Raw genomic sequence first — 55,776 nt, 5'->3', positions numbered from 1 at the left:
TCCGCTCGACTTGCATGTATTAGGCACGCCGCCAGCGTTCGTCCTGAGCCAGGATCAAACTCTCCATAGAAAAGTTATCCTTAGCTTCTGTACGCTTTTCGCTTCGTTCAGTTTTCAAGGAACATCTCCGTCAAACGACGGCTTCGTCATTTTAACATTTCTCTTTGTTGTTGTCAATCTTTTTTTACTATCGTCAGTCGTTTTTCTGTCGCTGACGACGTTTATTAATTTAACATACGCTTTGTTTTGTTGTCAACAGTATTTTTTAAAAAAATGTTCTCGTTTATTCATTGATCATATCATGTTATTTCTTGCATAAGATGGTCATAAAAAGGACAAGGGGGGACAAATATTGAAGTTTTTTTATATACTCGACGGAAAAAAGCTTAAAAAATGGCTTCTTATTATATCAATCGCCTTTGTCACAGCCTCTATTTTTTATATTCAACAACTTGCAAGCGAATCTGTATTTTCTACCGATCCCGGACCAAAAGCCATTTACAAAGTCGAAAATAAGAAAAACGAGTTTGCTTTGACATTTGATATTAGTTGGGGGGAAACAAATGCTTTAACTGTTTTAAACGTATTAAAAAAACACGGGGTAAAAGCTACATTTTTCTTATCTGCTTCTTGGGCTGAACGCCACCCTCGCATCGTAAAAAGAATGATCGAAGATGGTCATGAAATTGGCAGTATGGGTTATGAGTACAAAAATTATACTGAACTTGAGCGCGGAAAAATTATTCGTGACTTAGCACAAGCTAAAAAAGTGTTTGATACGTTAGGCATTAAACATACTCCTTTCCTTCGTGTGCCGACAGGAAATTTTAATAAAAACGTTTTGAAAGTTGTTCATTCCTTTGGTCATACGGTCGTCCATTGGAGCGTTGATTCGAAAGATTGGCTTAATCCTGGGGTACATGCCATTGTTGAAAACGTCACGAAAAACGCTAGAAGCGGCGATATTATATTACTTCATGCATCAGATTCAGCGAAACAAACCGCCTCAGCATTAGAACAAATTATCATATGGATGAAAAAAGAAGGATATAAGAGCGTACCAATATCCGATCTTGTCAACAATGCTCATATGAAAAGTAAAGAAATAAAATGAGGCGGCAAGCCTCATTTTATTTCCGTAACAGTCTATGCAACATAAGCAATTGGTACGCGTTGCAAATTAGTAACGGGAACAACATTAAATATAACCAATTTTCTTCGTTAATTCTCAATACCGGAAACCATTCGATTACCGTCACAACAACCATAAAAAACAGGGCAGGAATAAACGCCTCTTTGTTTGTTTCACGCATTTTTACGTATGCAACAATAAGTCCAAACAGAAAAATAAATAAAGCAACAAGCACGTAACTAACGATGGATTCTCCTTCTTTGGCAAACAGCTGATAACGAAAATAAACGAGATCAAATAAAACAAAAGCAATGAGAACGATTTGTACTGCATTCCATAAACTGACGGAACGAAAAACCCCGAGACCAAAACGATGAATCGTTAAATACGCAAAAAAACCCATTTGACTAATGACGCTAAAAATGAAGCCCACTCCAATCAGCCAAACGAGAACAGATAAAATTTCTTTTATCTCAAACGATGTAAAAAGATGTGCGTATTCATTCCACTTTACAGCAAATCCAACAATCCCTGTACTTATTCCACCGACAAACAATGTTGAAAAAAACAATTGAACCCACTTTCGACTGTTCACTAATGTACCCTCCACTTCTCAATATCCCTTTCAAAATTCTATCAACGAAATAAGAAAAATGCTAGCGAATATTTTTGCAAAGAATATTGAATATTAACAGTAAGGAAACTTGTTGAAAGGGGCCCTTAATGATGAATCGAACATTTTTGCTCCTCACATTTAGTTGTGTATTAGCGCTAGCAGGGTGCGCTCAACAAGAAAAAACTCCTGCACAACCTGATTACGATCAAACGAAAAAAATGGTCGTTGATATTTTAAAAACGGATGAAGGGAAAAAAGCGATTCAAGAAGTGATGAGCGATGAAAAAGTAAAACAGCAGCTCGTCATGGATCAAGAAGTTGTAAAAAAAACGATTGAGGAAACGTTAACTTCAGACAAAGGAAAAGCGTTTTGGAAAAAAGCGTTCGAAGACCCAAAGTTCGCTCAAAATTTTGCGAAAAGCATGAAAGAAGAACATGAAAAATTATTGAAAGCGCTAATGAAAGACCCTGAATATCAAGCAATGATTGTAGACATTATGCAAAACCCAGAAATGAAAAAATTAATACAAACAGAGATGAAAAATAAAGATTTCCGCGCCCATTTGCAAAAAGTCATTACAGAGACATTTAGCAGCCCGCTATTTAAAGCAAAAATTGAAGATATTCTCATCAAAGCAGCAGAAGAAATGCAAGGCGGTAAGAAAAAATCCGATCAAGAGGGATCAAGCGAGGATCAAACAGCATAAGGGTGTCCTTACATTCTCGGGACACCCTTTGTAAATATATATCAATCCTCATCAAAGAAAAATGCAATGTCATCGTAACTTTGCAATAATTTTTTTAGCAATATCCATATACACTTTTCCAATTGGATGATCTTCACCATATACAGAAGGGGCAAAATCATCGTCGTTCCAGTCAGGTTGTCCGAGCGGTAACTGACCAAGTAAGTCCGTCTGTAATTCTTCAGCTAATTTTTGACCACCGCCTTTTCCAAAAATATATTCTCTTTCACCTGTTGTTTTGCTTTCAAAATATGACATATTTTCAATAACACCGACAACTTCATGATTCGTCCGAACAGCCATCGCCCCCGCTCTTGCGGCAACAAAAGCAGCCGTTGGATGAGGCGTCGTCACAATAATTTCTTTCGATGTCGGAAGCATCGTATGCACATCTAACGCTACATCCCCTGTGCCTGGAGGTAAATCTAATAGTAAATAATCCAATTCTCCCCATTCCACTTCATCAAAAAAGTTTTTTAACATTTTGCCGAGCATCGGTCCGCGCCAAATCACTGGTGAATTATCTTCTACAAAAAACCCCATAGAAATTACTTTCACACCAAACCGCTCAACCGGAATAATTTTTTCTCCACGGACGATTGGTCGTTCTGTAATCCCCATCATATCCGGCACACTAAATCCGTAAATATCCGCATCGATTAATCCAACTTTTTTCCCAAGACGTGCAAGCGAAACAGCTAAATTAACGGATACGGTCGATTTCCCTACTCCACCTTTCCCGCTTGCAATCGCTAAATAAATCGGTTCATTCGTTAATCTTTCCTCTTCTAACAGCAATTGAGCAAAACGAAGCCCAACAGATGATGCTCCTGCATCTTTTAAACGTTGTACAACCGTCTGTTGCACTTGAAGTTGTTCCGCCGTCCCTGTTTTAGCTAAAGCAATTTTTACGCTTACTAGCCCTTTTTCTTCATTTATTTTGACTTCTTGAATCGCTCCTGTTTCTTTAAACGTTTTTTTCAAAAAAGGGTCGTAAATCGTTTCAAGCAGCTCCACAACTTGTTTTTCTGTCAACATCGCGCCTCACCAATCCTTATGTATTCGGTTTCACACTTTCAATATAACATAATTTTCTGCATAAAAAAATGAATCCTTCTCACTCAGAAGGATCACGTTCGTTTGATACGTAACGTAAAATGCCTTTGTAAATCGAAGCGGCAAGCTGTTCTTGATACGTTGAGGATGCTAGTAATTTTCGCTCTTCTTCATTTGACAAAAAGCCGATTTCAACTAAAGCTCCTGGTTTTTTAGCCATTTTTAATAAATATACCGTTTGAATGGGCTTCGCCAATCGATGTGTATTTTCCAAATTGACGCGTAGCTCTTGTTGAATAAACTTCGCTAACCTTGCATTTTCCTCTAATGAAGGATAGTAAAAAACTTGTGCGCCTCTCCATTTCGGCGAAGGGATGGCATTTAAATGAATGCTAATAAAAAAATCTGCCTCCGACTCATTCACAAACTGGACTCGACGTTGTAAATCCTCTATTTTTCTTCGGCTATATCCCCTTGTTTGTTCGCTTGCTAAATCATAGTCTCCTTCTCTCGTCATTTGAACGAGTGCACCTTGTTGTTGTAAATAATCGCGTAATTTTAACGCCACATCTAGCGCGACTTCCTTCTCCAAAACATCTCCTCCAACCGCTCCCCCATCAGGTCCTCCATGCCCCGGATCAAGAACAATAATTTTTCCTGATAACGGTAGGCTCCATGCTTTCCAAGAGCGATCATGAAGGACATAAAACTGTAAAAAAAGGACAAAAACAATGAAAAAAATAATAATACGTATTTTCATCCCTTCTCCTCCCCACTATTTATGTTATATGGGACAAGAGGAGAATTTAGAACGGTTACTTCAAACGAAGACGGAGACGACGCAGCCCTTTTTCGATTCCTTCTTTCCACCATCCATCGATGTAACGAGCGCATGCATCGTACATGTCCTCTCCGTATTCTTTCATATGCTCATACAATTCATAAATGAGTTGCATATATTCATCGATACAACGTCTTCTCACCGTTTCCATTGACTCACCATAATGTATAAAGCGGCTATAATGCGCTCCGATCAAATATGCTTCAATCGCTACATCGATGCATATCGTTTCGATACATTCAGAAACAATGATGTATCGTTGCCAATACGTACGCATACGTTGCCATAGTTCACGATAAGAAAGATCACGTAATGCATTTCGTTCATCAGTTAGCTGCTTTTCTAACTTTTTTGCCGTAAACGATGTAAGGATTCCCAATTTTTTATCCCTCCTCATACATATTGTTCGCATGAAAAAGGGAGACATACAAAAAAATCTCGGCAAATAATTGCCGAGATTTGTTGACATTAACGTTTTGAGAATTGTGGTGCACGACGAGCGCCTTTAAGACCGTATTTCTTACGCTCTTTCACACGAGAATCGCGCGTTAATAAACCTGCACGTTTTAATGTTTGACGGTATTCAGGGTCAACTTGTAACAATGCACGAGCGATACCGTGACGGATCGCACCTGCTTGACCTGTAAATCCACCACCGCTTACGTTTACTAATACATCGTAGCTACCGAACGTTTCTGTTAAAACAAGTGGCTGTTTTACAACTTCCACTAACGATTCATATGGAACGTAGTCACGAATGTCACGACCATTTACGATAATGCGTCCTTCACCTGGAACGAGACGCACGCGCGCAACTGAACTTTTGCGACGGCCTGTGCCGTAGTATTGTACCTGTGCCAAAATAATGCCCTCCTTTAATCAATTATCCGCGAAGTTCATAAACTTCTGGTTTTTGTGCTTGATGTGGATGTTCACTTCCACGATAGACATGTAATTTTTTGAACATTTGACGACCAAGGCTACCTTTTGGAAGCATGCCGCGAATTGCTCTTTCAAGCATTTGCTCTGGGTAATTTGTGCGCATTTCAAGAGCTGTTCTTACTTTTAATCCACCTGGATGTAAGCTATGACGATAGTATAATTTGTTTGTTAATTTTTTACCTGTTAATTCAATTTTCTCTGCGTTGATAATGATCACATGATCACCTGTATCAACATGCGGTGTGTAAGTTGGTTTATGTTTACCGCGCAAAATTGCAGCAACTTCGCTAGCAAGACGTCCTAACGTTTTGCCTTCTGCATCAACAACGTACCATTTACGTTCTACTTCATTTGGCTTCGCCATATACGTACGCATTTGTTTTCCCTCCTAAAATAAAAAATAAACAAGCGATATTTATTTCAACACGATTAATTTCCGGGGCTAATCGTGGGTTTAAAATACATACCATATGATATAATATCTCTTTCATTACCTAATGTCAAGAAAATGTTACACCTGGATTAGTTGTCATAAGAAACGTGCCATAAATATAGACCGTGTCCTGGGGCTGTCTTCCCCGCAGCGCTTCGATTTTTTTGTTGCAAAATCGTTTTCATCTCTTCAGCACGTCGTTCCCCGCGTCCAACTTCTAGCACTGTTCCAACGATAATGCGAACCATATTGTACAAAAAACCGTTGCCGACAAGACGGAAAATTAACTCTTCTCCTTCTTGAAGCACTTCCGCTTCATAAATGGTACGAACTTTATCGTCAATTTCCGTTTTTGCCGAACAAAAACTTGTGAAATCATGTGTCCCGATCACATAACGGAGCGCTTCGTTCATCGCCGTGACATGAAGTTTATACGGGTAGTGATATACATAATGGCGTAAAAATACGTTTTTCTCTCCCATCCAGACGCGGTAGCGATATTCTTTCTTTTTTACGCTAAATCGGGCATGAAAAGAAGGAGATACTTCACTTACTTCTTTGACAATGACATCATCTGGGAGAAGAGCATTTAACGCCTTTGGCCATCTTTCATCTGGAATCGCAAGCGGCGTATCAAAGTGAATCACTTGTCCATATGCATGAACTGTGGCATCCGTTCGTCCTGACGCATATACGCGAACAAATTGCCCTTTATGAATGATTGAAAGTGCACGCTCTAGTTCTCCCTGCACTGTTCGTTTTTGTTGTTGAATTTGATACCCTGCAAAATGCGTACCATCATATGCAATGGTACATTTTATTCTTCTCATGATTTTCGCTCCTTCTCATGAACGAAGTAACCATAACACAATAGCCAATAAGCCGATGAAAATCATAAAAGCCGTATCTATTCGTCCCCATGTCAACTCGCGCCATTTTGTTCGATTTTGACCACCACGATATCCGCGTACTTCCATCGCGACAGCTAGCTCTTCTGCTCTTTTAAATGCGCTAATAAATAGCGGAACGAGCAACGCCGTCATCGCTTTCATTCTCTCTTGTAATGGACCGCTTGAAAAATCGACACCACGAGCCGTCTGAGCTTTCATAATTTTTTCGGTTTCTTCCATTAACGTTGGAATAAAACGAAGAGAAATCGACATCATGAGCGCTAGTTCATGAACAGGTACATTCCATTTTTTTAACGGTGCAAGTAACGATTCCATACCATCTGTCACTTCAATCGGCGTTGTTGTTAACGTTAATAGCGTTGTGACGACAATAAGGAGCAAAAAGCGTAAAGAAATAAACGCCCCTTGTTGAATCGCTTTATCGTACACTTCCATACCAAGCCATTGAAAAACGATATTTCCTTCTTTTGTTAATAGCACATGGAGAAAAAAAGTAAATACAATGACCCACAAAACAGGTTTTAACCCTCTAATCATAAATGAAAAAGGAATGCGTGATAAAAACAACAAAAGGCACGTAAACAAAGTCAATATTCCATACGTCCATCCGTTGTTCGCAAGAAATACGATGAACACGTAAATAAACATAAGCAGCAGTTTTGTACGTGGATCGAGCCGATGAATAAAAGAGTGTCCAGGAACATATTTTCCGATAATCATACCGTTCATCATATACGCTTCACCCTAGTAAATAACGTTTGTAAAGATCGGACGACGTCTTCCATCGTCAAACAAGGTTTTAGAAATTGTATCCCGAATTTTTGCTCGATGGCCCGCTGAAACAAAACGGGTTCAGGGACATCTAACCCAAGATGTATTAAATCATCGACGTTACGGAAAATTTGTTCTGGTGTCCCTCTTCGAACGATCGTTCCTTGATGCATAATAATAATATCATCCGCGTAACGTGCTGCCTCTTCCATGCTGTGTGTGACGAGTACAATTGTCATCTTTTTTTGCCGATGAAGCTTTGCAAACATGTCCATCATTTCTTTTCGTCCATGAGGGTCTAATCCTGCCGTAGGCTCATCTAACACGAGCACTTCCGGCTCCATAGCTAACACACCTGCGATCGCTACACGGCGCATTTGTCCACCGCTTAAAGCAAACGGAGATTTATGTCGCACTTCTTCCGGCAATCCAACAAGCGCTAACCACTCGCCAACACGAGCTTTTGCTTCTTGTTCTGACATGCCGAAATTCATCGGTCCAAAGCAAATATCTTTTTCTACTGTTTCTTCAAACAACTGATGTTCAGGGAATTGAAAAACGATCCCTACTTTTTTCCGTAAAGGCTTTAAATGTTTTTCTTTTTTTCCTGCTATCATTGTATAATCGCCAATATGGACCGTCCCTTTTGTCGGTTGGAGTAAACCGTTGAAATGCTGTAAAAGGGTAGACTTGCCCGAACCTGTATGGCCGATTACCGCTACATATGAGCCGCTGCGAATATCAACATGAATATCGTACAACGCTCGCCTCTCGAAAGGGGTATTTATTTGGTAACGATGTTCGACATCGCGGAATACAATGTCCATAATTCACTCACCAACCCCTCCATTGTTAAATGATCAGCCGTCATTGGAATACCATTGTTCTTCAATCGTTGACTTAGTTGTAGCGAGAATGGTAAGTCTAACCCCATCTCTTCTAATTTCGCCCCGTATGCAAAAATATGTGCAGGCGTTCCTTCAAGCACAATTTTTCCTTTATTCATCACAATAACCCGATCTGCTTTTGCGACTTCATTTAAATCATGAGTAATCGAAATAACCGTCATATCGTGTTCACGACGGAGCGACTGCATCACATGAAGAACTTCTTTTTTCCCGCTCGGGTCAAGCATAGATGTCGCTTCATCTAAAATAATGATATTCGGCTGAAGAGCAATGGCGCTTGCAATGGCGACACGTTGTTTTTGTCCACCTGACAAGCGATGCGGCTCGTGATGAATGAAATCTTCCATTTTTACTTTTTTTAACGCTTCGTTTATGCGTTTTTTCATTTCCTCTTTTTGTATCCCTCTATTTTCAAGACCGAAAGCGACGTCATCTTGAACAGTTGTTCCGACAAACTGGTTGTCTGGATTTTGAAATACAATACCTAATCGCTCACGTACGTCCCATACTGTTTCTTCATTCAATGGGATTCCACATACATGAATCGTTCCGCTTGTCGGTGGCAATAAACCAATTAACAACTTCGCTAATGTTGATTTGCCTGACCCATTATGTCCGACAATTGTTACCCATTCACCTTTATACACTTGAAACGATACGTTTTGTAAAGCATACGTTTGTTCATTTGCGTATTGAAAACTTACATCTTCCACACGTACTGAAACTTCCACGTTTCTCTCCTCATCTCTTCTGAATGTTCTTACTCTCTACTCTACTACAAAAAAGAAAACAAAAAAAGGGCATAGATCCAGTTCAAAAACTGTCTCGCCCTTATAAAAACGTATTAAACTAGTTCAATAATTACCATTGGCGCACCGTCACCGCGGCGTGGTCCAAGTTTCATAATGCGTGTGTAGCCACCTTGACGGTCTTGGTAACGAGGTGCGATGTCGCTAAACAATTTTTGAATCGCATCTTGACCTGTTTCTGTGTTTGCTACTTCTTTACGAACGAATGCCGCAGCTTGACGACGTGCATGCAAATCGCCACGTTTTCCTAATGTAATCATTTTTTCTACAACAGAACGCAATTCTTTTGCACGAGCTTCTGTTGTTTCAATTCGCTCATTAATGATTAAGTCTGTCACTAAATCACGAAGCAACGCCTTACGTTGAGAGCTTGTGCGTCCTAATTTTCTGTAAGACATGTGATGTCCCTCCTTTATTTCACTTTTAACATGAAAATGCCTAGTTAACCGAACGCTTAACTAGTCATCTTTACGTAAGCTTAATCCTAGCTCTTCTAACTTCGCTTTTACTTCTTCAAGCGACTTGCGGCCTAAGTTGCGCACTTTCATCATATCTTCTTCCGTTTTCTGCGCAAGTTCTTGCACTGTATTAATGCCAGCACGCTTTAAGCAGTTGTACGAACGAACAGAAAGATCAAGCTCTTCAATTGTCATCTCGAGCACTTTTTCTTTTTGATCTTCTTCTTTTTCGATCATGATTTCAGCGTGTTGCGCCTCATCTGTTAAATTCACAAAAATGTTTAAGTGCTCTGTTAAAATTTTTGCCCCTAGTGAGATTGCTTCTTTCGGGCCGATGCTACCATCTGTCCACACGTCGATCGTTAATTTGTCGTAGTTTGTCATTTGACCGACGCGCGTATTTTCGACTTGGTATGATACGCGCGATACCGGCGTATAAATGGAATCGATCGGGATAACACCTATCGGTTGATCCTCGCGCTTATTAGCATCAGCTGGCGTATACCCACGTCCGCGTTTTGCTGTCATTCTCATCCGTAAACGACCGTCTTTTGCTAATGTCGCAATATGAAGGTCTGGGTTGAGAATTTCTACATCGCTATCGTGAGTAATATCAGCAGCTGTAACGACTCCTTCACCCTGTACATCAATCTCAAGCGTCTTTTCTTCGTCCGAATAAATTTTTAGCGCTAGCTTTTTAATGTTTAAAATGATCGTTGTTACATCTTCCACGACGCCATCAATTGTTGAAAACTCGTGCAATACACCATCTATTTGAACAGATGTTACAGCGGCACCAGGGAGTGAGGATAACAGGATACGACGTAAGGAGTTACCCAAAGTTGTACCATATCCACGCTCAAGTGGTTCAACGACGAATTTGCCATATTTGGCATCCTCGCTGATTTCAACCGTTTCGATTTTCGGCTTTTCGATTTCCAGCATTCCTTTAACCCTCCTTCAAAACGTCGAAACCCCGATTAAACCGATGACAGCTCAATCGAAATTCCCCCATGAATAAGTTCCCGAATGTGCACAACAACTGTTTTTTATTTCCCTGTAAGAATGACTATATCCCATTATTGACACATACGCAAATTCTATACAGAGAAATTAAACACGACGACGTTTTGGCGGACGGCATCCGTTATGTGGAACCGGTGTAACATCTTTAATTGCTGTAATTTCTAATCCAGCCGCTTGAAGTGCACGAATTGCTGCTTCACGACCAGCACCCGGACCTTTTACGTTTACTTCAACAGTTTTCATGCCATGCTCCATTGATGCTTTTGCAGCAGCTTCTGCAGCCATTTGTGCAGCAAACGGAGTAGATTTACGAGAACCTTTGAAACCTAACGCACCTGCACTTGACCAAGAAATTGCATTTCCATGAACGTCTGTAATTGTGACGATTGTGTTGTTAAATGTCGAACGGATATGAGCGATACCAGATTCAATATTCTTTTTTACACGACGTTTACGCGTATTCGTTTTACGTGCCATTCGTTCATGAACCTCCTTTACTTAATTATTTTTTCTTATTCGCTACTGTACGACGTGGACCTTTACGTGTACGAGCATTGTTTTTCGTATTTTGGCCACGAACTGGCAATCCGCGACGATGACGAAGACCACGGTAGCAACCGATCTCCATTAAACGTTTAATATTTAAAGATACTTCACGACGAAGATCTCCTTCTACTTTTAAGCGATCTACGATTTCACGAATTTTACCTAATTCTTCTTCTGTTAAGTCGCGAACGCGAGTGTCTTCAGATACGCCAGCTTCTGCTAAGATTTTTTGTGCAGTTGCTTTACCGATTCCGTAAATGTATGTTAATGAAATGACTACACGTTTGTCACGAGGAATATCTACACCTGCAATACGTGCCATAATTTGTACACCTCCTCAAGTTTTATCCTTGTTTTTGCTTATGCTTTGGATTTTCACAAATAACCATAACTTTTCCGCGTCTGCGAATGACTTTGCATTTTTCGCAAATCGGTTTTACAGATGGTCTAACCTTCATGTGAACTTACCTCCTTGTTCGTGCGGAGTGTTATTTATATCGATACGTAATTCTTCCACGTGTTAAATCGTAAGGTGACAATTCAACTGTCACTTTATCACCTGGTAAAATGCGAATAAAATGCATGCGAATTTTACCTGAAACGTGAGCTAAAACGGTATGACCGTTTTCAAGTTCCACTCGGAACATCGCATTTGGCAACGTTTCAACGACTGTACCTTCCACTTCAATTACATCGTCTTTCGCCATTGAACGGCTCTCCCTTCTTTTTTGAAATGAGTAACATGTTCAACTAACACGACCAGTTTAAAGCTTACGATGCGCATCCGCAAAGAAGGTTAAAGCGTTCAAAGTGTTGTTAAAATTTCATATCCCGTCTCAGTAATAGCGATCGTATGCTCAAAATGAGCACATAGTTTGCCATCTACTGTGACGACCGTCCAATTATCTTCTAACGTGCGAACATAACGGGTTCCTGCATTCACCATCGGTTCAATGCATAGAACCATGCCTGGCTTTAACCGCGGCCCTTTATTTGGCGGACCGTAATGAGGGATTTGCGGATCTTCATGTAAGTCTTGACCAATTCCATGCCCAACATACTCACGCACAACGGAAAAGTTATGCGCCTCAACGTACGTTTGAATCGCATGAGAAATGTTCGTTAACCGTGCGCCAGGTTTGGCTTCTTCCAATCCGCGATACAATGACTGTTCTGTCACTTCTAACAGCTTTTTCGCCTCTTCGGAAATGGCTCCGACTGGATATGTCCAAGCCGAGTCGCCATGATATCCGTTATATTTTGCGCCAATATCGATGCTAATAATATCTCCTTCGCGAAGCACACGGTCTCCCGGAATGCCGTGAACGAGCTCTTCGTTTACTGATGTGCAAATGCTCCCACGGAATCCATTATATCCTTTAAACGAAGGAATTGCATCATGTTTACGAATGAACGTTTCCGCAATATGATCGAGCTCTCTTGTTGTTATGCCTGGCTCGATATATTTTTGTAGTTCTTGATGAGTTAAAGCAACAATTCGGCCAGCTTCACGCATAATTTCAATTTCGCGTGGGGTTTTGCAAATGATCATTATTGTAAGCCCCCAAGTAATTCACAAATGTCAGCAAACACTTGATCAATATGTTGTTGTCCATTAATATTGCGCAAATACCCTTTCGCTGCATAAAAATCAAGCAACGGTTGCGCTTGCTTCATATTGACTTCAAGGCGATTTGCCACTGTCGCTTCGTTATCATCTGCACGTTGATACAACTCGCCACCGCATTTGTCGCAAACGCCTGCTTTTGCTGGTGGATTGAACACGAGATGATACGTTGCGCCACACTCTTTACAAATGCGTCTACCTGTTAAACGTTCCATTAAAATGTTTTTATCTACTTCAATGTTAATAACATAGTCAATGGAACGATTTAATTGTTGAAGAAGCGTCTCCAACGCTTCAGCTTGAGCGACTGTTCGCGGAAATCCATCAAGCAAAAATCCGTTTTGGCAATCGTCTTTGCTTAATCTTTCACGAACAATGCCGATTGTCACTTCATCTGGAACAAGATCGCCCCGATCCATATATGATTTCGCCTGTAAACCGAGCTCTGTTCCTTCTTTCATCGCTGCTCGAAACATATCCCCAGTAGAAATATGAGGAATTTTGTATTTCTCAACAATTTTCTCTGCCTGCGTCCCTTTTCCAGCGCCTGGCAGTCCCATTAATACTAAATTCATCAATTTCTCCCCCTCAGCTCTATATGAGGTAGAGGGAATAAAATTCCCAACACCTCTTTTTATTTAATAAAGCCTTTATAATGGCGCTTCACTAATTGGCTTTCTAGCTGCTTCATCGTCTCTAGCGCAACACCGACGACGATCAGCAAGCTCGTTCCTCCAATTTGAGCAGAAGGCGGTAGTTTAGCGAACTCGATAAAGAAGACAGGAAGAACAGCGATTGCTGCTAAAAATAGAGCTCCGACGAAAGTTAATCGATATAAAACGCGTGTAATGAATTCTTGCGTGTTCTTTCCTGGACGAATGCCTGGAATGTAACCACCTTGCTTTTTCAAATTGTCCGCCATTTGTTCTGGATTGACTTGAACAAACGCATAAAAATACGTAAAGGCAACAATTAAAGCGACGTATATGATCATACCAACTGGTTGCGTGTAGTCAAAAACTTTCTTAATCCACAATGTTACATCATTCGAGCCGAAAAACGATGCAATCGTCGGTGGAGTAATAATAAACGACACCGCAAAAATAACCGGAATGACACCTGCCGGATTCACTTTTAACGGAATGTGTGTCGAATGACCACCTACTGGACTACGTCCTTCTAATCGCTTTGCATACTGAATCGGGATTTTTCGAAACGCTTGTTGCATATAAATAACGCCAACAATCACCGCAACAACAGCTAAAGCGACTAACAATACTGTAACGATGCGTAAAAACAGCTGATCGCCAGCATTTTCAAACTGTTGGACGTAAATTTGATTGAGCGTTGTTGGGATGCCTGATACAATCCCTGCGAAAATCAATACAGAAATACCGTTCCCAACACCTTTAGCTGTAATTTGCTCACCGAGCCACATTAAAAAAGATGTCCCTGCTGTTAAAACGAGCGCAATAAGCAAATATGTCGGAATGCCTGGATTTTTAATAAGCACGCCACCAGACATATTATGGAAACCATAAGACATAGCGAACGCCTGGATAAATCCAAGCACAACCGTAAAGTAGCGAGTAAACTGAGCGAGTTTACGGCGGCCCACTTCTCCTTGTTTCGACCATTCCGTAAATTTAGGAACAACATCCATCTGCAATAATTGTACGATGATGGATGCCGTAATGTATGGCATGACGCCCATTGCAAAAATAGAAAAGTTTTTTAAGGCGCCGCCACCAAACGTGTTCAACACCCCAAAAGCGTTGAACTGATCTTGCATTTTTAACACATCTGCATTTACGCCCGGCACGGGAATAAACGTACCGATGCGAAATACAATGAGCATAAGAAGGGTGAACATAATTTTTCTTCTTATATCACCCACGCGCATAAAATTGGAGATTGTTCGAAACATTAAATCACCTCAGTTGTACCGCCAGCAGCTTCGATCGCTTCTTTTGCAGAAGCAGAGAATTTATGAGCTTTCACTGTTAATTTTTTCGTAAGCTCACCGTCACCAAGAACTTTGATGCCTGCTTTTAATTTGCTTACTACGCCTGTTTCAAGCAATAATTCTGGTGTTACTTCCGTACCGTCTTCAAAGCGATTTAACACTTCAAGGTTAACGATCGCATATTCTTTACGATGAATGTTTGTAAAGCCGCGTTTTGGTAAACGACGGAATAAAGGTGTTTGACCACCTTCAAAGCCGATGCGTACACCGCCGCCAGAGCGAGCGTTTTGCCCTTTATGTCCTCTACCAGAAGTTTTTCCGTTACCAGAGCCGATACCACGACCAACACGGTTGCGTTCTTTACGGGAACCCGGTGCTGGTTGTAATTCATGTAGCTTCATGCCTAGGCACCTCCTTATTCTTCTAATTCTTTTACTGTTACAAGGTGAGAAACTTTATTAATCATTCCACGAATGGCTGGATTGTCGTTATGAACAACTGTTTGATGCAATTTTCGTAAACCTAATGTTTTAACCGTCACGCGTTGGTCTTGCGGACGACCGATTACGCTGCGAGTGAGGGTAATTGCTAATTTTTTCGCCATCATTTTTCCCTCCCTTATCCTAACAGTTCCTCAACTGTTTTACCGCGCAATTTCGCTACCTCTTCGGCACGTTTCAATTGCTTCAAACCGTCGATTGTTGCGCGCACCATGTTAATTGGTGTGTTGGAACCGATTGACTTCGATAAAATATCGCTAATACCTGCTAACTCTAATACCGCACGTGCAGGACCACCAGCGATAACTCCTGTACCTTCAGTTGCTGGTTTTAAGATGATTTCACCTGCACCGAAATGTCCGATCACTTCGTGTGGAATTGTTGTACCAACGATCGGTACAGTAATTAAATTTTTCTTCGCGTCTTCAATTGCTTTGCGAATTGCATCTGGAACTTCTTGAGCTTTTCCAGTTCCGAAGCCGACATGACCGTTTTTGTCACCAACAACGACTAACGCAGCGAAACGGAAACGACGTCCACCTTTTACTACTTTAGCTACGCGGTTAACGGCAACAACGCGTTCTTCTAGTTCAAGTTTATTTGGATCAATGCGACGCATCTCTGTCCCTCCTTCTTAATTAGAATTGTAATCCAGCTTCACGAGCAGCGTCTGCAAGTGCTTTAACACGTCCATGATATAAATATCCGCCACGGTCAAATACAACCGATGTAATGCCTTTTTCAAGTGCACGTTTAGCAATTAATTCGCCCACTTTTTGAGCTGCTTCAACATTGCCTGTTGATTCTAAGTCGAATTCTTTATCTAAAGTTGACGCGCTAACAAGCGTCACTGCTTTCATATCGTCGATAATTTGCGCGTAAATGTGTTTGTTTGAACGGAACACATTTAAGCGTGGACGTTCCGCAGTTCCTACTACTTTACGACGAACACGAGCGTGTCTTTTTTTGCGAACTGCATTTTTATCAAGCTTAGTGATCATTCGTGTCACTCCTTTCATTTACCTAAGCAGCATTATTTCTTACCTGTTTTACCTTCTTTACGACGTACAACTTCGCCTTCGTAACGAATACCTTTTCCTTTGTAAGGTTCTGGTGAACGAACGGCACGAATGTTTGCTGCTAATTCACCAACACGTTGTTTGTCCGCACCTTTAACGATAATTTTTGTTTGTGAAGGAACTTCGATTTCAAGTCCTTCTTCAGGCTCGATCTCAACAGGGTGAGAGTATCCAACGCTCAATACAAGCTTTTTGCCTTGTTTTGTTGCACGGTAACCGACACCGACAAGCTCAAGTGCACGCTCATAGCCTTTTGAAACACCTTCAACCATGTTTGCAAGCAAGCTGCGAGTCGTTCCGTGAAGCGCACGATGATGTTTCTCATCGCTTGGACGCTCAACTGTTAAAACATTACCTTCTACTTTAATGACCATATCTGGATGGAACGTACGAGTAAGTTCACCTTTCGGACCTTTTACAGTAACTGTGTTACCGTCTAATGTAACTGTAACACCCGCTGGAATTTCCAATGGTTTTTTACCAACACGTGACATGTACTACACCTCCATTCGTTGCAAAATAATTACCAAATGTATGCTAACACTTCGCCGCCAGTACGTTTTTGACGTGCTTCTTTGTCAGTTAAAATACCTTGAGATGTTGAAAGAATTGCGATTCCTAAACCGTTCAATACGCGTGGTACTTCGTCAGCTTTTGCATATACGCGTAAACCAGGTTTGCTAATACGTTTAAGGCCTGTAATTACGCGCTCATTATTCGGACCGTACTTTAAGAAAATACGAAGAATACCTTGTTTGTTATCTTCAATGTACTCGACATCACGAATGAAACCTTCACGCTTTAAAATTTCAGCGATTTCTTTTTTAATTTTTGAAGCAGGAACTTCAAGTTTCTCGTGACGCACCATGTTCGCATTACGAATGCGAGTAAGCATATCTGCAATTGGATCTGTCATCACCATTATGTTTTACCTCCTTCCCAACTCATGGGTTTATTACCAGCTTGCTTTTTTCACACCAGGAATTTGACCTTTATACGCTAATTCACGGAAACAAATACGGCAAAGTTTAAATTTGCGATATACAGAGTGTGGACGTCCACAACGTTCACAACGAGTGTACGCTTGCACTTTAAACTTTGGTGTGCGTTTTTGTTTCGCGATCATTGATTTTTTAGCCACGTTTTCGCCTCCCTCTTTTTACGAATGGGAATGATTATTTTTGGAATGGCATACCGAGCAATGCAAGTAATTCACGAGCTTCCTCGTCTGTTTTCGCAGTTGTAACGATCACGATATCCATACCGCGAACTTTGTTTACTTTATCGTAATCAATTTCAGGGAAAATTAATTGTTCTTTTACACCTAATGTGTAGTTTCCGCGTCCGTCGAATGATTTTTTAGAAACACCACGGAAGTCGCGAACACGCGGTAAAGAAACGGAAACGAGCTTATCAAAGAACTCGTACATACGCTCACCGCGAAGCGTTACTTTCGCACCGATTGGCATTCCTTCACGAAGGCGGAAGCCAGCGATTGATTTTTTCGCACGTGTAACAACTGGTTTTTGACCAGAAATTAACGCGAGTTCTTCCACTGCGTTATCTAACGCTTTTGCGTTTTGTACCGCATCACCAACACCCATGTTGATGACGATTTTTTCGATTTTCGGAACTTGCATCACAGATTTATAGTTAAACTTGCTCATCAGAGCAGGAACAACTTCTTTCAAATACTTTTCTTTAAGGCGGTTCATTTGAGTACCTCCCTTCCTCAGTCACTTCATTATTTGTCTAAAATTTCACCAGAACGTTTCGCATAGCGAACTTTTTTACCGTCAACCACTTTGTATCCAACACGAGTTGGTAATCCTGTTTTTGGATCAAGAGGCATTACGTTTGATACGTGGATTGGCGCCTCTTGGCTGATGATGCCGCCTTGTGGATTTGCTTGAGAAGGTTTTACGTGTTTTTTCACGATGTTTACACCTTCAACAAGCACTCGGTTTTTCTTTGGAAACGCAGCAAGAATAACGCCTTGTTTTCCTTTATCTTTACCAGAGATCACTTGTACTTTATCACCTTTTTTTACATGCATCTGAATCGCACCTCCTTAAAAGGCTTTTCCTTTTCATTAAATCACTTCTGGAGCTAAAGAAACGATTTTCATAAAGTCTTTTTCACGTAATTCGCGAGCAACTGGTCCGAAAATACGTGTACCACGTGGGCTCTTGTCATCACGAATGATTACGCAAGCATTTTCATCAAAACGGATGTAAGAACCGTCTGTACGGCGCACGCCACGTTTTGTACGAACGACAACCGCTTTAACAACTTGACCTTTTTTAACAACGCCACCTGGTGTTGCATCTTTAACTGTCGCCACAACGATGTCGCCAACGTTCGCATAACGACGACCAGAACCACCTAGCACTTTAATGACAAGCACTTCACGTGCACCAGAGTTATCAGCAACTTTCATACGAGTTTCTTGTTGAATCATTGACGAAACCTCCTTTCGGATTTGTATCCATCATCCCGAACAATATTAATTAAACGATAACAGCTTTTTCAACTACTTCAACAAGACGGAAACGTTTTGTCGCAGAAAGAGGACGTGTTTCCATAATTTTTACGATGTCGCCCACTTTTGCTACGTTGTTTTCGTCATGTGCTTTATATTTTTTCGAATACTTTACGCGCTTGCCGTAAAGAGGATGCTTTTTATAAGTTTCTACAAGAACCGTAATTGTTTTATCCATTTTATCGGAAACAACACGGCCGACGAGAACTTTACGATTGTTGCGTTCACTCATTGTGCGAACCTCCTCTCGATATCAATTATTTATTAGCAGCGATCTCTCTTTCGCGAATCACAGTTTTCATACGCGCAATCGCTTTGCGTACTTCACGAATACGAGCTGTATTCTCTAATTGACCTGTTGCCAATTGGAAGCGAAGGTTGAATAACTCTTCTTTCAACGCTTTAATTTTTTGTTCAATCTCGGCAGTGGTAAGTTCACGAATTTCTTTAGCTTTCATTTGATTCACCACCAATTTCTTCACGTTTTACGAATTTGCATTTGATTGGAAGTTTGTGAGAAGCAAGACGCAACGCTTCACGAGCTACTTCTTCAGAAACTCCCGCGATTTCAAACATCACTTTACCAGGTTTCACAACAGCTACCCAACCTTCAGGAGCACCTTTACCGGAACCCATGCGCACTTCAAGTGGTTTTGCTGTATATGGTTTTGAAGGGAAAATTTTAATCCATACTTTACCGCCACGTCTCATGTAACGAGTCATCGCACGACGAGCAGCCTCGATTTGACGGTTTGTGATCCATGCTGGCTCTAACGCTTGTAAGCCGTATTCACCAAAATGTACTTCTGTACCGCCTTTCGCGCGACCTTTCATGCGACCGCGATGTTCACGACGATATTTTACGCGTTTTGGCATTAACATGATTAATTTCCTCCTTCCTCAGTTTTCTTTTTCGTAGGAAGGACCTCTCCACGATAAATCCATACTTTCACGCCGATTTTTCCGTATGTTGTGTCCGCTTCCGCTGTCGCGTAGTCGATGTCAGCGCGAAGAGTATGAAGTGGAACTGTTCCTTCGCTATAATGTTCTGAGCGAGCGATATCTGCTCCACCTAAACGACCAGATACCATTGTTTTAATTCCTTTTGCACCTGCGCGCATTGTGCGTTGGATTGCTTGTTTTTGCGCACGACGGAATGATACGCGGTTTTCAATTTGACGCGCGATATTTTCTGCAACAAGTTTTGCTTCTAAGTCTGGCTTTTTAATTTCAACAATGTTGATATGAACGCGTTTGCCAGTTAGTTCGTTTAACGCTTTACGAAGCGCTTCAACTTCAGATCCACCTTTACCGATAACCATTCCTGGTTTCGCTGTATGGATCGTAATGTTTACACGGTTTGCTGCACGCTCGATCTCAATGCGAGAAACAGCTGCATCGCTTAAGCGCTTTGTGAGGTATTCGCGAATTTTAAGATCTTCGTGTAAAAGGTCCGCGTAATCTTTTTCAGCGTACCATCTTGATTCCCAATCACGGATAATACCGATGCGAAGACCGATTGGATTTACCTTTTGACCCACTGATTATCCCTCCTTCTTTTCTGAAACGACGATCGTGATATGGCTTGTGCGTTTGTTAATTGCGCTCGCACGACCTTGTGCACGAGGACGGAAACGTTTCAATGTTGGTCCTTCGTTCACGTAAGCTTCCGTAACAACGAGCTTGTTAACGTCCATGTCATAGTTATGCTCTGCGTTTGCGACTGCAGATTTTAATACTTTCTCGATAATTGGAGAAGCAGCTTTTGGTGTATGGCGAAGAATCGCAACTGCTTCACTCACTTGCTTTCCTCGAATTAAATCAATGACTAAACGAGCTTTACGAGGAGCAATTCGAACCGTTCTAGCAACAGCTTTAGCTTGCATAAATGAAGCCTCCTCTCATATTAACGTTTTGTTTTCTTGTCATCAGCAGCGTGACCTTTGTATGTGCGCGTTGGCGCGAACTCACCGAGCTTATGACCGACCATGTCCTCTGTGATGTAAACTGGAACGTGCTTACGACCATCGTAAACAGCGATTGTGTGACCAATGAATTGTGGGAAAATTGTCGAACGACGAGACCATGTTTTGATCACTTGTTTTTGTCCAGTTTCATTCAATTTCTCGATTTTTTTCATTAAATGATCATCACAAAAAGGACCTTTTTTCAAGCTGCGACCCATAAGTGAACCTCCTTTCGTGATTGCTCTACGGTTCTTTTGAACCGTAGCTCAACCCCGTTATTTTTTACGACGACGTACGATGAATTTATCGGATTTATTTTTCTTCTTACGCGTTTTGAATCCAAGTGTTGGTTTACCCCATGGAGTCATTGGAGACTTACGTCCGATTGGTGCTTTACCTTCACCACCACCATGTGGGTGATCAACAGGGTTCATAACAGAACCGCGAACTGTTGGACGAATGCCTAACCAACGAGCGCGTCCAGCTTTACCGATGTTCACAAGCTCATGTTGTTCATTACCAACTTGACCAACTGTCGCGCGGCAAGTTGCTAAAATCATACGAACTTCACCTGAAGATAAACGAACAAGTACGTATTTACCTTCTTTACCAAGCACTTGTGCAGATGTACCTGCAGCACGTACTAATTGTCCGCCTTTACCAGGTTTTAATTCGATGTTATGAATAACTGTACCGACTGGAATGTTTGCTAAAGGTAATGCGTTACCTACTTTAATGTCCGCATCTGGACCTGACATAACTTCCATGCCAACTTGTAAGTTTTTCGGTGCGATGATGTAACGTTTTTCACCATCAGCGTAATGAATTAAAGCGATGTTCGCAGAACGGTTTGGATCGTATTCGATTGTAGCAACGCGTCCTGGAATGCCATCTTTATCGCGTTTGAAGTCAATAATACGATATTGACGTTTATGACCGCCACCTTGGTGACGAACAGTTAATTTACCTTGGTTGTTACGACCACCTTTTTTCTTTAAAGGCGCAAGCAACGATTTTTCCGGCTTATCTGTTGTAAGCTCAGAGAAGTCTAAAACCGTCATACCACGACGACCGTTAGACGTTGGCTTATATTTTTTAATCGCCATGTCCGTTTCCCTCCTTCACTTTTAAACTTATACTTCAAATAGTTCGATTTCTTTGCTGTCTGGCGTTAACGTAACAATCGCTTTGCGGCGGCGGTTTGTTAATCCGCTATAACGACCAACACGTTTGAACTTTCCTTTATAGTTCATAATGTTGACCTTCGCTACTTTCACGCCGAAGATCGCTTCGATCGCGTCTTTTACTTCTGTTTTGTTCGCTTTCACATCAACTTCGAACGTATATTTTTTCTCAGCCATTAACTCTGTTGAACGTTCAGTAATGACGGGGCGCTTAATAATATCGCGAGGATCTTTCATTATGCAAGCACCTCCTCTACTTTTTCCACAGCAGCTTTCGTAATGACAAGCTTGTCGTGGTTGAGTACATCAAGAACGTTAATTCCGCTTACTGTCACAACTGTTACTCCTGGAATGTTGCGAGCTGAAAGAATTACGTTCTCATTCGCATCTGCTGTTACAATTAACGCTTTGCGATCAACAGAAAGGTTGTTTAAGATTTTAACCATTTCTTTTGTTTTTGGTGCTTCAAGCGTTAAGTTATCTAATACAACGATGTTGTTTTCAAGCACCTTTGAAGATAATGCTGATTTAATTGCTAAGCGACGAACTTTTTTCGGAAGTTTGTAGCTGTAGCTGCGCGGAACTGGACCGAATACAATACCACCGCCACGCCATTGTGGAGAACGGATCGATCCTTGACGAGCGCGTCCAGTACCTTTTTGACGCCATGGTTTACGGCCACCGCCGCTTACTTCTGCACGATTTTTTGTTTTATGAGTTCCTTGACGTAAGGAAGCACGTTGCATAATTACCGCTTCAAATAACACATGTTTGTTCGGTTCAATACCAAATACGGCATCGTTTAATTCGATTTCGCCGATGTTTTCTCCGTTTTGGTTATACAATGCTACTTTTGGCATTGGGTATTTCCTCCTTTCTTAAAGAAATTATTTCGCTTTAACCGCGCTTTTAATAATAACAAGCCCTTTGTTTGGACCTGGTACGTTTCCTTTAATTAAGATTAAGTTGCGTTCTGGATCTACTTTCACAACTTTTAAGTTTTGTACTGTTACACGCTCGCCACCCATGCGACCTGGAAGTTCTTTTGATTTAAATACACGGTTTGGAGCGATTGGACCCATTGAACCAGGACGACGATGGTAACGAGAACCGTGAGCCATTGGTCCACGAGATTGTCCATGGCGCTTAATTACACCTTGGAAACCTTTACCTTTTGACGTACCTGTTACGTCAACGATTTCACCTTCGTTGAAAATGTCCACTTTCACTTCTTGACCTACTTCATATTCTGCAAGATTCACACCACGAATTTCACGAATGAAGCGCTTAGGTGTGGTGTTTGCCTTCGCAGCATGACCTTTTTGAGGCTTGTTCGCTAACTTCTCACGCAAATCTTCGAAACCTAATTGAATCGCTTCGTAACCGTCGTTTTCAACTGTTTTCTTTTGAAGAACTACGTTTGGAGTAGCTTGAATGACCGTTACAGGAATAAGATCTCCGTTTTCAGCGAACACTTGAGTCATGCCGATTTTTCTTCCTAAGATTCCTTTCATCTTTCACACCTCCTATATCGCAATTACAACTTGATTTCAATATCGACACCAGACGGTAAGTCTAAACGCATTAAAGAATCTACTGTTTGTGGAGTCGGATTGACGATGTCAATTAAGCGTTTATGTGTGCGCATTTCGAACTGTTCACGAGAATCTTTGTATTTATGAACCGCACGTAAGATCGTGTACACCGTTCTTTCAGTTGGTAACGGAATCGGTCCAGATACAGTTGCGCCTGAACGCTTTGCAGTTTCCACAATTTTTTCAGCAGATTGATCAAGAATTCGATGATCATACGCTTTTAAACGAATACGAATTTTTTCTTTTGCCATTATTTTCCCTCCTTCTTCGCCTATTTTTAAAATAGACATTCTCCATGGAAATTCCCTTCACACTCGCCATGGCAAAGCGGCCGGGTGTGTCAGCAACCTTCCACTTCATCGCAGTCAAAGACCAACGTTTATTATTATATATAAATTTCATGGCCAATGCAAGCTTTTTATTTCTTTTCTCAACAAACTGCCTTTCCCATTATACATATTTCACAACTAATTTTCAATGGAACAAAAAAATAAGTGGTCTAGCTTATCGCTAGACCACTTTCATCCATTACTCGATGATTTCAGATACAGAACCTGCACCTACTGTACGTCCACCTTCGCGGATCGAGAATTTTGTACCTTCTTCGATCGCGATTGGAGCGATTAATTCTACTGTCATTTCGATGTTGTCGCCAGGCATAACCATCTCAACGCCTTCTGGAAGTTGGATGATACCTGTTACGTCCGTTGTACGGAAGTAGAATTGTGGACGGTAGTTAGAGAAGAATGGAGTATGGCGTCCACCTTCTTCTTTTGTTAATACGTAAACTTGTGCTTTAAATTTTGTGTGTGGAGTGATTGTTCCTGGTTTCGCTAATACTTGACCGCGTTGTACTTCGTCACGAGAAACACCGCGAAGAAGCGCACCGATGTTGTCACCAGCTTCAGCTTGGTCAAGAAGCTTACGGAACATTTCAACACCTGTAACAGTTGTTGCTTTTGGCTCTTCAGAAAGACCGATGATTTCTACTTGGTCACCAACTTTTAAGATACCGCGCTCAACGCGACCTGTAGCAACTGTACCACGACCAGTGATTGAGAATACGTCCTCAACTGGCATCATGAATGGTTTGTCAACTTCACGTTGTGGAGTTGGGATGTACTCATCAACAGCGTTCATAAGCTCGATGATTTTTGCTTCCCAAGCTGGATCTCCCTCAAGTGCTTTTAACGCAGAACCTTTAATTACAGGAACTTCGTCTCCAGGGAAGTCGTATTCAGATAATAGATCACGAACTTCCATTTCAACAAGCTCTAAAAGCTCTTCGTCGTCTACCATGTCGCATTTGTTTAAGAATACAACGATGTAAGGTACGCCTACTTGGCGAGAAAGAAGAATGTGCTCACGAGTTTGTGGCATTGGACCGTCAGCAGCAGATACAACAAGGATCGCGCCGTCCATTTGCGCAGCACCTGTGATCATGTTTTTCACGTAGTCAGCGTGACCTGGGCAGTCAACGTGTGCATAGTGACGGTTGTCAGTTTCATACTCAACGTGTGCAGTTGAGATTGTAATTCCGCGCTCGCGCTCTTCTGGAGCAGCGTCGATTTGATCATACGCGCGTGCTTCTGCTTTACCTTGTTTCGCAAGAACTGTTGTGATTGCAGCTGTTAAAGTTGTTTTACCGTGGTCAACGTGGCCGATTGTACCAATGTTGACGTGTGGTTTCGTGCGTTCGAATTTCGCTTTAGCCATTATAATATCCTCCTTAGTGTTTTTTTATAAGTATAGAATGCTCGGAAGTGAAAGTGCACAGCACGTCCACTTCCAAGTCTTACATAAGTATTTATACTTGAACAATGCTAGAAAATCAATTATTCACCTTTATTTTTTTTGATGATTTCCTCAGCAATGCTCTTCGGAACTTCTTCATAATGGTCAAATACCATTGTGAACGTTCCGCGACCTTGTGTATTTGAACGCAATGAAGTTGCGTATCCAAACATTTCAGAAAGTGGAACCATCGCGCGAACAACTTGTGCGTTACCGCGAGCTTCCATACCTTCGACGCGACCGCGACGAGAAGTGATGTCACCCATGATGTCACCTAAATATTCTTCAGGGACGATGACTTCTACTTTCATGATTGGCTCAAGCAATACAGGGTCACATTTTGCTGCTGCGTTTTTCAACGCCATTGAAGCAGCGATTTTGAACGCCATTTCGCTTGAGTCAACATCGTGGTAAGAACCGTCGAATAGCTTCGCTTTAATGTCGACAACTGGATATCCAGCAAGGACACCGTTTTGCATCGCATCTTCAAGACCTGCTTGGATTGCAGGGATGTATTCTCTCGGAACAACCCCACCGACGATCGCATTTTCGAATTCGAAGCCTTTTCCTTCTTCGTTTGGCGAGAACTCGATCCAAACGTGACCGTATTGACCGCGACCACCAGACTGGCGCACAAATTTACCTTCAACTTGTGCAGACTTACGGAATGTTTCACGGTACGCAACTTGCGGAGCACCAACGTTTGCTTCGACTTTGAATTCGCGACGCATACGGTCAACGATAATATCAAGGTGAAGCTCACCCATACCTGCGATGATTGTTTGACCTGTTTCTTGGTCTGTCCACGCACGGAATGTTGGGTCTTCTTCTTGAAGTTTTTGTAACGCTGTGCTCATCTTGTCTTGGTCAGCTTTTGACTTCGGTTCGATCGCGATTTGAATAACTGGTTCTGGGAATTGCATAGACTCCAAGATTACTGGGTCTTTTTCATCACACAAAGTATCACCAGTTGTTGTATCTTTTAAACCTACAGCTGCCGCAATGTCACCCGCATAAACTTGTGCAATCTCTTCGCGGTGGTTTGCGTGCATTTGTAGAATACGACCGATACGTTCACGCTTACGTTTTGTTGAGTTCAACACGTAAGAACCAGAGTTTAATGTACCTGAGTACACGCGGAAGAACGTCAACTTACCAACGTAAGGGTCTGTCATAATTTTGAACGCTAACGCTGCAAATGGAGCATCGTCACGCGCTTCACGAACTGTTTCTTCTTCTGTATCAGGAACAGTTCCTTTGATCGCAGGAATGTCGACTGGAGATGGTAAGTAGTCAACAACTCCGTCAAGCATTAATTGAACACCTTTGTTTTTGAATGCAGAACCACAGAATACAGGGAAGAATTGAACAGAAACTGTCGCTTTACGAATGGCAGCTTTTAATTCTTCTTTCGTAATTTCTTCCCCTTCTAAATACTTCATCATTAATTCTTCATCAAGTTCTGCAACCGCTTCGATTAACTTACCGCGGTATTCTTCTGCCATATCACGATAGTCTTCAGGAATCTCGATGCGCTCGATATTTTTTCCTAATTCATCGTGATAATGATATGCGCACATTTCAACAAGGTCGATGATACCTGTGAATTGATCTTCTGCTCCAATCGGTAATTGAACAGGGTGCGCATTCGCTTGTAAACGATCATGAAGCGTGTTAACAGAGTATAAGAAATCCGCGCCAATCTTGTCCATTTTGTTAACGAAAACGATACGTGGAACGCCGTATGTAGTCGCTTGGCGCCATACTGTTTCTGTTTGCGGCTCTACGCCTGATTGTGCGTCTAATACCGCGACTGCACCGTCTAATACACGCAATGAACGCTCAACTTCTACCGTGAAGTCGACGTGTCCAGGTGTATCGATGATGTTAATACGATGGCCTTTCCATTGAGCAGTTGTCGCCGCAGATGTAATTGTAATTCCGCGTTCTTGTTCTTGCTCCATCCAGTCCATCGTTGCTGCGCCCTCATGAACTTCACCGATTTTATGAACGCGTCCTGTGTAGAAAAGGATACGCTCTGTCGTTGTTGTTTTACCGGCGTCAATATGGGCCATGATTCCAATATTGCGAGTGTTTTCCAAGGAGAACTGTCTTGCCATATGGATTTTTTCTCCTTCCTTAAATGAAGTATCGTAATTTTATTTGCATATAGGAATATAGGCGAATGAGCGATGGGCATGCTTTTTTATTTTCAACCGCATCGCTCTCACCTATTCTTAATTTAACGAAAAAATTACCAACGATAGTGTGCAAACGCTTTGTTTGCTTCTGCCATTTTGTGTGTATCTTCGCGTTTCTTCACAGCTGCACCTGTGTTATTTGCAGCATCCATGATTTCGTTCGCTAAACGCTCTTCCATCGTTTTTTCTCCACGAAGACGAGCGTAGTTAACGAGCCAACGAAGACCTAATGTTGTACGGCGCTCTGGGCGCACCTCAACAGGAACTTGATAGTTTGCACCACCAACACGGCGCGCGCGAACTTCAAGAACTGGCATAACGTTTTTCAACGCTTGCTCAAACACTTCCATTGGATCTTTACCTGTGCGCTCACGAATGATATCGAACGCTGTGTAAAGAATTTTTTGCGCTTTACCTCTTTTACCGTCAATCATAATTTTATTGATTAAACGTGTAACTAGCTTTGAATTGTAAATTGGATCTGGTAACACATCTCGTTTAGGAACCGGACCTTTACGTGGCATAGTTTTTCCTCCTTTCAGTAAAAATCAGCGAAAAATGATACATGTTATTTCTTAGCTGCTTTTGGTTTTTTCGCACCGTATTTCGAACGACCTTGCATACGGTTCGCTACACCTGCAGTATCTAAAGCACCGCGAACGATGTGGTAACGTACCCCTGGTAAGTCTTTTACACGTCCACCGCGAATTAATACAACGCTGTGTTCTTGTAAGTTATGACCGATACCTGGGATGTAAGCTGTTACCTCGATACCGTTAGATAAACGTACACGGGCATATTTACGAAGCGCAGAGTTTGGCTTCTTTGGTGTCATTGTACCTACACGTGTACATACTCCACGTTTTTGCGGAGAGTAAACAGTTGTTTGAACTTTTTTGAAGCTGTTATACCCTTTATTTAACGCAGGTGATTTAGATTTCACTACCTTTTTTGTACGACCTTTGCGTACAAGCTGGTTAATTGTAGGCATGGTAAATTTCCTCCCTTCACAATTAAATTCAAGCCCACACATCCAGGTGGCTCATTTTTATGCAAAAACAAAGTTTTTGTAGTAAACCCACAAAAACAGTTTTTAACGAATGATCGCAACAGCCGCTGCTCCTACATCGATTTTGCATGCTTTCCCGAGCTTTTTCATCGAGTCCACTTTATAAACAGGCACATTCGCTACATTCGCAGCTTCCATCACTTTGTCAATGATCGCTTTATCCGCATCTTCTGCGATCACAAGTTCATGTACCTTTCCATCTTTCAGAGCTCGTACTGTTTGTTTTGTTCCTACAATAATTTGTTTAGCCTGTGCGACTTTTTCATAAGACATGTAACATATCCTCCAAAGTGACAGGTTTTCGGAACACCTTTATTATGCTATCACTTTCTAAGAGCTGTGTCAACTATATTTTTTTAACCTATTGCTAGCGTCATTTGCTAGCAATAGGTTGAGCATTATTTTGTTGTAACAGCATCTTCATCTTTTTTCGTTTTAATAACTGGTTTTACTTTGCGATAGCGTGCCATTCCTGTTCCTGCCGGCACAAGTTTACCAATAATGACGTTTTCTTTTAATCCAAGCAATTCGTCGCGTTTTCCTTTGATCGCTGCATCTGTTAAGACGCGTGTCGTTTCTTGGAATGATGCTGCAGACAAGAACGAGTCTGTTTCAAGCGACGCTTTTGTAATTCCGAGTAATACTGGGCGAGCTGTTGCCGGACGTTTCCCTTCCATCAACACTTTCGCATTTGCATCCGTAAATTGATGAATATCGAGCAACGTTCCAGGTAATAAGTCCGTATCGCCTGCGTCAATGACGCGAACTTTTCGAAGCATTTGGCGAACCATAACTTCGATATGTTTATCGCTAATTTCTACCCCTTGCATGCGGTATACTTTTTGCACTTCACGCAACAAGTACTCTTGAACAGCATTCATATCTTTGACTCTCAATAGTTCTTTCGGGTCGATCGAACCTTCTGTTAGTTCTTGACCACGTTCAACTTTCTGTCCTTCTTGTACTTTGAGACGTGCGCTATAAGGGGCTGTATACGTACGTGTCTCGACTTCGCCTTGAATGACGAGCTCACGTTGACGATCACGCGTTTCATTAATAGCCACAACAACGCCATCAATTTCTGAAATGACCGCTTGCCCTTTCGGATTACGCGCCTCAAACAATTCTTGTACGCGCGGTAAACCTTGTGTAATATCGTCTCCTGCTACCCCACCTGTATGGAACGTACGCATTGTCAGCTGTGTACCTGGCTCACCGATCGATTGTGCCGCGATAATACCAACCGCTTCACCAACTTCAACTTCCGCACCAGTTGCTAAGTTGCGTCCGTAACATTTTTTACATACACCATGACGTGTGTTACATGTAAATGCCGAACGAATCCACACTTCTTCAATGCCAGCTTTTACAATAGCATTTGCGATATCTTCTGTAATCATTTCGTTTTCACGCACAAGCACTTCGCCTGTTTCCGGATGTTTCACCGTTTTGCGTGCGTAACGTCCAACGAGACGCTCTTCAAGTTTCACAATCACTTCTGTACCGTCTTTTAACGCACGAATTAACGTACCGCGGTCTGTGCCGCAATCGTCTTCACGAATAATGACATCTTGTGCAACGTCAACGAGACGACGTGTTAAATAACCAGAGTCAGCGGTTTTTAACGCCGTATCGGCAAGACCTTTACGCGCCCCGTGAGTCGAAATAAAGTACTCAAGTACCGTTAATCCTTCACGGAACGAAGATTTAATTGGAAGCTCGATAATACGCCCTGCTGGGTTCGCCATTAATCCGCGCATACCTGCAAGCTGCGTAAAGTTCGATGCGTTACCACGGGCTCCCGAGTCACTCATCATGAAAATTGGATTTCGCTTATCAAGCGACTCCATTAAGCGGCCTTGAATTTTATCTTTTGCCGCACTCCAAATCGAAATGACACGTTCATAACGCTCTTCATCCGTAATTAAACCGCGTCTAAATTGTTTTAATACCGTATCAACTTTCGCTTGCGCTTCTTCTAAAATTTCTTGTTTTTCCGGCAAGACGACAATATCAGCTACACCGATGGTGATACCTGCTTTTGTTGAGTATTTAAAGCCAAGATCTTTCATACGGTCAAGCATTTTAGACGTTTCTGTAATTTTGAAACGTTTAAATACTTCCGCAATGATGTTACCAAGAATTTTCTTCTTAAACGGCGGAACGAGTTCGCGTTTGCGAATTTCTTCTTTCACGTTCACACCTTTATCAAGGAAATATTTATCTGGTGTTCGTTCTTCAATGTTTTCTTGCGTCGGTTCATTAATATATGGGAATGACTTCGGCAAAATTTCATTGAAGATTAACTTTCCGACAGTCGTTACAAGCAACTTATTATTTTGTTCTTCTGTAAACGTTTCGTTTTTCAGCGAACCTGCATGAACCGCAATACGTGTATGCAGATGAACATAACCGTTATGGTAAGCCAGCAACGCCTCATCCGTATCTTTAAACACCATTCCTTCGCCGACTGCACCTTCACGTTCCATCGTTAAATAGTAGTTTCCTAAAACCATGTCTTGCGAAGGAGTAACAACTGGTTTTCCGTCTTTCGGGTTTAAAATATTTTGCGCCGCAAGCATAAGTAGACGTGCCTCAGCTTGTGCCTCTGCCGAAAGCGGTACGTGCACAGCCATTTGGTCGCCGTCAAAGTCTGCGTTATAAGCAGTACATACAAGCGGATGCAAGCGGATTGCACGACCTTCTACAAGCGTCGGCTCAAACGCTTGAATACCAAGACGGTGAAGCGTTGGTGCACGGTTTAATAGCACTGGATGTTCTTTAATGACAGACTCTAAAACATCCCAAACTTCTGGGTGAACGCGCTCAATTTTCCGCTTCGCGCTTTTAATGTTGTGCGCTAAGCCACGTTCTACTAATTCTTTCATAACAAACGGCTTAAACAATTCAAGCGCCATTTCTTTTGGCAAGCCGCATTGATACATTTTTAAGTTCGGGCCGACAACGATTACCGAACGACCAGAATAGTCAACGCGCTTACCGAGCAAGTTTTGACGGAAACGACCTTGCTTTCCTTTTAACATATGAGAAAGCGATTTAAGCGGACGGTTTCCTGGTCCTGTGACCGGGCGGCCACGACGACCGTTATCAATTAGCGCATCAACCGCTTCTTGAAGCATTCGTTTTTCGTTTTGAACAATAATGTTCGGCGCTCCAAGGTCTAATAGACGCTTTAAACGGTTGTTCCGGTTAATGACTCGACGATATAAGTCGTTTAAGTCAGATGTCGCAAAACGTCCGCCATCTAACTGTACCATCGGGCGCAACTCCGGCGGAATAACCGGAAGCACATCTAACACCATCCACGATGGGTCGTTACCAGAGTTACGGAACGCTTCGAGCACTTCGAGACGTTTAATCGTGCGAGCACGACGTTGTCCTTGTGCTGTTTTTAGCTCTTCTTTTAACGTCTCTACTTCTTTTTCAAGATCGATATCTTGTAACAGTTTTTTAATTGCCTCTGCACCCATTGAAGCTTGGAATGAATTTCCGTACTTCTCGCGATATGCACGATACTCTTTTTCAGAAAGCAATTGTTTCTTTTCTAATGGCGTATCGCCTGGATCGGTCACGACGTAAGATGCAAAGTAAATGACTTCTTCTAGCGCACGAGGGGACATGTCTAAGACAAGTCCCATGCGGCTAGGAATTCCTTTAAAGTACCAAATATGTGAAACAGGGGCTGCTAGTTCAATATGACCCATGCGCTCACGGCGAACTTTTGCACGTGTCACTTCAACACCGCATCGGTCACAAACGACACCTTTATAACGAACGCGCTTATATTTTCCGCAATGACATTCCCAGTCTTTTGTCGGACCAAAAATGCGTTCGCAAAACAGACCATCTTTTTCAGGTTTTAATGTTCGATAGTTAATCGTTTCTGGTTTTTTAACTTCACCATACGACCAAGAACGAATTTTCTCGGGTGAAGCGAGTCCGATCTTCATATATTCAAACTTATTTACATCTAACAAGGGGCCTACCTCCCTTTTAATATCCCAGGTTTTACCCTTATGTCCAAACGCTATTCTTTTACAACAACGCCTTCATCTTCTTTGGCTGACTCATCTGTAGGTGGGATGATGTCAACTGGTTGCACGTCATCATCTTCCCCGAAGTTTTCCATGCTAATTTCTTTTTCATCGCTTGATAATACTGTTACGTCCATACCTAAGCTTTGCAGCTCTTTAATTAATACTTTGAAAGATTCAGGAACGCCTGGTTCTGGAACGTTTTCACCTTTCACGATCGCTTCGTACGTTTTCACACGACCAACGACGTCGTCTGATTTGACAGTTAAAATTTCTTGCAACGTGTAAGCTGCACCGTATGCCTCAAGCGCCCATACTTCCATCTCACCGAAACGCTGACCACCAAACTGCGCTTTTCCACCGAGCGGTTGTTGCGTAACAAGTGAATATGGACCTGTCGAGCGAGCATGTAACTTATCGTCAACCATGTGCGCGAGCTTAATCATATACATAATACCGACAGAAACACGATTATCAAACGGCTCTCCTGTCCGTCCGTCATATAAAACTGTTTTCGCATCGCGCGCCATTCCTGCCTCTTCTAACGTTGCCCATACATCTTCTTCGCGAGCACCGTCAAATACAGGTGAAGCGACATGAAGGCCTAGCTTTCTCGCCGCCATTCCGAGATGCAATTCGAGCACTTGCCCGATATTCATACGCGAAGGTACGCCTAGCGGGTTTAACATGATATCAACCGGTGTACCATCTGGTAAAAACGGCATATCTTCTTCAGGTAAAATGCGCGAAATAACACCTTTATTTCCGTGGCGACCTGCCATTTTGTCACCTTCAGAAATTTTCCGTTTTTGTACAATGTACACACGAACAAGCTGATTCACGCCCGGTGGCAACTCATCGCCATCTTCGCGAGTAAACACTTTAACATCAAGAACGATTCCGCCTCCACCGTGCGGTACGCGTAAAGACGTATCTCGAACTTCACGCGCCTTCTCTCCGAAAATCGCATGAAGTAACCGTTCTTCAGCTGTTAATTCCGTAACCCCTTTTGGTGTTACTTTTCCAACGAGCAAGTCGCCATCTTTTACTTCTGCACCGATGCGTACAATTCCGCGTTCATCTAGATTGCGAAGCGCATCTTCACCGACGTTTGGAATATCGCGCGTAATTTCTTCTGGACCGAGCTTCGTATCGCGCGCTTCAGATTCGTATTCCTCAATATGAATAGACGTATATACATCGTCTTTAACGAGACGCTCGCTCATAATAATCGCGTCTTCGTAGTTGTATCCATCCCATGTCATAAACGCAACAAGCACGTTGCGACCAAGCGCTAATTCACCTTTTTCCATCGATGGACCGTCAGCTAAAATCTCACCCTTCTCCACGATATCTCCTGCTTTAACAATCGGGCGTTGGTTGTAGCACGTTCCTTGGTTTGAACGAACAAACTTCAACAGACGATATTTATCTAAGTCACCTTTGACTTCTTTTCCATCGACTTCGATTAAACGGCGCACCCAAATTTCTTTCGCTTCAACTCGCTCAACGATTCCGCGATGTTTACAAATAACCGCTGCTCCAGAATCTTTTGCTGCGACATACTCCATTCCTGTACCAACGATTGGCGCCTCCGGCTGCATAAGCGGAACAGCTTGACGTTGCATGTTCGCACCCATAAGCGCACGGTTTGAGTCATCGTTTTCTAAAAACGGAATGCACGCTGTCGCTACCGACACAACTTGTTTTGGAGAAACGTCTACATAATCCACACGATCGCGCTTAACAACGATATTTTCACCACGGAAGCGAGCAACAACGTTTTCTTCTAAAAATGTTCCATCTTCCGCAATCGGAACGTTCGCTTGGGCAACGACGTAATTATCTTCCTCATCCGCCGTTAAATAGTCAATTTGATTCGTTACTTTCCCTGTTTCAGGATCGACTCGGCGATAAGGAGTTTCAATAAAACCAAATTTATTCACTTTCGCATATGTGGAAAGCGAGTTAATTAATCCGATGTTCGGACCTTCTGGCGTTTCAATCGGACACATGCGTCCATAGTGCGAGTAGTGAACGTCACGCACTTCAAAGCCTGCACGTTCACGCGTTAAACCACCTGGACCAAGGGCAGAAAGACGACGTTTATGTGTCAATTCTGCAAGTGGGTTTGTTTGGTCCATGAATTGCGATAACTGCGAGCTTCCGAAAAACTCTTTAATAGCCGCAATGACTGGGCGAATATTAATGAGTTGCTGTGGTGTAATTGTGTTTGTATCTTGAATGGACATCCGTTCACGAACGACGCGCTCCATGCGCGAAAGTCCGATTCGGAATTGATTTTGCAGCAACTCGCCAACAGAACGAAGTCGACGATTTCCTAAATGGTCGATATCGTCTGTATCACCGACTCCATGCAATAAGTTAAAGAAGTAGCTAATAGATGCAATAATATCTGCAGGTGTAATATGTTTTACCGTTTCTGGAATATATCCATTACTAATGACCGTGATGACTTTTTCGCCATCTGGATCGTTTGGAGCATAAATTTTGATTGCTTGCAAAGCAAATTCATCTTCGACAACGCCCCCAAGCGGTTGGTATTTGCGCATACCAATTCCTTTTTCAAGCTCAGGTAAAATGCGGTCGAGCGTTCTTCGATCAAGAACGGTTCCTTTCTCAGCAATCACTTCACCCGTTTCCGGATGAACGAGCGTTTCCGCTAAACGTTGACCAAATAAACGGTTTTTAATATGGAGCTTTTTGTTAATTTTATAACGACCAACACTTGCTAAATCATATCGTTTTGGATCGAAGAAACGAGAGATAAGCAAGCTTTTTGCGTTTTCAACGGTAGGCGGCTCCCCTGGACGTAACCGTTCATAAATTTCAAGCAACGCTTTTTCTGTACTTTCTGTATTGTCTTTTTCTAACGTATTACGAATATACTCATTATCACCAAGTAAATCGACAATCTCTTGGTCCGAGCCAAAACCTAACGCTCGTAATAACACGGTTACAGGCAACTTACGCGTACGATCAATGCGAACGTAAACAACGTCTTTTGCATCTGTTTCGTATTCAAGCCATGCACCACGGTTCGGAATAACAGTAGCTGTAAAGCCACGTTTTCCGTTTTTATCTACTTTTCCGCTGTAATAAACGCTCGGTGAACGAACAAGCTGAGAAACGATAACACGTTCAGCACCATTAATAATGAACGTACCCGTTTCTGTCATTAATGGGAAGTCTCCCATAAATACATCTTGCTCTTTTACTTCACCTGTTTCTTTATTGATTAGGCGTACTTTCACCCGAAGCGGTGCTGCGTATGTAACATCGCGTTCTTTTGACTCTTCTACAGAGTACTTCGGCTCTCCTAAGCTGTAATCAATAAATTCTAGTGACAAATTTCCTGTAAAATCTTCGATCGGTGAAATATCTTGGAACATTTCACGCAATCCTTCGTCGAGAAACCACTGGTAAGAAGAAGTTTGAATTTCGATTAAGTTCGGTAACTCCAACACTTCACTAATGCGCGCATAACTTCTTCGTTGGCGGTGTCGTCCGTATTGAACTAGTTGACCTGTCAACTGATTCACCCCTCAAATCAAACATTAATAACTTGTCATCAGACAAAAAAGAAATGGTTTCTTATAAGAAAACCACATGTTTGACCTATTATATATTTTATAAGTTTTTCCTTTAAAACTAAAATTATACATACATACACAGCATACGTAAACTAAAAAAAATACACATTTAGCATTTTATAATGGTACCATACACAAAATTGAGCGTCAAGCTTTTTGTGCTCGAATAATAAAGTAACCTTTTTTCTTTTCCACAACATCAACTTCATCAAAAATCGTTTTTAACTTTTCTAATGCAGATGGAGCCCCTTGCTTCTTTTGAATGACAACCCATAACTGTCCGCCAGAAAGCAAGTAGTTTGCACTTTGTTCAAAAATCGAATGAACGACTGCTTTCCCAGCACGAATCGGCGGGTTTGTCACAATTGCAGCAAACGTTTCTTCTACTCGCTGAAATAAATCACTTATGTAAATTCGCGCATTTTCAATATCGTTTTGCTGCTTGTTTTTCTTCGCTAGTTCGATTGCTCGCTCATTTACATCAATCATATGCACCGTTCGATGCGGAAAATCTTTTGCTAACGCCAAACCGATCGGTCCGTATCCACAACCTACATCGAGAATATTTCCTGGCACATTCGGTTCAACAAATGTTTCAATTAGCAATCGCGAACCGAAGTCCACTTCTTTTTTTGAAAATACACCTTGATCGACCGTAAACAAAAACTGATGACCCCGCAACATATACGTCCATTGAAACGGCTTACTTTCTACAGTCGGCCGTTCAGTATAGTAGTGATCACCCATCGTTTTCACCTCTCTTTCCTTCATTGTAAACGAACGCACATAAAAACACAAAGAAGCTCGCTACTACGAGCGAGCCTCTTTACATCATTACTTAATTTCAACTTTCGCGCCAGCTTCTTCAAGTTTCGCTTTGATTTCTTCAGCTTCTTCTTTAGAAACGCCTTCTTTAACTGGCTTTGGAGTGTTGTCTACTAAGTCTTTTGCTTCTTTTAAGCCAAGACCAGTAAGTTCACGCACAACTTTGATAACTTTGATTTTTTGTGCGCCGCCATCTGCAAGGATAACGTCAAATTCAGTTTTTTCTTCAGCAGCAGCACCAGCAGCAGCACCGCCAGCAACTACTACAGGAGCAGCAGCAGTTACACCAAATTCTTCTTCAATTGCTTTTACTAAGTCGTTTAATTCTAAAACAGTCATATTTTTAACCGCTTCAATGATTTGTTCTTTAGTCATGATCGATCTTCCTCCTTAATGTTTTAATTTTAGGCAATTTGGAAATTAAGCACCTTGTTCTTCTTTTTTCTCAGCAACTGCTTTTGTAACAAGAGCAAAGTTGCGGATTGGTGCTTGAAGAACGCTAAGCAACATAGAGAGCAAGCCTTCGCGAGATGGAAGCTCTGCAAGCGCCTTAACTTCTTCAAATGTCGCTACGTTACCTTCGATGATACCTGCTTTAATTTTTAACGCGTCGTTCTTTTTCGCGAATTCGTTTAAAATTTTCGCAGGAGCAACGACATCATCATTGCTGAATGCGATCGCATTCGGACCTGTTAACGTTTCATCTAAACCTTCTAAACCTAACTCAGCAACAGCACGGCGAGTTAATGTGTTTTTGTACACTTTGAACTCGATCCCTGCTTCACGAAGTTGCTTACGAAGTTCTGTAACTTGCGCGACATTTAAGCCACGGTAATCAACGATGATCGTTGATTTGCTCGCACGAAGCTTTTCAGCAATCTCCGCTACTAACTGCTGCTTTTGTTCAAGTACGCTGCTCATGTCAACACCTCCTGTAGAAGTTGAGTTTCAACACCACTTATACCGTCCAATGAAAAACCTCCATGTCAACGTAGACATGGAGGCCCCTGAAAGTGCACGTATGCACTTATTTATCAGTTTCAACACCTCGGTAGGAAATTAAGCCTGCTTGAGGCACCTACTGTCTACGGTACAAATGATATTCGCTTTTCAAACAATGAATATTGTACTAAAGCGTTTCTAAAAAGTCAAGATCTATATTAGCGCGCAACAGCAACAGTAGAAGGATCCACTTTCACGCCAGGACCCATTGTCGAAGCAACTGTTACGTTTTTCACGTATGTGCCCTTCGCCGCTGCTGGCTTCACTTTCAAGATTGTTTCGTAAATTGTTGTGAAGTTTTCTACTAATTTTTCTGTATCAAATGACACTTTACCGATTGGCACATGGATGTTTCCAGCTTTGTCAACGCGATATTCTACTTTACCAGCTTTAATTTCGTTGACTGCTTTCGCCACATCAAATGTAACTGTTCCTGTTTTAGGGTTTGGCATTAATCCTTTTGGTCCTAAAATACGACCGATCTTACCAACTTCACCCATCATATCAGGAGTTGCGACGATGACATCAAACTCAAACCAACCTTGTTGAATTTTGTTGATGTAATCTGTATCGCCAACATAGTCTGCGCCAGCTGCTTCAGCTTCTTTCGCTTTTTCACCTTTCGCAAGCACTAGCACACGACGAACTTTACCTGTGCCGTGTGGCAATACAACCGCTCCACGGATTTGTTGGTCTGCTTTCTTCGGATCAACTCCTAAACGGAAAGCAACTTCTACTGTTGCGTCAAATTTTGCAACATTCGTCTTTTTCACTAATTCAATTGCTTCTTGCACATTATATGCTTTTGAGCGATCAATTAATTTCGCTGCCTCTAAGTAGCGTTTTCCTCTTTTTGGCATTTTTTATTTCCTCCTTTTGTGGTTTTAACGGAAAGACCTCCCACGAATAAAGGTTGCGAAAACTATATAGTTCGCTTCCGCAACCTTCTCTAGCCAGATCTTCATTAGTCTTCGATGACGATACCCATGCTGCGCGCTGTTCCTTCGATCATGCGCATAGCTGCTTCAATGCTCGCCGCGTTTAAGTCTGGCATTTTTGTTTCAGCAATCTCGCGCACTTTGTCGCGCTTTACTGTTGCCACTTTATTACGGTTTGGCTCACCAGAACCAGACTCGATACCAGCCGCTTTCTTAAGTAATACAGCAGCAGGTGGAGTTTTCGTAATAAATGTAAATGAACGGTCTTCATATACCGTAATTTCAACAGGAATAATTAAACCTGCTTGATCAGCTGTACGAGCGTTGAATTCTTTACAGAATCCCATGATGTTAACACCAGCTTGACCTAATGCTGGACCGACTGGTGGTGCTGGATTCGCTTTCCCTGCAGGAATTTGCAATTTGACAACTTTAATTACTTTTTTAGCCACGAGACACACCTCCTTAAGTCCGTGATGTGGTATTAGGGATGTTCCCTCCCACTCCATATATGAAAACAATCATCGCATTCGTCTCAATGATTGAGACATACTGACCTTAAAATATTATCACTTTTCTTTCCTATTTGCAAGTTGTTTACTATTATATTTTTTCGATTTGCGAAAAGTCAAGTTCTACCGGCGTTTCACGTCCGAACATGTCAACGAGCACGGTTACTTTTTGCTTATCGATCTCAATTTCTTGAATCGTTCCAACAAAATTCGCAAACGGACCTTCTTTAATGCGAACCGCTTCATTTAATTCAAAATCAAAATCCAACTCAATTAAATCGACACCCATTCGTTTTAAAATTGCCGAAACTTCTTCTTCGAGAAGCGGGGTCGGTTTTGATCCAGCGCCAGCTGAACCAACGAATCCTGTTACCCCTGGCGTATTGCGGACAACGTACCAAGAATCGTCCGTCATAATCATTTCTACAAGCACATAGCCCGGGAATACTTTCTTTTTAACAACTTTCTTTTTGCCGCCCTTTGTATCTGTTTCTTCTTCTTCAGGCACGACGACACGAAAGATTTTATCTTGCATGCCCATTGACTCAACGCGCTTTTCTAAGTTCGTTTTTACTTTATTCTCATAACCTGAATACGTATGAATAACATACCAATTCTTTTCCATTAGCTGGGACGATACCGTCCTTCCCTCCCTAAACAAATCTTTTTTAGGCAAAATAAAAACCCGTTACCGGGCTTTATTTCTGTTTGTTATCTTTCATTATACCATGGATATACTAGTGCTATTCAAGTATAAAACGAACTAACTCTGAAATTCCTAAATCAACAACTGCAAAAAATACAGTGAAAAATGCAACTGTCGCTAAAACAGTAATCGTATAATTCACTAGTTCTTTTCGTTTCGGCCAGCTGACTTTTTTCATTTCGCGAACAACTTCGCGGAAAAATTTCGTTACTCGTTGCATATAAAACCCTCCAACGTCTCGGGATCATCAACTACTTCGTTTCACGGTGAATCGTATGCGCATTGCATGTTTTGCAAAACTTCTTTATTTCGAGTCGTTCATGGTGTTGCGCCATATTTTTCATCGTTGAATAATTTCTGTTTAAACATTGGCTGCACGCTAAAATTACTTTTTTGCGCATACGTTTTCCTCCGATATACTACGTCTTAAAAACTGTATCACACAATATTTTTTTATGTCAATATTATAAACGAATCCCTTGAATTTCTACATACTTTTCGAGTTTACGTTTTACGCGTTGCAATGCGTTGTCAATCGATTTCACATGGCGATTGAGTTCTTCAGAAATTTCTTGATATGATCGACCTTCCAAATAAAGAAGGAGCACTTTCCGTTCTAAATCGCTAAGCAGTTCAGTCATTTTTTCTTCAATATGATCGAACTCTTCGCGATTAATGATTAACTCTTCAGGATTTGTTATTTTCGTTCCCGAAAGAACGTCCATTAATGTACGGGCAGAATCATCTTCGTAAATCGGCTTGTCCAATGAAACATAGCAATTAAGCGGAATATGTTTTTGGCGCGTAGCCATTTTTATCGCTGTAATCATTTGTCTCGTAATGCACAGCTCGGCAAACGCCTTAAACGACGACTGCTTATCTTCTTTAAAATCTCGGATCGCTTTATATAATCCGATCATTCCTTCTTGTACAATATCTTCGCGATCTGCACCGACTAAAAAATATGAACGTGCTTTCGCTCGGACAAAATTTTTGTACTTATGAATTAAATAATCAAGCGCCTCACTATCACCTTGATGCACAAGTTCTACAATCGTTTCATCTTCTAGTTGTTCATAACGGCTTTGTTGTTTTTCATTTGCATTTGCGCTCACGCCGATCCCCCCGCCCTGCACATGGATAAAAGTATTATACAGTACATTTTTTTACAGGGTCAATCGTTCATTTTTCCCCTCTTCGCCATTTTTCGAAAATTTTTGCGACTTCATCCGTCAGAGGAATTTTTGACATCGGCTTTTTTTGTTGAATATGCTTGACGTTGCTTGAAATATTTCGCTGCACCGCATCCACCTCAATGAGTAGCTCTCGTGCTGATTTGCGCAACGCCCCTTGACCAAAAATCGCCCATTGTTCTGTATAATCTGATGTAGCCACGTATACTTTCGTCCGAACTTTTTGGAGCGACTTCGCCAATTTCTCAATATGTTCATCTGCTGTTTCATTTTCTTTTGTAAAAATGACTTCTACTTGATGATCGACATATTTTTTTGTTGTTCCTTGTACGAGGTGTGCGTCAAAAACAATAATCACTTTACAGCCGGTAAATGCTTGATACTCCGCCATTCTCTCGACAAGTCGATCGCGCGCCAAAGCTAAATCTGCATCGCGTAGTTCTCGCAATTCCGGCCAAGCACCGATGATGTTGTAGCCATCAACGATTAAAATATCCATCTTACTCACCTAATGGATGACGTTTTCGATACACCTCATACATTAACAAGCTAGCCGCAACGGAAGCATTTAACGATGTAACATGTCCAACCATCGGCAAGCGAACGAGCACATCGCACTTCTCGCGTAATAAACGGCTCATTCCTTTTCCTTCACTACCAATGACTAACGCTAACGGAATGACCCCATCTAGTTGGCGATAATCTTCATTTCCTTTTGCATCCGTTCCGAAAATCCAAACTCCTCGATCTTTCAACTCATCTACCGTTCGCGCTAAATTCGTGACACGCGCAACAGGAACATGTTCAATCGCACCCGTTGACGCTTTTGCGACGGTTGCGGTCAAACCGACCGAACGACGCTTCGGAATAATAATGCCATGAGCACCTACTGCATCAGCCGTTCGCATAATGGATCCTAAATTGTGCGGATCTTCGAGTTCGTCTAGAATGATAAAAAATGGTGCCTCTCCACGTTCTTCCGCTTTTTTAAACAAATCATCTATGTCGTAGTATCGATATGCGGCAACTTGCGCAATGACCCCTTGATGATTTCCTTCGCTTAACTGGTCCATCTTTTTTTTAGGAACGTATTGTACCGTAATCCCCATCTCTTTAGCAAGCTGGATAATCGGCTGCATTTGACCGCGTTGCGAACCTTCAGCAATCCATATTTTATTCATCTCGCGTCCGGATTTTAATGCTTCCAATACCGGGTTTTTACCGATAATGAGATCCATGCGTTACATCCCCCTTTCCTCATCATTGTGTTGTACATCAAACACCCATTGCATTAATTGATGGAGCCTCTCTTCATTCCCATTTAAAAAATGGTAGCCGATTAATGCTTCAAACCCTGTACTTTGACGATACGTTTGTACGTCTGTACTTTTTGGAATGCTCCCAGATTTTGCGTTACGTCCACGTCGGACAATGGAAATTTCTTGATCAGATAGTTGATGATGATTTAATAACGATTGCAACACTTTAGCTTGTGCTTTAGCACAAACATATGTTTTTGCTAAGTTGTGTAAATCGTTTGGCTTTACTTTTCCTAAAGCGAGGAGATGATGCCGTACGAATAACTCGTATACGGCATCACCAATGTAAGCTAACGTTAAACCGTTTAACTGTTGAAAATCTTTAATTTTAGGAAACAAATGCAGCATTGTTTTATCCTCTTCTCCATCTCGTTCCTTGTGGTGTATCTTCTAAAATGATGTTTTTCGCCTTTAGTTCATCACGAATGCGGTCAGCTAATGCAAAATCGCGATTTTTTCTTGCTTCAATTCGCTGTTGAATGAGCGTTTCAATTTCTTCATCAAGCAATTCATCTTGTTTTAAAGAAAGACCAAGTACATCAAAAAGCTGTTCAAATTGTTGTAAAAACTTTTGAATAACCGCTTGGGATGTATGCTTCTCCATCAAATATACGTTCGCTTGTTTAGCTAGTTCAAACAAAACGGCGATCCCGTTTGCTGTATTAAAATCATCATCCATTTCACGAATAAATGCATTTTTTAAATCTTCAATTTTCGTCAGCCATTGTTCATCGTTTGTCGTTAAATTTGTACTGCTTTCTAAACGATGTTTTAAATTCGCATATGCTGTCTTTAAACGTTCTAACCCACTTTTTGCACTGTCAAGCAGCGGCTGGCTATAGTTAATTGGATGACGGTAATGAACCGAAAGCATAAAGAAACGCAACACTTGCGGATCAACTTGCTTAATAATGTCATGCACTAAAATAAAGTTTCCAAGCGACTTTGACATTTTTTCGTTATCGATATTAATGTAGCCATTATGCAACCAATATTTCGCAAAAACTTTCCCTGTTAATGCTTCCGATTGAGCAATTTCATTCTCATGGTGCGGGAACGTTAAATCTTGCCCACCGGCATGAATGTCAATCGTATCTCCTAAATATTTACGCGCCATGGCTGAACATTCAATATGCCATCCTGGACGACCTTTCCCCCATGGACTATCCCAGTAAATTTCCCCTTCTTTTGCCGCTTTCCATAACGCAAAATCAAGAGGATCTTCTTTTTTCTCCCCCACTTCAATACGGGCACCTGATTTTAATTCGTCAATCGATTGATGCGATAACTTCCCGTAATCAGAGAAGCGACGTGTGCGATAATATACGTCACCATCAACTTCGTACGCATATCCTTTTTCGATGAGTTGCTCAATAAATTCAATGATCGTATCAATGTTTTCTGTCACACGTGGATGAACATCTGCCTTTTTGCAACCAAGCGCTGTAATATCTTCAAAATATGCCTCAATAAACCGCTCTGCAATAGTCGGCACGTCTTCTCCTAGTTCTCTTGCTGCTCGAATAAGCTTATCGTCTACATCGGTAAAATTAGAGACGTATTGAACTTCATACCCACGAAATTGTAAGTAGCGTCGAATAGTATCAAATACAATAGCCGGACGAGCGTTACCAATATGAATATAGTTGTATACTGTCGGGCCACATACATACATTTTTACTTTATTTGGTTCAATCGGGATAAACGGCTCCTTTTTTCGCGTTAACGTATTATACACTTGAATGCTCATGGTTCACCGTTCCTTTCTTTAGTTCTTCTAATTGTGTTTTTAGTTGCTCGATTTCTGCTTCTAACTCTTTAAAACGATCTGCAATTGGATCCGGTAAATCACAATGATTTAAATCTTTATTGACACGCACTCCATTTTGTACAACAACACGTCCTGGAATACCAACAACTGTCGAGTTCGGTGGTACATCTTTCAACACAACCGAACCTGCCCCAATTTTGCTATTCTCTCCAATAGTAATGGACCCAAGCACTTTCGCACCGGTAGCAATCAAGCAATTATCTTTAATCGTCGGATGACGTTTTCCTTTTTCTTTACCGGTTCCACCGAGTGTGACACCTTGATACACCGTTACGTTATCACCGATCTCGCACGTTTCCCCAATGACAACTCCCATGCCGTGATCGATGAAAAAGCGGCGGCCAATTTTTGCACCCGGGTGAATTTCAATACCGGTAAAAAAGCGGCTAATTTGCGAAATAAGGCGAGCTAAAAAGTAAAATTTTCGCTTATACAGCGCATGGGCAATACGATGTGCCCAAATCGCATGTAGCCCAGAATACGTTAAAATGACTTCTAAATAACTTCTTGCTGCCGGATCTTGTTCGAAAATAACTTCAATGTCTTCTTTTAATGTTTTAAACATGTTGTTCCCCCCTTTGTTATCTTCTAAATAAAAAAACGTCTCTGTGTACGATGACACAGAGACGCTTCATTGCGCGGTTCCACTCTGTTTAGCCAAAAGGCTCACTCTTGCCCTTATAACGGAAGGGAATCCGCTCCATTCTACTGCAGAACGTCTCTGGTTCGAAAGGAGGCTCCGAGGTGCATTTCAAAAGAACCAAGCATAAACCACTTCCAGCCAAGGTGGTTCTCTCTGACATGCTGATTCTTTTTACTTCTCCTCATCAACGCTTTCACCGATATGACTTACACCTATTTTATTATATAAACGAGGAAATGTTAACGGATGAATTTTGCTAATCGGGACATTACCGTTTCTTTTCCGAGCAAACGAATAGCCTCTGGAAGTTCTGGACCGTGCGTTTGCCCTGTTACCGCTACACGAATCGGCATAAATAAGTTTTTCCCTTTTTGTCCCGTTTCTTTTTGCACTGTTTTAATTGCAGCTTTAATATGATCACTATCAAACGTTGCAAGCTGCTCCACTTGCTCATAAAATGCTTTTAACACAAGCGGTACTTGCTCGCCATCTAAAACAGCCTTTGCTTCTTCATCATACTCGATTTCTTGCTTAAAGAACAACTCTGATAACTGAACAATTTCGGCACCGTAGCTCATTTGCTCTTGGTATAGCGCAATTAAATCGCGAGCCCACTGTTTTTGTTCATCGGTCATTTGTTCTGGCAAGCGCCCCGCTCGAATTAAATGAGGAAGCGATAATTCAACTAGTCGATCTAAATCAAGCTTTTTAATATATTGGTTGTTCATCCATGTCAGTTTCTGCTTATCAAACATCGATGGAGATTTTGATAAGCGAGAAACATCAAAAATGCGAATAAGTTCTTCTTTTGTGAAAATCTCCTCTTCACCTTCAGGAGACCAGCCTAATAAGGCGAAAAAGTTAAACATCGCTTCTGGTAAATATCCAAGCTCTTTATATTGGGAAACGAATTGAATAATTGATTCATCGCGCTTTGATAATTTTTTACGATTTTCATTCACAATAAGCGTTAAATGCGCGTATTTTGGTGGCTCCCAACCAAAATATTCATACACCATTAACTGTTTTGGTGTGTTCGATAAATGCTCTTCACCGCGGAATACATGTGTAATTTTCATGAGATGATCATCAATGACAACAGCGAAGTTATACGTTGGGATACCATTCGCTTTTACGATGACCCAATCACCAATATCTTTCGATTCGAAAGATACTCGACCGCGCACCATATCTTCAAATTCATATACTTTTCCTTCCGGTACTTTTAAACGAATCGTATAAGGCTTGCCTTCCGCCTCTAGCTGCTGAACTTCCTCTGTTGTTAAGTGACGGCATTTTCCGCTGTATTGTGGCGCTGCAATACCTGCCGCTTTTTGCGCCTCACGCTCTTGTTCTAACTCCTCAGGTGTACAAAAACATTTGTATGCATGTCCTTTTTCTAACAACTCGTTTGTATATTGGCGATATATGTGCAGACGCTCTGTTTGGCGATAAGGACCATATCCACCATCTTTATCTACAGATTCATCATATTCAATCCCGAGCCATTTCAAATTTTCAAGTTGTGATTGTTCGCCGCCTTCTACATTTCGCTCAATATCTGTATCTTCAATGCGGACGATAAATTTTCCGTGATGATGTCGCGCAAATAAATAGTTAAATAATGCTGTACGCGCACCACCGATATGTAAATGCCCCGTCGGACTTGGCGCATAACGCACCCTAACTTCCTGTGACATGCCATAACCTCCATCTACCTAATTTCTGTACCTCATTGTACCGTAAACGGCATACAAAATCCATCATTCATTATTTTTTTGTAACAAAACGACGGCTTGTGCTGCAATTCCTTCTTCTCTCCCTGTAAAACCAAGCTTTTCTGTCGTCGTTGCTTTTACGTTTACTTGTGAAACGTCTCCTTCTAACAACTCGGCAATTCGTTTTTGCATATTTGCAATATATGGCGCCATTTTTGGCTTTTGCGCAATAATTGTGCAGTCAACATTCACAAGCGCATATCCATGTTGGCGTACAAGGCTCCATACACGTTGTAATAAGAGCGCAGAGTCAGCATCTTTGTAAGCGTCATCTGTATCAGGGAAGTGTTTTCCAATATCTCCTTGACCGATCGCTCCTAAACACGCGTCGGCAATCGCATGGAGCAATACGTCTGCATCGGAATGTCCGAGCAACCCTTTTTCATACGGAATGTGTACTCCGCCAATAATAAGTGGACGCCCTTCAGCAAACTGATGGACATCAAACCCTTGTCCAATTCGATACATCATCGATCCCCTCTCGCACGTAAAATCGCTTCCGCAAATAATAAATCTTCTTGTGTTGTAAGTTTTATGTTCGTATATTCGCCTTCTACCACAACGACGCGATGACCGATCCGCTCAACGAGACTTGCATCGTCTGTTCCGATAAACTGTTCTTTTTTTGCTCGTTCATGGGCAGCGATAATTAATGGCATGGAAAAAGCTTGTGGCGTTTGTACAGCCCACAAGCTCGACCGATCGACCGTTTTTTCAATATGGCCATCGATCACCTGTTTCATCGTATCTTTGGCAGGAACAGCTAACACAGCTGCTCCTGTCTCTTTTGCCACTCGAACGAGTTCGTGAATTTTATTTATCGTTATAAACGGACGAGCACCATCATGAATGAGCACAATATGACCGTCATTCACCGCTTTTAATCCATTATAGACGCTTTGTTGCCTTTCTTCCCCTCCTGAAACGAGGGATTTCACTTTTTTTATTTCAAAACGATGAAGCATATGAACAAACTGCTCACGTTCTTGATCATTAATGACTAACACAATGCCTTGACAAAAATCATCTCGTTCAAATACACGTAACGTATGGATAATAACGGGTACTCCTTCAAGCTCAATAAATTGTTTATTCATTCCTGCATTCATTCGTTTTCCTTGGCCAGCTGCCGGTATAACGACATGATAATTCATTTCCCTAACTCCTAACAGCTTATAATGCTTTTTCAAGTAGCTTTAGTTTGGCAAAAATCATTCTTCCAGCCGACGTTTGTAACACGCTCGTTACAAGCACATCAACTCGTTTTCCGATATAGTCCTTCCCATCTTCTACAACGATCATCGTTCCGTCATCTAAATAAGCAACACCTTGATTTTGTTCTTTCCCATCTTTAATCACATGAACATTCAGCTCTTCCCCCGGAAGAACAATCGGTTTTACCGCGTTCGCTAAATCGTTAATATTTAGCACAGGAACATTTTGTAATTCACATACTTTATTTAAGTTGAAGTCATTTGTCACAACAACCCCTGACGTCAATTGCGCCAATTTTACAAGCTTGCTGTCGACTTCTTGAATTCCTTCAAAATCGCCTTCGTATATTTCAACGTTAATGGCTAACTCTTTTTGGATACGGTTTAAAATATCAAGCCCTCTCCGTCCGCGATTTCTTTTTAACGCATCCGAAGAATCAGCAATATGCTGCAATTCTTCTAGGACAAAACGAGGGATAACAATCGTCCCTTCCAAAAAGCCTGTTTGGCAAATATCCGCAATACGCCCGTCAATAATGACACTCGTATCTAAAATTTTTAGCGATTTTCCTTTTTTCTCCTCTTCCTCGCCACCTTTTTTCTTGCCACTTCGGTTTGGCAAAGAAAATAAGCCCATTAACTCATCGCGTTTTTTAAATCCGACTTGAAATCCTAAATACCCTAACAATAGCGTAAGAAAAATAGGTAATATCGTATTAACAAGCGGAATTTGAATAGAGTTTAATGGAATAACGACTAAAAAGGCTACAATCAATCCGAAAATTAAACCGAGACTTCCGAATAATAAATCGGTTACAGGTGCTTTCACTAACGTTTCTTCCATCCAATGAATAAGTCCAACCACATGATCGACTAACCAAAACGTGAGAAGGAATACGATGATCGCACCAACTGGGGCTGCTACATACGGGCTATCGACATAAGGAAAATCGTCTAAGTGCAACAGCTTTAACAAAGTAGGAAAGAAAATGATTCCTAACATGCCACCAGTAATTAAAAAAGATGCTTGCACAATTCGTTTTAACACGTTTTTTCACCTCCTCTATTACATTATAAACAGTTTCCAATGTTTGAAACCAATCCGAACATGATTTTTAATGATTTTTTAATGGTTTTGTTAAAATATTGGGCGATTTTTCCCTTCTCCTAATGCATAATATAGCGCTTCTTCTACGTTGACCACCCCAATAACTTCAACATCTTTTGGAATGTTCCAGCCACCGATATTGCTTTTCGGAATAATGATGCGTTGGAAGCCGAGCTTCGCAGCTTCTTGTACACGTTGTTCAATACGAGAGACGCGACGTACTTCACCTGTCAATCCGACTTCCCCAATAACGACATCCGTATGATTTGTTGGTTGATCACGGAAACTCGAAGCGATACTTACTGCAATGGCTAAGTCAATCGCAGGTTCATCTAACTTTATGCCACCAGCTACTTTTAAATAAGCATCTTGGTTTTGAAGAAGCAAACCAACTCTTTTTTCAAGCACAGCCATTAGTAAAGAAACGCGATTATGATCTATTCCTGTTGCCATTCGACGCGGCGTTCCGAAACTAGTCGGCGATACTAATGCTTGAATTTCCACTAATACCGGTCTCGTTCCTTCCATCGAAGCAACGACCGTGGATCCAGCAGCTCCTTTAGAACGCTCTTCTAAAAAAATTTCTGATGGGTTTTTTACTTCAGCTAGCCCTGCTTCTTTCATTTCGAAAATACCGATTTCATTTGTAGAACCAAATCGATTTTTCACCGCCCGTAAAATGCGATACGTATGATGACGCTCTCCTTCAAAATATAATACGGTGTCAACCATATGCTCTAAAATGCGTGGTCCAGCGAGCGCCCCTTCCTTCGTAACATGCCCAACAATAAAAATCGCAATCCCTTTCGTTTTAGCTACTCGCATCAACTCTGCTGTACATTCACGAACTTGTGAAACACTTCCTGGTGCAGATGTAATTTCTGAGCGATATATCGTTTGAATCGAGTCGATGACAACGAACGATGGTTTCATTTCATCAACAGTTTGAATAATATGCTCTAAATTTGTTTCAGACAAAACATATAAATGTTCAGCAGTTACATGTAACCGCTCAGCGCGCAACTTCGTTTGTTTTACTGATTCTTCCCCGGAAATATATAATACAGGATGGCCGTCGTTTGCGAGTTGAGCACAAATTTGCAGCAATAATGTTGATTTCCCAATACCAGGATCTCCGCCAATTAAAACAAGGGAACCTCGAACAATTCCGCCCCCGAGCACGCGATTAAACTCTGTAAACTTCGTGTCGATTCTCGGTTCTTGTGTTGTTTCTACCGTCGTAATTGATACAGGTTTGGCTGCTACCCCTTCTGTATGAACAAATAGCGCACGGTTATGTGGTTTTACTATTTCCGTTTCTTCGACCATTGCGTTCCATGAATGACAACCTGGACATTTTCCCATCCACTTCGCTGTTTCATATCCACAATGTTGACAAACGAATTTCGTTTTCCGCTTAACCATTACTCCATTCCTTTCATTATGAAAAACAAGGTATGCGTGTAAGCATACCTTGTTTTCGTTATTTTACTGTCTCTGTTGTTAACACAACAAACTGACCATCTTTTACGTCCATAACAACTTTTTGTCCGCTGCCGATCGTTCCTTTTAACAGTTCTTCAGATAAACGATCTTCAATATGTTTTTGAATCGCTCGACGCAATGGACGCGCTCCGTACTCTAAATCGTAACCTTCTTCTGCTAATTTTTCAATTGCGGCATCCGTTAATTCTAAATCGATTTGTTGTTCTTGTAGGCGTTTTTTCAATTGATCAACCATTAATGAAACAATTTCCTTCAAATGTTTCTTTTCAAGTGAATGGAAAACAATAATTTCATCAATTCGGTTTAAAAACTCCGGACGGAACGCCTTTTTCAACTCGTCCATCACTTTCCCTTTCATATCTTTGTATTGCTGGCTTTCGTCTTGCACATTAAAACCGACATATTTATTTCTTTTTAAAGCGTCAGCACCAACATTTGATGTCATAATAATGATCGTATTGCGGAAATCAACTGTGCGTCCTTTCGAATCTGTCAAACGGCCATCTTCTAACACTTGTAATAAAATGTTAAATACATCTGGATGCGCTTTTTCAATCTCATCTAATAAGATGACAGAATACGGTTTGCGACGAACTTTTTCCGTTAATTGTCCACCTTCTTCATAGCCGACGTATCCTGGAGGTGAACCGACAAGACGTGATGTCGAATGTTTCTCCATATATTCAGACATATCGATACGAATCATCGCATCTTCATCGCCAAACATCGCTTCAGCAAGCGCTCGCGCTAACTCTGTTTTTCCTACACCCGTCGGTCCGAGGAAAATAAACGAGCCAATTGGACGCTTTGGATCTTTTAATCCTGCACGAGCACGACGAACGGCTTTTGCAACAGCTTTTACTGCCTCTTCTTGCCCGATGACACGAGAATGTAAAATTTCCTCTAACTTTAATAATCGTTCTGTTTCTGTTTGAGCTAATTTAGATACCGGAATTCCCGTCCAACTTGATACAACAGCTGCAATATCTTCTACAGTCACTTCAGAGTTTTCTTGACCTTGTTTCTCTTTCCATGCCCGCTTCGTTTCTTCAAGTTGTTCGCGCAATTTTTGTTCTGCATCTCGTAATGATGCTGCTTTTTCAAACTCTTGACTTTGCACAGCTGCATCTTTTTCTTTGCGAATTTCCTCAAGTTTTTGTTCAAGCTCTTTTAAATTTGGTGGTGTCGTAAACGAACGTAAGCGTACTTTCGAGCAAGCTTCGTCAATTAAATCAATTGCTTTATCTGGTAAAAATCGATCCGAAATATAGCGGTCTGAAAGCTTTACTGCCTGCTCAATCGCCTCATCTGAAATAGAAACGCGATGGTGAGCTTCGTAACGATCTCGCAAACCTTTTAAAATTTGAATAGATTCCTCAACCGTTGGTTCCCCAACGTGAATTGGTTGGAAACGTCTTTCTAATGCTGCGTCTTTTTCAATATATTTTCGGTATTCATCTAATGTTGTTGCCCCGATGCATTGTAATTCTCCGCGAGCAAGAGAAGGTTTTAAAATATTTGATGCATCAATAGCCCCTTCCGCACCGCCTGCTCCGATGAGCGTATGCAATTCGTCAATAAACAAAATGATGTTGCCAGCCTGGCGAATTTCATCCATTACTTTTTTCAAACGATCTTCAAATTCCCCACGATATTTTGTTCCTGCAACGACTGTTCCCATATCAAGCGTCATGACACGCTTATCGCGAAGCGTCTCTGGCACTTCGTTATTGACAATTTGTTGAGCTAGTCCTTCGGCAATAGCCGTTTTCCCTACACCTGGCTCTCCGATTAAAACAGGATTATTTTTCGTCCGGCGACTTAACACTTCAATGACACGTTGAATTTCTTTACTTCTTCCAATCACAGGGTCTAAACCGCCTTCACGTGCAATGGCTGTTAAATCACGTGCTAAACTGTCTAGTGTCGGCGTGTTCGCATGCGTGGTTCCCCCATGATGCCCTGATGCCGATTCATTGCTTCCTAATAATTGAAGCACTTGCTGACGAGCTTTATTTAGGCTTACTCCTAAATTATTTAAAACACGTGCAGCAACACCTTCTCCTTCACGAATAAGTCCAAGTAAAATATGCTCTGTTCCAACGTACGAATGTCCAAGCTTTCTAGCTTCATCCATAGACAATTCAATCACTTTTTTTGCACGAGGCGTATAATGAATCGTTTGTCCTACTTCGTTTCCACGTCCAATGAGTGATTCTACTTCTTTTTGAATTTTATCTGGTCCTAATCCAAGCGCCATAAGCGCTTTTGCTGCAATTCCTTCCCCTTCGCGAATTAAGCCGAGCAAAATGTGCTCTGTTCCAATATTGTTATGTCCCAAACGAACTGCTTCTTCTTGTGCTAGTGCTAACACTTTTTGTGCTCGCTCTGTAAAACGTCCGAACATCATTCTTATCAACCTCCTTTAATTTACTTCCATTGGTATAATCGTTCACGAATGAGTGATGCGCGGCGAACATCTCGCTCTTGCGGACGCAACGCACCACCTGCATATTTTTGTAAGAAACCGGGCTGCGTCAAAATCATTAGCTCTGTTAAAATCGTTTTTGGCACGTTCGTAATATACCCTAAATCAATACCTAATCGTACATCAGATAAACATTGTGCCGCTTCTTTTGAACCGATGATTCGACTATTCGTTAACACACCGTAAGAACGATATACCCTATCTTCTAATTGTATGTTAGAAGTTTTGACTAATGCCTCACGCGCCATTCGCTCTTGTTCAATTAATTGACGAACAACTCCTGTTAAATCTTCGACAATATCTTCTTCACTTTTTCCTAATGTAATTTGATTTGATATTTGAAAAATATTCCCTAATGCTTCACTGCCTTCTCCATACGTGCCACGAACAACTAAACCAAGCTGATTAATAGCTGGAATTACTTGATTTATTTGTTGTGTTAATACAAGTCCTGGTAAATGCATCATAACGGATGCACGTAATCCCGTTCCGACGTTTGTTGGGCAACTAGTTAAATATCCGTATTTTTCATCAAAAGCATAGTCGACATGTTGTTCAATCCAGTCGTCTAAAGCGTTAGCCATTTTTAACGCTTCTTTTAATTGAAAACCTGCAAACAAACATTGAATGCGAATATGATCTTCCTCATTGATCATAATGCTTGCTTCTTCTTGTTCCGATAATAAACATGCACCAAATGTACAATCTTCAGCTAAATGAGGACTAATCAAATGTTTTTCGACTAACACACGCTTTTCAATCGATTGTAACTCATTCATTTTTAATAAGAAAAAGGGGCCGATATGACCGAGACGTCTTTGTGAAAATAACTGTTCAAATAACTGAACAATTTGCATCGCTTCTTCATTTGTAAATACGGTCGGGAACGAGTATTGTTTCATGTTTCTCGCTAGACGAATGCGACTACTTAATACAATGTCAGAGTCTGGACCTTCTTCGTTCATCCATGGGCTGAGAGCGCGTTGGAAAAATACATATTCATTCATATCAAGCGCCCCCTTCTGCGTTTAATTTTGTCTCAAGCTCCCGAATTTGATCACGCACTTCAGCGGCTTTTTCGAACTGTTCTTTAGCAATAAGCTCCTGTAACATTTGTTTTAACTGTCCAATTTGTTTACGAACATATAATGTCCCACCGACCCGCTTCGGAATTTTCCCTTCATGGGCTACATGCCCGCCATGCAATCTTCGAAAAATAGGTGGCAAATGGGTACGAAACGTCTCATAGCAACTCGCACAACCAAAGCGACCAACTTTCACAAATTGGGCATATGTCATTTTGCAATGCTCGCATTGTAATATATGCTCATTATGAAAAGAGGGCGCTTTTGGTTCTTTTAATGACGCATCCATATTTAATAATCCTGCAATTAAATTGTTAATGGAAAAAGCGCCTTGATGAGGGAACATAAACATTTCACCTTTTTCATGCGCACATTGTTCACAAAGATGAATTTCTGTTTTTTCCCCATTCACAATTTTAGTAAAATGAAGCGTCGCTGGCCGTTGATTGCATTCTTGACATATCAAATGATTCACCCTCTTTACATATACTTTAGCGATGTCAGCATCGCTTTTAATATGCGGGCACGCAGTTCATCACGATGAGGAAGGTCAATAGATAAAACTGCGCGATCAATAATGCTTAACATCATATTCGCTTCCCGCTCCGAAATTACCTTTTCATCTAACAATCGTTGAATAATATGCTCTCCATTCGTCTGACTAATTCGGTCGCGAACGATGGACAATAAATGGTCAATGAGCTGAGAAGCATTTTGGGCTTTCACTTTCATAATACGAATATAACCGCCACCGCCGCGTTTACTTTCAACAATATATCCTCTCTCTAACGTAAAACGTGTATTAATGACATAGTTAATTTGCGAAGGAACACACTGAAATTTATCCGCAATTTCACTTCGTTTAATCTCGACGATATCTTTTCCGCTCATATTTAATACTTGCTTTAAATATTGCTCAATGACATCAGAGATATTCCTCACATAATCCCTCCTCTGCCAGTTGACTTTGACTATATTTGACTTTAATTTTAATATATACGGAATTCTGCAAAAATGCAAGAATCCCTTCTTTTCTTCTCATATATTTTACCCACTGCATTCAATCAATAAAACAAAAAAGACCAAGACAATTTTTGTCTTGGTCTTCTCTTTGCCCGGCAACGTCCTACTCTCGCAGGCGGTGTCCCGCCAACTACCATCGGCGCTGGAGAGCTTAACTTCCGTGTTCGGGATGGGAACGGGTGTGACCTCTCCGCCATCGTCACCGAGCAATATGATG

72 protein-coding genes, 2 rRNA genes and 2 other annotated features are annotated in these 55,776 nt (G+C 41.4%); of the genes, 2 read left to right on the top strand and 72 right to left on the bottom strand.

Annotated elements, in window-relative coordinates; translation table 11 throughout:
• Positions 1-70, bottom strand: a 16S ribosomal RNA gene (locus K1I43_RS13770); the annotation flags it as partial.
• A 282-nt stretch (positions 71-352) separates the two neighbouring features.
• Here K1I43_RS13770 and pdaB point away from each other — a divergent pair.
• Positions 353-1,114: a polysaccharide deacetylase family sporulation protein PdaB gene (gene pdaB / locus K1I43_RS13765; RefSeq protein ID WP_009361512.1), complete on the top strand. Its 762-nt coding sequence runs from the start codon at positions 353-355 to the stop codon at positions 1,112-1,114.
• 16 nt (positions 1,115-1,130) lie between these two features.
• On the opposite strand, the gene K1I43_RS13760 is transcribed toward pdaB, so the two are convergent.
• Positions 1,131-1,727 carry a KinB-signaling pathway activation protein gene (locus K1I43_RS13760; RefSeq protein WP_009361511.1) on the bottom strand — a complete coding sequence of 199 codons (597 nt, stop codon included), beginning with the start codon at positions 1,725-1,727 and terminating at the stop codon, positions 1,131-1,133.
• 128 nt (positions 1,728-1,855) lie between these two features.
• On the opposite strand from K1I43_RS13760, the gene gerD reads away from it, so the two are divergent.
• Positions 1,856-2,455 (top strand): spore germination lipoprotein GerD, encoded by a 600-nt coding sequence (gerD, locus tag K1I43_RS13755; RefSeq protein ID WP_019418652.1) that lies wholly within the window; start codon positions 1,856-1,858, stop codon positions 2,453-2,455.
• 69 nt (positions 2,456-2,524) lie between these two features.
• On the opposite strand, the gene K1I43_RS13750 is transcribed toward gerD, so the two are convergent.
• The 70 genes from K1I43_RS13750 to rrf form a co-directional block, all read right to left on the bottom strand.
• Complete coding sequence (locus K1I43_RS13750; RefSeq protein ID WP_019418653.1) at positions 2,525-3,532, bottom strand: Mrp/NBP35 family ATP-binding protein; 1,008 nt, start codon at positions 3,530-3,532, stop codon at positions 2,525-2,527.
• 79 nt (positions 3,533-3,611) lie between these two features.
• Positions 3,612-4,310: an N-acetylmuramoyl-L-alanine amidase CwlD gene (gene cwlD, locus K1I43_RS13745; RefSeq protein WP_019418654.1), complete on the bottom strand. Its 699-nt coding sequence runs from the start codon at positions 4,308-4,310 to the stop codon at positions 3,612-3,614.
• 55 nt (positions 4,311-4,365) lie between these two features.
• On the bottom strand, positions 4,366-4,770 hold the full coding sequence (locus tag K1I43_RS13740) for a DUF2521 family protein (protein ID WP_009361507.1): 405 nt from the start codon (positions 4,768-4,770) through the stop codon (positions 4,366-4,368).
• 89 nt (positions 4,771-4,859) lie between these two features.
• Positions 4,860-5,252 (bottom strand): 30S ribosomal protein S9, encoded by a 393-nt coding sequence (gene rpsI, locus K1I43_RS13735; RefSeq protein WP_003397701.1) that lies wholly within the window; start codon positions 5,250-5,252, stop codon positions 4,860-4,862.
• A 22-nt stretch (positions 5,253-5,274) separates the two neighbouring features.
• Complete coding sequence (gene rplM / locus K1I43_RS13730) at positions 5,275-5,709, bottom strand: 50S ribosomal protein L13 (RefSeq protein ID WP_009361506.1); 435 nt, start codon at positions 5,707-5,709, stop codon at positions 5,275-5,277.
• Between the two features lie 146 nt (positions 5,710-5,855).
• Complete coding sequence (truA, locus tag K1I43_RS13725; protein ID WP_019418655.1) at positions 5,856-6,596, bottom strand: tRNA pseudouridine(38-40) synthase TruA; 741 nt, start codon at positions 6,594-6,596, stop codon at positions 5,856-5,858.
• A gap of 15 nt (positions 6,597-6,611) precedes the next feature.
• Positions 6,612-7,409, bottom strand: coding sequence for an energy-coupling factor transporter transmembrane component T family protein (locus tag K1I43_RS13720; protein ID WP_019418656.1), 798 nt, complete (start codon positions 7,407-7,409; stop codon positions 6,612-6,614).
• Positions 7,406-8,275: an energy-coupling factor ABC transporter ATP-binding protein gene (locus K1I43_RS13715; protein WP_019418657.1), complete on the bottom strand. Its 870-nt coding sequence runs from the start codon at positions 8,273-8,275 to the stop codon at positions 7,406-7,408. Before K1I43_RS13715 ends, K1I43_RS13720 begins: the two co-directional genes overlap by 4 nt.
• Positions 8,233-9,087, bottom strand: coding sequence for an energy-coupling factor ABC transporter ATP-binding protein (locus K1I43_RS13710; protein WP_009361502.1), 855 nt, complete (start codon positions 9,085-9,087; stop codon positions 8,233-8,235). Before K1I43_RS13710 ends, K1I43_RS13715 begins: the two co-directional genes overlap by 43 nt.
• 113 nt (positions 9,088-9,200) lie before the next feature.
• Positions 9,201-9,563: a 50S ribosomal protein L17 gene (gene rplQ, locus K1I43_RS13705; protein WP_003397694.1), complete on the bottom strand. Its 363-nt coding sequence runs from the start codon at positions 9,561-9,563 to the stop codon at positions 9,201-9,203.
• A gap of 60 nt (positions 9,564-9,623) precedes the next feature.
• Positions 9,624-10,568, bottom strand: a complete 945-nt coding sequence (locus K1I43_RS13700; RefSeq protein ID WP_004888705.1) for a DNA-directed RNA polymerase subunit alpha — start codon at positions 10,566-10,568, stop codon at positions 9,624-9,626.
• 168 nt (positions 10,569-10,736) lie between these two features.
• Positions 10,737-11,126 carry a 30S ribosomal protein S11 gene (gene rpsK, locus K1I43_RS13695; RefSeq protein WP_003397692.1) on the bottom strand — a complete coding sequence of 130 codons (390 nt, stop codon included), beginning with the start codon at positions 11,124-11,126 and terminating at the stop codon, positions 10,737-10,739.
• A 25-nt stretch (positions 11,127-11,151) separates the two neighbouring features.
• Positions 11,152-11,517 (bottom strand): 30S ribosomal protein S13, encoded by a 366-nt coding sequence (rpsM, locus tag K1I43_RS13690; protein ID WP_003397691.1) that lies wholly within the window; start codon positions 11,515-11,517, stop codon positions 11,152-11,154.
• Between the two features lie 22 nt (positions 11,518-11,539).
• Positions 11,540-11,653, bottom strand: coding sequence for a 50S ribosomal protein L36 (gene rpmJ, locus K1I43_RS13685; protein WP_000868344.1), 114 nt, complete (start codon positions 11,651-11,653; stop codon positions 11,540-11,542).
• A 30-nt stretch (positions 11,654-11,683) separates the two neighbouring features.
• Positions 11,684-11,902, bottom strand: coding sequence for a translation initiation factor IF-1 (infA, locus tag K1I43_RS13680; protein ID WP_003247618.1), 219 nt, complete (start codon positions 11,900-11,902; stop codon positions 11,684-11,686).
• Positions 11,903-12,000: 98 nt separating this feature from the next.
• Positions 12,001-12,747, bottom strand: a complete 747-nt coding sequence (map, locus tag K1I43_RS13675) for a type I methionyl aminopeptidase (protein WP_009361501.1) — start codon at positions 12,745-12,747, stop codon at positions 12,001-12,003.
• Positions 12,747-13,397 carry an adenylate kinase gene (locus K1I43_RS13670; RefSeq protein ID WP_009361500.1) on the bottom strand — a complete coding sequence of 217 codons (651 nt, stop codon included), beginning with the start codon at positions 13,395-13,397 and terminating at the stop codon, positions 12,747-12,749. Before K1I43_RS13670 ends, map begins: the two co-directional genes overlap by 1 nt.
• Positions 13,398-13,456: 59 nt before the next feature.
• A complete protein-coding gene (gene secY, locus K1I43_RS13665) occupies positions 13,457-14,749 on the bottom strand; it encodes a preprotein translocase subunit SecY (RefSeq protein WP_009361499.1) in 1,293 nt (430 codons plus the stop codon).
• Positions 14,749-15,189, bottom strand: coding sequence for a 50S ribosomal protein L15 (gene rplO / locus K1I43_RS13660; RefSeq protein ID WP_009361498.1), 441 nt, complete (start codon positions 15,187-15,189; stop codon positions 14,749-14,751). The genes secY and rplO overlap by 1 nt, the downstream gene beginning before the upstream one ends.
• Before the next feature lie 14 nt (positions 15,190-15,203).
• Positions 15,204-15,392, bottom strand: coding sequence for a 50S ribosomal protein L30 (gene rpmD, locus K1I43_RS13655; protein WP_003397685.1), 189 nt, complete (start codon positions 15,390-15,392; stop codon positions 15,204-15,206).
• 14 nt (positions 15,393-15,406) lie between these two features.
• Complete coding sequence (gene rpsE, locus K1I43_RS13650) at positions 15,407-15,907, bottom strand: 30S ribosomal protein S5 (RefSeq protein ID WP_009361497.1); 501 nt, start codon at positions 15,905-15,907, stop codon at positions 15,407-15,409.
• 19 nt (positions 15,908-15,926) lie between these two features.
• Positions 15,927-16,289 (bottom strand): 50S ribosomal protein L18, encoded by a 363-nt coding sequence (rplR, locus tag K1I43_RS13645; RefSeq protein WP_009361496.1) that lies wholly within the window; start codon positions 16,287-16,289, stop codon positions 15,927-15,929.
• A 32-nt stretch (positions 16,290-16,321) separates the two neighbouring features.
• Positions 16,322-16,861: a 50S ribosomal protein L6 gene (rplF, locus tag K1I43_RS13640; RefSeq protein ID WP_009361495.1), complete on the bottom strand. Its 540-nt coding sequence runs from the start codon at positions 16,859-16,861 to the stop codon at positions 16,322-16,324.
• 29 nt (positions 16,862-16,890) lie between these two features.
• The gene (rpsH, locus tag K1I43_RS13635) at positions 16,891-17,289 is read right to left on the bottom strand and encodes a 30S ribosomal protein S8 (protein ID WP_009361494.1); all 399 of its coding nucleotides are present in this window, start codon (positions 17,287-17,289) and stop codon (positions 16,891-16,893) included.
• 33 nt (positions 17,290-17,322) lie between these two features.
• Complete coding sequence (rpsN, locus tag K1I43_RS13630; protein WP_003397678.1) at positions 17,323-17,508, bottom strand: 30S ribosomal protein S14; 186 nt, start codon at positions 17,506-17,508, stop codon at positions 17,323-17,325.
• Positions 17,509-17,542: 34 nt separating this feature from the next.
• Positions 17,543-18,082, bottom strand: a complete 540-nt coding sequence (rplE, locus tag K1I43_RS13625; RefSeq protein ID WP_003397677.1) for a 50S ribosomal protein L5 — start codon at positions 18,080-18,082, stop codon at positions 17,543-17,545.
• Between the two features lie 29 nt (positions 18,083-18,111).
• Positions 18,112-18,423, bottom strand: a complete 312-nt coding sequence (gene rplX, locus K1I43_RS13620) for a 50S ribosomal protein L24 (protein ID WP_003397676.1) — start codon at positions 18,421-18,423, stop codon at positions 18,112-18,114.
• Positions 18,424-18,459: 36 nt separating this feature from the next.
• Positions 18,460-18,828 (bottom strand): 50S ribosomal protein L14, encoded by a 369-nt coding sequence (rplN, locus tag K1I43_RS13615; RefSeq protein ID WP_003397675.1) that lies wholly within the window; start codon positions 18,826-18,828, stop codon positions 18,460-18,462.
• Positions 18,829-18,877: 49 nt separating this feature from the next.
• Positions 18,878-19,141 carry a 30S ribosomal protein S17 gene (gene rpsQ / locus K1I43_RS13610; RefSeq protein ID WP_003397674.1) on the bottom strand — a complete coding sequence of 88 codons (264 nt, stop codon included), beginning with the start codon at positions 19,139-19,141 and terminating at the stop codon, positions 18,878-18,880.
• Positions 19,142-19,166: 25 nt separating this feature from the next.
• Entirely contained in the window at positions 19,167-19,367 is a 201-nt protein-coding gene (gene rpmC, locus K1I43_RS13605; RefSeq protein ID WP_003397671.1) for a 50S ribosomal protein L29, read from the bottom strand.
• Entirely contained in the window at positions 19,357-19,791 is a 435-nt protein-coding gene (gene rplP, locus K1I43_RS13600) for a 50S ribosomal protein L16 (protein ID WP_003397670.1), read from the bottom strand. Before rplP ends, rpmC begins: the two co-directional genes overlap by 11 nt.
• 2 nt (positions 19,792-19,793) lie before the next feature.
• Complete coding sequence (rpsC, locus tag K1I43_RS13595) at positions 19,794-20,450, bottom strand: 30S ribosomal protein S3 (RefSeq protein WP_003397666.1); 657 nt, start codon at positions 20,448-20,450, stop codon at positions 19,794-19,796.
• Between the two features lie 3 nt (positions 20,451-20,453).
• Complete coding sequence (rplV, locus tag K1I43_RS13590; RefSeq protein WP_006322652.1) at positions 20,454-20,795, bottom strand: 50S ribosomal protein L22; 342 nt, start codon at positions 20,793-20,795, stop codon at positions 20,454-20,456.
• A 20-nt stretch (positions 20,796-20,815) separates the two neighbouring features.
• Complete coding sequence (gene rpsS, locus K1I43_RS13585) at positions 20,816-21,094, bottom strand: 30S ribosomal protein S19 (protein WP_004888674.1); 279 nt, start codon at positions 21,092-21,094, stop codon at positions 20,816-20,818.
• A 57-nt stretch (positions 21,095-21,151) separates the two neighbouring features.
• Positions 21,152-21,982, bottom strand: coding sequence for a 50S ribosomal protein L2 (gene rplB / locus K1I43_RS13580; RefSeq protein ID WP_009361493.1), 831 nt, complete (start codon positions 21,980-21,982; stop codon positions 21,152-21,154).
• A gap of 27 nt (positions 21,983-22,009) precedes the next feature.
• Positions 22,010-22,297 (bottom strand): 50S ribosomal protein L23, encoded by a 288-nt coding sequence (gene rplW, locus K1I43_RS13575; RefSeq protein WP_009361492.1) that lies wholly within the window; start codon positions 22,295-22,297, stop codon positions 22,010-22,012.
• Positions 22,297-22,920 (bottom strand): 50S ribosomal protein L4, encoded by a 624-nt coding sequence (gene rplD, locus K1I43_RS13570; RefSeq protein WP_009361491.1) that lies wholly within the window; start codon positions 22,918-22,920, stop codon positions 22,297-22,299. Before rplD ends, rplW begins: the two co-directional genes overlap by 1 nt.
• 27 nt (positions 22,921-22,947) lie before the next feature.
• Positions 22,948-23,574 (bottom strand): 50S ribosomal protein L3, encoded by a 627-nt coding sequence (gene rplC / locus K1I43_RS13565; RefSeq protein ID WP_009361490.1) that lies wholly within the window; start codon positions 23,572-23,574, stop codon positions 22,948-22,950.
• A 23-nt stretch (positions 23,575-23,597) separates the two neighbouring features.
• On the bottom strand, positions 23,598-23,906 hold the full coding sequence (rpsJ, locus tag K1I43_RS13560) for a 30S ribosomal protein S10 (protein WP_009361489.1): 309 nt from the start codon (positions 23,904-23,906) through the stop codon (positions 23,598-23,600).
• A gap of 277 nt (positions 23,907-24,183) precedes the next feature.
• Positions 24,184-25,371 (bottom strand): elongation factor Tu, encoded by a 1,188-nt coding sequence (tuf, locus tag K1I43_RS13555; protein WP_003397655.1) that lies wholly within the window; start codon positions 25,369-25,371, stop codon positions 24,184-24,186.
• A gap of 119 nt (positions 25,372-25,490) precedes the next feature.
• Positions 25,491-27,569 carry an elongation factor G gene (fusA, locus tag K1I43_RS13550; protein WP_009361488.1) on the bottom strand — a complete coding sequence of 693 codons (2,079 nt, stop codon included), beginning with the start codon at positions 27,567-27,569 and terminating at the stop codon, positions 25,491-25,493.
• Between the two features lie 134 nt (positions 27,570-27,703).
• Positions 27,704-28,174, bottom strand: coding sequence for a 30S ribosomal protein S7 (gene rpsG / locus K1I43_RS13545; protein WP_003397653.1), 471 nt, complete (start codon positions 28,172-28,174; stop codon positions 27,704-27,706).
• A 44-nt stretch (positions 28,175-28,218) separates the two neighbouring features.
• Positions 28,219-28,641 carry a 30S ribosomal protein S12 gene (gene rpsL, locus K1I43_RS13540; protein WP_003397652.1) on the bottom strand — a complete coding sequence of 141 codons (423 nt, stop codon included), beginning with the start codon at positions 28,639-28,641 and terminating at the stop codon, positions 28,219-28,221.
• A 102-nt stretch (positions 28,642-28,743) separates the two neighbouring features.
• Positions 28,744-28,992 (bottom strand): 50S ribosomal protein L7ae-like protein, encoded by a 249-nt coding sequence (locus K1I43_RS13535; RefSeq protein ID WP_009361487.1) that lies wholly within the window; start codon positions 28,990-28,992, stop codon positions 28,744-28,746.
• A gap of 125 nt (positions 28,993-29,117) precedes the next feature.
• Complete coding sequence (gene rpoC / locus K1I43_RS13530) at positions 29,118-32,717, bottom strand: DNA-directed RNA polymerase subunit beta' (RefSeq protein WP_019418661.1); 3,600 nt, start codon at positions 32,715-32,717, stop codon at positions 29,118-29,120.
• Between the two features lie 50 nt (positions 32,718-32,767).
• Positions 32,768-36,328 carry a DNA-directed RNA polymerase subunit beta gene (gene rpoB / locus K1I43_RS13525; protein ID WP_009361485.1) on the bottom strand — a complete coding sequence of 1,187 codons (3,561 nt, stop codon included), beginning with the start codon at positions 36,326-36,328 and terminating at the stop codon, positions 32,768-32,770.
• Positions 36,329-36,535: 207 nt separating this feature from the next.
• On the bottom strand, positions 36,536-37,135 hold the full coding sequence (locus K1I43_RS13520) for a class I SAM-dependent methyltransferase (protein ID WP_026011876.1): 600 nt from the start codon (positions 37,133-37,135) through the stop codon (positions 36,536-36,538).
• Between the two features lie 87 nt (positions 37,136-37,222).
• A complete protein-coding gene (gene rplL, locus K1I43_RS13515; RefSeq protein ID WP_003397647.1) occupies positions 37,223-37,588 on the bottom strand; it encodes a 50S ribosomal protein L7/L12 in 366 nt (121 codons plus the stop codon).
• Between the two features lie 45 nt (positions 37,589-37,633).
• Positions 37,634-38,134 (bottom strand): 50S ribosomal protein L10, encoded by a 501-nt coding sequence (gene rplJ / locus K1I43_RS13510; RefSeq protein ID WP_009361483.1) that lies wholly within the window; start codon positions 38,132-38,134, stop codon positions 37,634-37,636.
• 42 nt (positions 38,135-38,176) lie between these two features.
• Positions 38,177-38,322 (bottom strand) — a sequence feature (ribosomal protein L10 leader region).
• A 51-nt stretch (positions 38,323-38,373) separates the two neighbouring features.
• Positions 38,374-39,075 (bottom strand): 50S ribosomal protein L1, encoded by a 702-nt coding sequence (gene rplA, locus K1I43_RS13505; RefSeq protein ID WP_009361482.1) that lies wholly within the window; start codon positions 39,073-39,075, stop codon positions 38,374-38,376.
• Between the two features lie 104 nt (positions 39,076-39,179).
• A complete protein-coding gene (gene rplK / locus K1I43_RS13500; RefSeq protein ID WP_003397643.1) occupies positions 39,180-39,605 on the bottom strand; it encodes a 50S ribosomal protein L11 in 426 nt (141 codons plus the stop codon).
• 151 nt (positions 39,606-39,756) lie between these two features.
• Positions 39,757-40,290 (bottom strand): transcription termination/antitermination protein NusG, encoded by a 534-nt coding sequence (gene nusG, locus K1I43_RS13495; protein ID WP_019418665.1) that lies wholly within the window; start codon positions 40,288-40,290, stop codon positions 39,757-39,759.
• Between the two features lie 118 nt (positions 40,291-40,408).
• A complete protein-coding gene (gene secE / locus K1I43_RS13490) occupies positions 40,409-40,591 on the bottom strand; it encodes a preprotein translocase subunit SecE (RefSeq protein ID WP_006322671.1) in 183 nt (60 codons plus the stop codon).
• 31 nt (positions 40,592-40,622) lie between these two features.
• Positions 40,623-40,772, bottom strand: coding sequence for a 50S ribosomal protein L33 (rpmG, locus tag K1I43_RS13485; RefSeq protein ID WP_019418666.1), 150 nt, complete (start codon positions 40,770-40,772; stop codon positions 40,623-40,625).
• A gap of 63 nt (positions 40,773-40,835) precedes the next feature.
• Entirely contained in the window at positions 40,836-41,486 is a 651-nt protein-coding gene (sigH, locus tag K1I43_RS13480; RefSeq protein WP_009361481.1) for an RNA polymerase sporulation sigma factor SigH, read from the bottom strand.
• A 67-nt stretch (positions 41,487-41,553) separates the two neighbouring features.
• Positions 41,554-42,063 carry an NYN domain-containing protein gene (locus K1I43_RS13475; protein WP_009361480.1) on the bottom strand — a complete coding sequence of 170 codons (510 nt, stop codon included), beginning with the start codon at positions 42,061-42,063 and terminating at the stop codon, positions 41,554-41,556.
• Between the two features lies 1 nt (position 42,064).
• Positions 42,065-42,802 (bottom strand): 23S rRNA (guanosine(2251)-2'-O)-methyltransferase RlmB, encoded by a 738-nt coding sequence (gene rlmB, locus K1I43_RS13470; RefSeq protein ID WP_009361479.1) that lies wholly within the window; start codon positions 42,800-42,802, stop codon positions 42,065-42,067.
• A 3-nt stretch (positions 42,803-42,805) separates the two neighbouring features.
• Positions 42,806-43,231 (bottom strand): Mini-ribonuclease 3, encoded by a 426-nt coding sequence (locus tag K1I43_RS13465; protein WP_009361478.1) that lies wholly within the window; start codon positions 43,229-43,231, stop codon positions 42,806-42,808.
• 4 nt (positions 43,232-43,235) lie between these two features.
• Positions 43,236-44,633: a cysteine--tRNA ligase gene (cysS, locus tag K1I43_RS13460; protein WP_009361477.1), complete on the bottom strand. Its 1,398-nt coding sequence runs from the start codon at positions 44,631-44,633 to the stop codon at positions 43,236-43,238.
• Positions 44,614-45,279, bottom strand: a complete 666-nt coding sequence (gene cysE, locus K1I43_RS13455; protein ID WP_009361476.1) for a serine O-acetyltransferase — start codon at positions 45,277-45,279, stop codon at positions 44,614-44,616. The genes cysS and cysE overlap by 20 nt, the downstream gene beginning before the upstream one ends.
• Before the next feature lie 54 nt (positions 45,280-45,333).
• Positions 45,334-45,554: a binding site (T-box leader), on the bottom strand.
• Positions 45,555-45,596: 42 nt separating this feature from the next.
• A complete protein-coding gene (gltX, locus tag K1I43_RS13450) occupies positions 45,597-47,057 on the bottom strand; it encodes a glutamate--tRNA ligase (protein WP_009361475.1) in 1,461 nt (486 codons plus the stop codon).
• 63 nt (positions 47,058-47,120) lie between these two features.
• Positions 47,121-47,603, bottom strand: coding sequence for a 2-C-methyl-D-erythritol 2,4-cyclodiphosphate synthase (ispF, locus tag K1I43_RS13445; RefSeq protein ID WP_026011878.1), 483 nt, complete (start codon positions 47,601-47,603; stop codon positions 47,121-47,123).
• Positions 47,603-48,289: a 2-C-methyl-D-erythritol 4-phosphate cytidylyltransferase gene (gene ispD, locus K1I43_RS13440; protein ID WP_026011879.1), complete on the bottom strand. Its 687-nt coding sequence runs from the start codon at positions 48,287-48,289 to the stop codon at positions 47,603-47,605. The genes ispF and ispD overlap by 1 nt, the downstream gene beginning before the upstream one ends.
• Before the next feature lie 19 nt (positions 48,290-48,308).
• Positions 48,309-49,397 carry a PIN/TRAM domain-containing protein gene (locus tag K1I43_RS13435; protein ID WP_009361472.1) on the bottom strand — a complete coding sequence of 363 codons (1,089 nt, stop codon included), beginning with the start codon at positions 49,395-49,397 and terminating at the stop codon, positions 48,309-48,311.
• 90 nt (positions 49,398-49,487) lie between these two features.
• Positions 49,488-50,882, bottom strand: a complete 1,395-nt coding sequence (radA, locus tag K1I43_RS13430) for a DNA repair protein RadA (RefSeq protein ID WP_019418672.1) — start codon at positions 50,880-50,882, stop codon at positions 49,488-49,490.
• 58 nt (positions 50,883-50,940) lie between these two features.
• Positions 50,941-53,373, bottom strand: coding sequence for an ATP-dependent protease ATP-binding subunit ClpC (gene clpC / locus K1I43_RS13425; protein ID WP_026011880.1), 2,433 nt, complete (start codon positions 53,371-53,373; stop codon positions 50,941-50,943).
• Between the two features lie 20 nt (positions 53,374-53,393).
• Entirely contained in the window at positions 53,394-54,458 is a 1,065-nt protein-coding gene (gene mcsB, locus K1I43_RS13420) for a protein-arginine kinase McsB (protein ID WP_009361434.1), read from the bottom strand.
• A 1-nt stretch (position 54,459) separates the two neighbouring features.
• A complete protein-coding gene (mcsA, locus tag K1I43_RS13415; protein ID WP_009361433.1) occupies positions 54,460-55,002 on the bottom strand; it encodes a protein-arginine kinase activator protein McsA in 543 nt (180 codons plus the stop codon).
• A 14-nt stretch (positions 55,003-55,016) separates the two neighbouring features.
• The gene (locus K1I43_RS13410; RefSeq protein WP_009361432.1) at positions 55,017-55,478 is read right to left on the bottom strand and encodes a CtsR family transcriptional regulator; all 462 of its coding nucleotides are present in this window, start codon (positions 55,476-55,478) and stop codon (positions 55,017-55,019) included.
• A gap of 171 nt (positions 55,479-55,649) precedes the next feature.
• Positions 55,650-55,766 (bottom strand): 5S ribosomal RNA (rrf, locus tag K1I43_RS13405).
• Positions 55,767-55,776 lie beyond the last annotated feature (10 nt).

This window comes from Anoxybacillus sp. ST70 (assembly GCF_019553625.1).
Taxonomy (GTDB): Bacteria; Bacillota; Bacilli; order Bacillales; family Anoxybacillaceae; genus Anoxybacillus; species Anoxybacillus gonensis.
The sequence above is the reverse complement of the archived record's forward strand: the minus strand, read 5'-3'. Positions and strand labels throughout refer to the sequence as shown.

Bases quoted from the DNA above. Each gene is read 5' to 3' on its own strand.
- rplC (WP_009361490.1), bottom strand. From the start codon at position 23,574: ATGAAAGGAATCTTAGGAAGAAAAATCGGCATGACTCAAGTGTTCGCT.
- cysS (WP_009361477.1), bottom strand. From the start codon at position 44,633: ATGAGCATTCAAGTGTATAATACGTTAACGCGAAAAAAGGAGCCGTTT.
- infA (WP_003247618.1), bottom strand. From the start codon at position 11,902: ATGGCGAAAGACGATGTAATTGAAGTGGAAGGTACAGTCGTTGAAACG.
- truA (WP_019418655.1), bottom strand. From the start codon at position 6,596: ATGAGAAGAATAAAATGTACCATTGCATATGATGGTACGCATTTTGCA.
- rplE (WP_003397677.1), bottom strand. From the start codon at position 18,082: ATGAACCGCCTTAAAGAAAAGTATTTGAAAGAAGTTGTTCCTGCTCTG.
- gltX (WP_009361475.1), bottom strand. From the start codon at position 47,057: ATGTCACAGGAAGTTAGGGTGCGTTATGCGCCAAGTCCGACGGGGCAT.
- tuf (WP_003397655.1), bottom strand. From the start codon at position 25,371: ATGGCTAAAGCGAAATTCGAACGCACGAAACCACACGTCAACATTGGT.
- K1I43_RS13750 (WP_019418653.1), bottom strand. From the start codon at position 3,532: ATGTTGACAGAAAAACAAGTTGTGGAGCTGCTTGAAACGATTTACGAC.
- rplA (WP_009361482.1), bottom strand. From the start codon at position 39,075: ATGCCAAAAAGAGGAAAACGCTACTTAGAGGCAGCGAAATTAATTGAT.
- K1I43_RS13475 (WP_009361480.1), bottom strand. From the start codon at position 42,063: ATGGATATTTTAATCGTTGATGGCTACAACATCATCGGTGCTTGGCCG.
- rplN (WP_003397675.1), bottom strand. From the start codon at position 18,828: ATGATTCAACAAGAAACTCGTATGAAAGTTGCTGATAACTCTGGTGCA.
- rpsQ (WP_003397674.1), bottom strand. From the start codon at position 19,141: ATGAGTGAACGCAACAATCGTAAAGTTCTCGTCGGCCGTGTTGTTTCC.
- rplD (WP_009361491.1), bottom strand. From the start codon at position 22,920: ATGCCAAAAGTAGCATTGTATAACCAAAACGGAGAAAACATCGGCGAA.
- K1I43_RS13520 (WP_026011876.1), bottom strand. From the start codon at position 37,135: ATGGGTGATCACTACTATACTGAACGGCCGACTGTAGAAAGTAAGCCG.
- rplV (WP_006322652.1), bottom strand. From the start codon at position 20,795: ATGCAAGCTAAAGCTGTTGCTAGAACGGTTCGAATTGCTCCTCGTAAA.
- rplQ (WP_003397694.1), bottom strand. From the start codon at position 9,563: ATGTCTTACAGAAAATTAGGACGCACAAGCTCTCAACGTAAGGCGTTG.
- rpmC (WP_003397671.1), bottom strand. From the start codon at position 19,367: ATGAAAGCTAAAGAAATTCGTGAACTTACCACTGCCGAGATTGAACAA.
- radA (WP_019418672.1), bottom strand. From the start codon at position 50,882: ATGGTTAAGCGGAAAACGAAATTCGTTTGTCAACATTGTGGATATGAA.
- mcsB (WP_009361434.1), bottom strand. From the start codon at position 54,458: ATGAATGAATATGTATTTTTCCAACGCGCTCTCAGCCCATGGATGAAC.
- rpsM (WP_003397691.1), bottom strand. From the start codon at position 11,517: ATGGCACGTATTGCAGGTGTAGATATTCCTCGTGACAAACGTGTAGTC.
- rpmJ (WP_000868344.1), bottom strand. From the start codon at position 11,653: ATGAAGGTTAGACCATCTGTAAAACCGATTTGCGAAAAATGCAAAGTC.
- rplF (WP_009361495.1), bottom strand. From the start codon at position 16,861: ATGTCACGTGTTGGTAAAAAACCATTGGAAATTCCAGCGGGTGTTACA.
- fusA (WP_009361488.1), bottom strand. From the start codon at position 27,569: ATGGCAAGACAGTTCTCCTTGGAAAACACTCGCAATATTGGAATCATG.
- rpmG (WP_019418666.1), bottom strand. From the start codon at position 40,772: ATGCGCAAAAAAGTAATTTTAGCGTGCAGCCAATGTTTAAACAGAAAT.
- rpsG (WP_003397653.1), bottom strand. From the start codon at position 28,174: ATGCCACGTAAAGGTCCGGTTCCTAAACGAGATGTGTTACCAGATCCA.
- rpsJ (WP_009361489.1), bottom strand. From the start codon at position 23,906: ATGGCAAAAGAAAAAATTCGTATTCGTTTAAAAGCGTATGATCATCGA.
- K1I43_RS13535 (WP_009361487.1), bottom strand. From the start codon at position 28,992: ATGTCTTATGAAAAAGTCGCACAGGCTAAACAAATTATTGTAGGAACA.
- clpC (WP_026011880.1), bottom strand. From the start codon at position 53,373: ATGATGTTCGGACGTTTTACAGAGCGAGCACAAAAAGTGTTAGCACTA.
- gerD (WP_019418652.1), top strand. From the start codon at position 1,856: ATGATGAATCGAACATTTTTGCTCCTCACATTTAGTTGTGTATTAGCG.
- rplL (WP_003397647.1), bottom strand. From the start codon at position 37,588: ATGACTAAAGAACAAATCATTGAAGCGGTTAAAAATATGACTGTTTTA.
- rpsL (WP_003397652.1), bottom strand. From the start codon at position 28,641: ATGCCTACAATTAACCAGCTTGTACGCAAAGGTCGTACAAAAAAGGTA.
- secE (WP_006322671.1), bottom strand. From the start codon at position 40,591: ATGCAACGAGTAACGAAATTTTTCCGCGAAGTTGTTCGCGAAATGAAA.
- rpsS (WP_004888674.1), bottom strand. From the start codon at position 21,094: ATGGGTCGCAGCTTGAAAAAAGGTCCTTTTTGTGATGATCATTTAATG.
- rplR (WP_009361496.1), bottom strand. From the start codon at position 16,289: ATGATCACTAAGCTTGATAAAAATGCAGTTCGCAAAAAAAGACACGCT.
- rpsE (WP_009361497.1), bottom strand. From the start codon at position 15,907: ATGCGTCGCATTGATCCAAATAAACTTGAACTAGAAGAACGCGTTGTT.
- cwlD (WP_019418654.1), bottom strand. From the start codon at position 4,310: ATGAAAATACGTATTATTATTTTTTTCATTGTTTTTGTCCTTTTTTTA.
- K1I43_RS13700 (WP_004888705.1), bottom strand. From the start codon at position 10,568: ATGCTGGAAATCGAAAAGCCGAAAATCGAAACGGTTGAAATCAGCGAG.
- nusG (WP_019418665.1), bottom strand. From the start codon at position 40,290: ATGGAAAAGAATTGGTATGTTATTCATACGTATTCAGGTTATGAGAAT.
- cysE (WP_009361476.1), bottom strand. From the start codon at position 45,279: ATGTTTAAAACATTAAAAGAAGACATTGAAGTTATTTTCGAACAAGAT.
- K1I43_RS13720 (WP_019418656.1), bottom strand. From the start codon at position 7,409: ATGATGAACGGTATGATTATCGGAAAATATGTTCCTGGACACTCTTTT.
- rpmD (WP_003397685.1), bottom strand. From the start codon at position 15,392: ATGGCGAAAAAATTAGCAATTACCCTCACTCGCAGCGTAATCGGTCGT.
- rplW (WP_009361492.1), bottom strand. From the start codon at position 22,297: ATGAAAGATCCTCGCGATATTATTAAGCGCCCCGTCATTACTGAACGT.
- rplB (WP_009361493.1), bottom strand. From the start codon at position 21,982: ATGGCGATTAAAAAATATAAGCCAACGTCTAACGGTCGTCGTGGTATG.
- rplJ (WP_009361483.1), bottom strand. From the start codon at position 38,134: ATGAGCAGCGTACTTGAACAAAAGCAGCAGTTAGTAGCGGAGATTGCT.
- rplM (WP_009361506.1), bottom strand. From the start codon at position 5,709: ATGCGTACGTATATGGCGAAGCCAAATGAAGTAGAACGTAAATGGTAC.
- ispF (WP_026011878.1), bottom strand. From the start codon at position 47,603: ATGTATCGAATTGGACAAGGGTTTGATGTCCATCAGTTTGCTGAAGGG.
- rpsK (WP_003397692.1), bottom strand. From the start codon at position 11,126: ATGGCACGTAAAACGAATACGCGTAAACGTCGTGTAAAAAAGAATATT.
- rplX (WP_003397676.1), bottom strand. From the start codon at position 18,423: ATGCATGTAAAAAAAGGTGATAAAGTACAAGTGATCTCTGGTAAAGAT.
- rplO (WP_009361498.1), bottom strand. From the start codon at position 15,189: ATGAAGCTACATGAATTACAACCAGCACCGGGTTCCCGTAAAGAACGC.
- map (WP_009361501.1), bottom strand. From the start codon at position 12,747: ATGATCATTTGCAAAACCCCACGCGAAATTGAAATTATGCGTGAAGCT.
- K1I43_RS13670 (WP_009361500.1), bottom strand. From the start codon at position 13,397: ATGAATTTAGTATTAATGGGACTGCCAGGCGCTGGAAAAGGGACGCAG.
- secY (WP_009361499.1), bottom strand. From the start codon at position 14,749: ATGTTTCGAACAATCTCCAATTTTATGCGCGTGGGTGATATAAGAAGA.
- K1I43_RS13465 (WP_009361478.1), bottom strand. From the start codon at position 43,231: ATGCTGCATTTGTTTCCTAAAATTAAAGATTTTCAACAGTTAAACGGT.
- rlmB (WP_009361479.1), bottom strand. From the start codon at position 42,802: ATGGATCTCATTATCGGTAAAAACCCGGTATTGGAAGCATTAAAATCC.
- rpsH (WP_009361494.1), bottom strand. From the start codon at position 17,289: ATGGTGATGACAGATCCAATTGCAGATATGCTTACTCGCATTCGTAAT.
- ispD (WP_026011879.1), bottom strand. From the start codon at position 48,289: ATGAATTATCATGTCGTTATACCGGCAGCTGGCCAAGGAAAACGAATG.
- K1I43_RS13715 (WP_019418657.1), bottom strand. From the start codon at position 8,275: ATGGACATTGTATTCCGCGATGTCGAACATCGTTACCAAATAAATACC.
- rplP (WP_003397670.1), bottom strand. From the start codon at position 19,791: ATGTTAATGCCAAAACGCGTAAAATATCGTCGTGAACATCGCGGTCGC.